Annotated in this window: 55 protein-coding genes and 1 tRNA gene (2 of these 56 cut by a window edge); 19 read left to right on the top strand and 37 right to left on the bottom strand. The window is 67.4% G+C overall.

Annotated elements, in window-relative coordinates; translation table 11 throughout:
* From plsY to ACFO5X_RS04585, 5 genes are all read right to left on the bottom strand, one after another.
* On the bottom strand, positions 1-313 hold the 5' portion of the coding sequence (plsY, locus tag ACFO5X_RS04605; protein ID WP_380716060.1) for a glycerol-3-phosphate 1-O-acyltransferase PlsY. The gene continues 293 nt to the left of window position 1, outside the view; 313 of the gene's 606 nt are visible here — the first part of the coding sequence; it begins with the start codon at positions 311-313; its stop codon lies off the left edge, out of view.
* Complete coding sequence (gene pyrC / locus ACFO5X_RS04600; RefSeq protein ID WP_380716059.1) at positions 313-1,623, bottom strand: dihydroorotase; 1,311 nt, start codon at positions 1,621-1,623, stop codon at positions 313-315. The genes plsY and pyrC overlap by 1 nt, the downstream gene beginning before the upstream one ends.
* Before the next feature lie 13 nt (positions 1,624-1,636).
* Complete coding sequence (locus ACFO5X_RS04595; protein ID WP_380716058.1) at positions 1,637-2,164, bottom strand: hypothetical protein; 528 nt, start codon at positions 2,162-2,164, stop codon at positions 1,637-1,639.
* Positions 2,161-3,102: an aspartate carbamoyltransferase catalytic subunit gene (locus ACFO5X_RS04590; protein WP_380716057.1), complete on the bottom strand. Its 942-nt coding sequence runs from the start codon at positions 3,100-3,102 to the stop codon at positions 2,161-2,163. The genes ACFO5X_RS04595 and ACFO5X_RS04590 overlap by 4 nt, the downstream gene beginning before the upstream one ends.
* Positions 3,103-3,165: 63 nt before the next feature.
* Positions 3,166-3,816, bottom strand: a complete 651-nt coding sequence (locus ACFO5X_RS04585) for a scavenger receptor class F, member 2 (protein ID WP_380716056.1) — start codon at positions 3,814-3,816, stop codon at positions 3,166-3,168.
* A 52-nt stretch (positions 3,817-3,868) separates the two neighbouring features.
* On the opposite strand from ACFO5X_RS04585, the gene ACFO5X_RS04580 reads away from it, so the two are divergent.
* From ACFO5X_RS04580 to ACFO5X_RS04555, 6 genes are all read left to right on the top strand, one after another.
* A complete protein-coding gene (locus tag ACFO5X_RS04580; RefSeq protein ID WP_380716055.1) occupies positions 3,869-4,645 on the top strand; it encodes a uracil-DNA glycosylase in 777 nt (258 codons plus the stop codon).
* Positions 4,642-5,241 (top strand): metallophosphoesterase family protein, encoded by a 600-nt coding sequence (locus ACFO5X_RS04575; RefSeq protein ID WP_380716054.1) that lies wholly within the window; start codon positions 4,642-4,644, stop codon positions 5,239-5,241. Before ACFO5X_RS04580 ends, ACFO5X_RS04575 begins: the two co-directional genes overlap by 4 nt.
* Positions 5,238-5,855, top strand: coding sequence for a LysE family translocator (locus tag ACFO5X_RS04570; RefSeq protein WP_380716053.1), 618 nt, complete (start codon positions 5,238-5,240; stop codon positions 5,853-5,855). Before ACFO5X_RS04575 ends, ACFO5X_RS04570 begins: the two co-directional genes overlap by 4 nt.
* Positions 5,855-6,385, top strand: a complete 531-nt coding sequence (gene moaB / locus ACFO5X_RS04565; RefSeq protein WP_380716052.1) for a molybdenum cofactor biosynthesis protein B — start codon at positions 5,855-5,857, stop codon at positions 6,383-6,385. Before ACFO5X_RS04570 ends, moaB begins: the two co-directional genes overlap by 1 nt.
* Before the next feature lie 104 nt (positions 6,386-6,489).
* Complete coding sequence (locus tag ACFO5X_RS04560; protein WP_380716051.1) at positions 6,490-7,953, top strand: efflux RND transporter periplasmic adaptor subunit; 1,464 nt, start codon at positions 6,490-6,492, stop codon at positions 7,951-7,953.
* A 4-nt stretch (positions 7,954-7,957) separates the two neighbouring features.
* Positions 7,958-11,344 (top strand): efflux RND transporter permease subunit, encoded by a 3,387-nt coding sequence (locus tag ACFO5X_RS04555; RefSeq protein WP_380716050.1) that lies wholly within the window; start codon positions 7,958-7,960, stop codon positions 11,342-11,344.
* Positions 11,345-11,348: 4 nt separating this feature from the next.
* On the opposite strand, the gene ACFO5X_RS04550 is transcribed toward ACFO5X_RS04555, so the two are convergent.
* Together ACFO5X_RS04550 and ACFO5X_RS04545 are read right to left on the bottom strand one after the other, a co-directional pair.
* Positions 11,349-11,765: an NUDIX hydrolase gene (locus ACFO5X_RS04550; RefSeq protein WP_380716049.1), complete on the bottom strand. Its 417-nt coding sequence runs from the start codon at positions 11,763-11,765 to the stop codon at positions 11,349-11,351.
* A 6-nt stretch (positions 11,766-11,771) separates the two neighbouring features.
* Entirely contained in the window at positions 11,772-12,581 is an 810-nt protein-coding gene (locus ACFO5X_RS04545) for a protein-disulfide reductase DsbD domain-containing protein (protein ID WP_380716048.1), read from the bottom strand.
* A gap of 155 nt (positions 12,582-12,736) precedes the next feature.
* Here ACFO5X_RS04545 and ACFO5X_RS04540 point away from each other — a divergent pair, with 155 nt between their 5' ends.
* Positions 12,737-13,291: a YqgE/AlgH family protein gene (locus tag ACFO5X_RS04540; protein ID WP_380716047.1), complete on the top strand. Its 555-nt coding sequence runs from the start codon at positions 12,737-12,739 to the stop codon at positions 13,289-13,291.
* A gap of 69 nt (positions 13,292-13,360) precedes the next feature.
* On the opposite strand, the gene ACFO5X_RS04535 is transcribed toward ACFO5X_RS04540, so the two are convergent.
* The 9 genes from ACFO5X_RS04535 to ACFO5X_RS04495 all read right to left on the bottom strand — a co-directional run bounded on the left by ACFO5X_RS04535 (position 13,361) and on the right by ACFO5X_RS04495 (position 23,718).
* Entirely contained in the window at positions 13,361-14,296 is a 936-nt protein-coding gene (locus ACFO5X_RS04535) for a LysR family transcriptional regulator (protein WP_380716045.1), read from the bottom strand.
* 13 nt (positions 14,297-14,309) lie between these two features.
* Entirely contained in the window at positions 14,310-15,629 is a 1,320-nt protein-coding gene (locus ACFO5X_RS04530; protein WP_380716044.1) for a TRAP transporter large permease, read from the bottom strand.
* Positions 15,626-16,156, bottom strand: coding sequence for a TRAP transporter small permease (locus ACFO5X_RS04525; protein ID WP_380716043.1), 531 nt, complete (start codon positions 16,154-16,156; stop codon positions 15,626-15,628). The genes ACFO5X_RS04530 and ACFO5X_RS04525 overlap by 4 nt, the downstream gene beginning before the upstream one ends.
* An 8-nt stretch (positions 16,157-16,164) precedes the next feature.
* Complete coding sequence (gene dctP / locus ACFO5X_RS04520) at positions 16,165-17,133, bottom strand: TRAP transporter substrate-binding protein DctP (RefSeq protein ID WP_380716042.1); 969 nt, start codon at positions 17,131-17,133, stop codon at positions 16,165-16,167.
* Positions 17,134-17,199: 66 nt separating this feature from the next.
* Positions 17,200-18,732, bottom strand: a complete 1,533-nt coding sequence (locus ACFO5X_RS04515) for an AMP-binding protein (RefSeq protein ID WP_380716041.1) — start codon at positions 18,730-18,732, stop codon at positions 17,200-17,202.
* Positions 18,729-19,937: a thiolase family protein gene (locus ACFO5X_RS04510; RefSeq protein ID WP_380716040.1), complete on the bottom strand. Its 1,209-nt coding sequence runs from the start codon at positions 19,935-19,937 to the stop codon at positions 18,729-18,731. The genes ACFO5X_RS04515 and ACFO5X_RS04510 overlap by 4 nt, the downstream gene beginning before the upstream one ends.
* Positions 19,938-20,387: 450 nt before the next feature.
* A complete protein-coding gene (locus ACFO5X_RS04505; protein ID WP_380716039.1) occupies positions 20,388-21,002 on the bottom strand; it encodes a pyridoxamine 5'-phosphate oxidase family protein in 615 nt (204 codons plus the stop codon).
* A gap of 48 nt (positions 21,003-21,050) precedes the next feature.
* Positions 21,051-22,439 (bottom strand): helix-turn-helix domain-containing protein, encoded by a 1,389-nt coding sequence (locus ACFO5X_RS04500; RefSeq protein ID WP_380716038.1) that lies wholly within the window; start codon positions 22,437-22,439, stop codon positions 21,051-21,053.
* A gap of 64 nt (positions 22,440-22,503) precedes the next feature.
* On the bottom strand, positions 22,504-23,718 hold the full coding sequence (locus ACFO5X_RS04495; RefSeq protein ID WP_380716037.1) for a multidrug effflux MFS transporter: 1,215 nt from the start codon (positions 23,716-23,718) through the stop codon (positions 22,504-22,506).
* A gap of 211 nt (positions 23,719-23,929) precedes the next feature.
* On the opposite strand from ACFO5X_RS04495, the gene ACFO5X_RS04490 reads away from it, so the two are divergent.
* The 7 genes from ACFO5X_RS04490 to ACFO5X_RS04460 all read left to right on the top strand — a co-directional run bounded on the left by ACFO5X_RS04490 (position 23,930) and on the right by ACFO5X_RS04460 (position 29,956).
* Positions 23,930-25,462 (top strand): acyl-CoA carboxylase subunit beta, encoded by a 1,533-nt coding sequence (locus ACFO5X_RS04490; RefSeq protein WP_380716036.1) that lies wholly within the window; start codon positions 23,930-23,932, stop codon positions 25,460-25,462.
* 330 nt (positions 25,463-25,792) lie between these two features.
* Positions 25,793-26,161 (top strand): DUF6497 family protein, encoded by a 369-nt coding sequence (locus tag ACFO5X_RS04485; RefSeq protein ID WP_380716035.1) that lies wholly within the window; start codon positions 25,793-25,795, stop codon positions 26,159-26,161.
* Between the two features lie 208 nt (positions 26,162-26,369).
* The gene (locus ACFO5X_RS04480; RefSeq protein ID WP_380716034.1) at positions 26,370-26,510 is read left to right on the top strand and encodes a hypothetical protein; all 141 of its coding nucleotides are present in this window, start codon (positions 26,370-26,372) and stop codon (positions 26,508-26,510) included.
* A gap of 63 nt (positions 26,511-26,573) precedes the next feature.
* Positions 26,574-26,921, top strand: coding sequence for a hypothetical protein (locus tag ACFO5X_RS04475; protein ID WP_380716033.1), 348 nt, complete (start codon positions 26,574-26,576; stop codon positions 26,919-26,921).
* Positions 26,922-27,273: 352 nt separating this feature from the next.
* On the top strand, positions 27,274-27,489 hold the full coding sequence (locus ACFO5X_RS04470; protein WP_380716032.1) for a hypothetical protein: 216 nt from the start codon (positions 27,274-27,276) through the stop codon (positions 27,487-27,489).
* 120 nt (positions 27,490-27,609) lie between these two features.
* A complete protein-coding gene (locus ACFO5X_RS04465) occupies positions 27,610-29,610 on the top strand; it encodes an acetyl-CoA carboxylase biotin carboxylase subunit (protein ID WP_380716031.1) in 2,001 nt (666 codons plus the stop codon).
* A 4-nt stretch (positions 29,611-29,614) separates the two neighbouring features.
* Complete coding sequence (locus tag ACFO5X_RS04460) at positions 29,615-29,956, top strand: hypothetical protein (protein WP_380716030.1); 342 nt, start codon at positions 29,615-29,617, stop codon at positions 29,954-29,956.
* A gap of 141 nt (positions 29,957-30,097) precedes the next feature.
* Here ACFO5X_RS04460 and ACFO5X_RS04455 read toward each other — a convergent pair whose 3' ends face one another.
* Entirely contained in the window at positions 30,098-30,538 is a 441-nt protein-coding gene (locus tag ACFO5X_RS04455; protein ID WP_380716029.1) for a DUF4174 domain-containing protein, read from the bottom strand.
* Positions 30,539-30,725: 187 nt separating this feature from the next.
* On the opposite strand from ACFO5X_RS04455, the gene scpA reads away from it, so the two are divergent.
* Positions 30,726-32,852 (top strand): methylmalonyl-CoA mutase, encoded by a 2,127-nt coding sequence (scpA, locus tag ACFO5X_RS04450; RefSeq protein WP_380716028.1) that lies wholly within the window; start codon positions 30,726-30,728, stop codon positions 32,850-32,852.
* Between the two features lie 11 nt (positions 32,853-32,863).
* Entirely contained in the window at positions 32,864-33,346 is a 483-nt protein-coding gene (locus tag ACFO5X_RS04445) for an MAPEG family protein (RefSeq protein ID WP_380716027.1), read from the top strand.
* Between the two features lie 136 nt (positions 33,347-33,482).
* Here the strand turns inward: ACFO5X_RS04445 and ACFO5X_RS04440 are convergent, their stop codons facing one another.
* The 5 genes from ACFO5X_RS04440 to ACFO5X_RS04420 all read right to left on the bottom strand — a co-directional run bounded on the left by ACFO5X_RS04440 (position 33,483) and on the right by ACFO5X_RS04420 (position 39,367).
* Positions 33,483-35,489 (bottom strand): hydantoinase/oxoprolinase N-terminal domain-containing protein, encoded by a 2,007-nt coding sequence (locus ACFO5X_RS04440; protein ID WP_380716026.1) that lies wholly within the window; start codon positions 35,487-35,489, stop codon positions 33,483-33,485.
* Entirely contained in the window at positions 35,490-36,566 is a 1,077-nt protein-coding gene (gene queG, locus ACFO5X_RS04435) for a tRNA epoxyqueuosine(34) reductase QueG (protein ID WP_380716025.1), read from the bottom strand.
* An 87-nt stretch (positions 36,567-36,653) separates the two neighbouring features.
* Complete coding sequence (gene fzlA / locus ACFO5X_RS04430) at positions 36,654-37,319, bottom strand: FtsZ-binding protein FzlA (protein ID WP_380716024.1); 666 nt, start codon at positions 37,317-37,319, stop codon at positions 36,654-36,656.
* A 57-nt stretch (positions 37,320-37,376) separates the two neighbouring features.
* Positions 37,377-38,111, bottom strand: a complete 735-nt coding sequence (mtgA, locus tag ACFO5X_RS04425; RefSeq protein WP_380716023.1) for a monofunctional biosynthetic peptidoglycan transglycosylase — start codon at positions 38,109-38,111, stop codon at positions 37,377-37,379.
* A gap of 59 nt (positions 38,112-38,170) precedes the next feature.
* Positions 38,171-39,367, bottom strand: coding sequence for an MFS transporter (locus ACFO5X_RS04420; protein ID WP_380716022.1), 1,197 nt, complete (start codon positions 39,365-39,367; stop codon positions 38,171-38,173).
* 96 nt (positions 39,368-39,463) lie between these two features.
* Between ACFO5X_RS04420 and ACFO5X_RS04415 the strand changes: the two genes are divergently transcribed.
* Entirely contained in the window at positions 39,464-40,240 is a 777-nt protein-coding gene (locus tag ACFO5X_RS04415; protein ID WP_380716021.1) for an AraC family transcriptional regulator, read from the top strand.
* 116 nt (positions 40,241-40,356) lie between these two features.
* Here the strand turns inward: ACFO5X_RS04415 and gltB are convergent, their stop codons facing one another.
* The 8 genes from gltB to ACFO5X_RS04375 form a co-directional block, all read right to left on the bottom strand.
* Complete coding sequence (gltB, locus tag ACFO5X_RS04410; protein ID WP_380716020.1) at positions 40,357-44,889, bottom strand: glutamate synthase large subunit; 4,533 nt, start codon at positions 44,887-44,889, stop codon at positions 40,357-40,359.
* Between the two features lie 13 nt (positions 44,890-44,902).
* The gene (locus ACFO5X_RS04405) at positions 44,903-45,601 is read right to left on the bottom strand and encodes a DUF4328 domain-containing protein (RefSeq protein WP_380716019.1); all 699 of its coding nucleotides are present in this window, start codon (positions 45,599-45,601) and stop codon (positions 44,903-44,905) included.
* Entirely contained in the window at positions 45,598-46,023 is a 426-nt protein-coding gene (locus ACFO5X_RS04400) for a GFA family protein (RefSeq protein ID WP_380716018.1), read from the bottom strand. The genes ACFO5X_RS04405 and ACFO5X_RS04400 overlap by 4 nt, the downstream gene beginning before the upstream one ends.
* A gap of 241 nt (positions 46,024-46,264) precedes the next feature.
* Entirely contained in the window at positions 46,265-46,705 is a 441-nt protein-coding gene (locus ACFO5X_RS04395; protein WP_380716017.1) for a GFA family protein, read from the bottom strand.
* The gene (locus ACFO5X_RS04390; RefSeq protein WP_380716016.1) at positions 46,702-47,106 is read right to left on the bottom strand and encodes a GFA family protein; all 405 of its coding nucleotides are present in this window, start codon (positions 47,104-47,106) and stop codon (positions 46,702-46,704) included. The genes ACFO5X_RS04395 and ACFO5X_RS04390 overlap by 4 nt, the downstream gene beginning before the upstream one ends.
* A gap of 105 nt (positions 47,107-47,211) precedes the next feature.
* Positions 47,212-48,651: an NAD(P)-dependent oxidoreductase gene (locus tag ACFO5X_RS04385; protein WP_380716015.1), complete on the bottom strand. Its 1,440-nt coding sequence runs from the start codon at positions 48,649-48,651 to the stop codon at positions 47,212-47,214.
* 164 nt (positions 48,652-48,815) lie between these two features.
* Complete coding sequence (locus tag ACFO5X_RS04380; RefSeq protein WP_380716014.1) at positions 48,816-49,619, bottom strand: undecaprenyl-diphosphate phosphatase; 804 nt, start codon at positions 49,617-49,619, stop codon at positions 48,816-48,818.
* Between the two features lie 3 nt (positions 49,620-49,622).
* A complete protein-coding gene (locus ACFO5X_RS04375; RefSeq protein WP_380716013.1) occupies positions 49,623-50,612 on the bottom strand; it encodes a complex I NDUFA9 subunit family protein in 990 nt (329 codons plus the stop codon).
* A gap of 195 nt (positions 50,613-50,807) precedes the next feature.
* On the opposite strand from ACFO5X_RS04375, the gene ACFO5X_RS04370 reads away from it, so the two are divergent.
* Positions 50,808-50,894: transfer RNA gene (locus ACFO5X_RS04370), tRNA-Leu, on the top strand.
* A gap of 116 nt (positions 50,895-51,010) precedes the next feature.
* Here the strand turns inward: ACFO5X_RS04370 and ACFO5X_RS04365 are convergent.
* The gene (locus ACFO5X_RS04365; RefSeq protein ID WP_380716012.1) at positions 51,011-51,613 is read right to left on the bottom strand and encodes a hypothetical protein; all 603 of its coding nucleotides are present in this window, start codon (positions 51,611-51,613) and stop codon (positions 51,011-51,013) included.
* Positions 51,614-52,025: 412 nt separating this feature from the next.
* On the opposite strand from ACFO5X_RS04365, the gene ACFO5X_RS04360 reads away from it, so the two are divergent.
* The gene (locus ACFO5X_RS04360; protein ID WP_380716011.1) at positions 52,026-52,448 is read left to right on the top strand and encodes a Rap1a/Tai family immunity protein; all 423 of its coding nucleotides are present in this window, start codon (positions 52,026-52,028) and stop codon (positions 52,446-52,448) included.
* A 678-nt stretch (positions 52,449-53,126) separates the two neighbouring features.
* On the opposite strand, the gene ACFO5X_RS04355 is transcribed toward ACFO5X_RS04360, so the two are convergent.
* The 6 genes from ACFO5X_RS04355 to ACFO5X_RS04330 form a co-directional block, all read right to left on the bottom strand.
* The gene (locus ACFO5X_RS04355; RefSeq protein ID WP_380716010.1) at positions 53,127-53,516 is read right to left on the bottom strand and encodes a hypothetical protein; all 390 of its coding nucleotides are present in this window, start codon (positions 53,514-53,516) and stop codon (positions 53,127-53,129) included.
* Positions 53,513-53,635 (bottom strand): hypothetical protein, encoded by a 123-nt coding sequence (locus ACFO5X_RS04350; protein ID WP_380716009.1) that lies wholly within the window; start codon positions 53,633-53,635, stop codon positions 53,513-53,515. The genes ACFO5X_RS04355 and ACFO5X_RS04350 overlap by 4 nt, the downstream gene beginning before the upstream one ends.
* Positions 53,635-53,943: a winged helix domain-containing protein gene (locus ACFO5X_RS04345; protein WP_380716008.1), complete on the bottom strand. Its 309-nt coding sequence runs from the start codon at positions 53,941-53,943 to the stop codon at positions 53,635-53,637. Before ACFO5X_RS04345 ends, ACFO5X_RS04350 begins: the two co-directional genes overlap by 1 nt.
* Before the next feature lie 109 nt (positions 53,944-54,052).
* Positions 54,053-54,223 (bottom strand): helix-turn-helix transcriptional regulator, encoded by a 171-nt coding sequence (locus tag ACFO5X_RS04340; RefSeq protein ID WP_380716007.1) that lies wholly within the window; start codon positions 54,221-54,223, stop codon positions 54,053-54,055.
* A 91-nt stretch (positions 54,224-54,314) separates the two neighbouring features.
* Positions 54,315-54,872 carry a hypothetical protein gene (locus ACFO5X_RS04335; RefSeq protein WP_380716006.1) on the bottom strand — a complete coding sequence of 186 codons (558 nt, stop codon included), beginning with the start codon at positions 54,870-54,872 and terminating at the stop codon, positions 54,315-54,317.
* A protein-coding gene (locus tag ACFO5X_RS04330; RefSeq protein ID WP_380716005.1) for a tyrosine-type recombinase/integrase crosses the window boundary here: on the bottom strand, positions 54,869-55,170 show its end. 901 nt of this gene lie beyond the right edge of the window; 302 of the gene's 1,203 nt are visible here — the last part of the coding sequence; its start codon lies beyond the right edge, outside the window; it ends in the stop codon at positions 54,869-54,871. Before ACFO5X_RS04330 ends, ACFO5X_RS04335 begins: the two co-directional genes overlap by 4 nt.

Raw genomic sequence — 55,170 nt, 5'->3', positions numbered from 1 at the left:
GCCAGACCGGCCAGCAATGCCCCAGCACGGCAAACAGCGCGCCAATCTGCGCCCCCGACTCGCCGGCCAGCATCCGCCCGACCAGCACCGCCACGACACCCTTCAAAGCGTCGAAGACCAGCGTCAGCGCTGCCGCGCCCTTGTTGCCGGTGCGCAGCACATTGGTCGCGCCGATGTTGCCCGACCCGATCTTGCGCAGGTCGCCCAGCCCCATCATCCGCGAGATCAGCAGCCCGGCAGCGATGGTGCCCAGCAGATAGCCGATGATGGCGACAAGGATCAGCATCAGGGCCGGGGCGTCGAATACGGGCATCAGGGTCTCCGGTAGACGGCCTTTCCGGCCACGAGGGTCGCGAGAACCCTACCCTGCATCCGCGCGCCGTCAAACGGGGTGTTGCGCGATTTCGACTGCAGCGTGGCGCGGTCGAGCACGAAGGGCACATCGGCGTCGAACAGCACCAGATCGGCGGGCGCACCCACCGCCAGTCGCCCCGAGGCCAGACCCAGCCGCCTTGCCGGGTTCAGCGCCATGGCCCGGAACAGCTGCGGCAGGGTCAGGTGCCCGGCGTGATACAGCCGCAGCGCGGCGGGCAGCAGCGTTTCCAGCCCCACCGCGCCGCTGGCCGCCTCCTCGAAGGGGCGGCGCTTGGATTCCTCGTCCTGCGGCGTGTGCATCGAACAGATCACGTCGATCAGCCCCTCGGCCACCGCCTCGATCATGCCCTGCCGGTCCTCTTCGGCACGCAGCGGCGGCTTGACCTTGAAGAAGGTGCGATAGTCGGCGACGTCGAATTCGTTCAGCGTCAGGTGATGGATCGAGATGCCCGCCGTGATGTCCAGCCCGTTGCGCTTGGCCCGCGCCAGCGCGGGCAGGGCGCGGCGCGTGGTGATCTGGTCGGCGTGGTACTTCGCCCCGGTCATCTCGATCAGGGCGATGTCACGGTCCAGCCCCATCCGCTCGGCCATGGGCGAGACGGCGGGAAGGCCGCGCAGGCTCGCGAACTTGCCCGAGGTCGCGGCCGCCCCGGCCGACAGGCCCGGATCTTGCGGATGGGCGATGACCAGCGCGCCCAGCGAGCGGGCATAGGTCAGCGCGCGCGACAGCACCTTTGTGTCGGTCACGACATGATCGCAATCGGTGAAGGCCACCGCGCCGGCGTCCATCAGGAAGCCGATCTCGGTCATCTCGCGCCCGGCGCGGCCCTTGGTCAGCGCGGCCATCACCAGCACGTTGACCGGCGCGGCCTCGTTGGCGCGGCGGCGCACGAATTCCAGCACCTCGGGCGTGTCGATGGCCGGCTCGGTGTCGGGCCGCGTGACCATCGTCGTGACGCCCCCCGCCGCCGCCGCCAGCCCGGCCGAGCGATAGCTCTCCTTGTGCCGCTCGCCCGGTTCGCAGACCTTCACGCCGATGTCGACGATGCCGGGGGCCAGGCATTTGCCCCGCGCATCGGTGATCTCGACCTGCTCCTCCGTCAGCCCCTGCGCGGCAAGAAACCCGGGAATATCGCCCCCACCGGCCCCCAGCGCGGCGATGGCCCCGTCGCGCACAAGCAGGTGGCCGATGCTGTCGGTTCCGGCCTCGGGGTCGATCAGCCGGGCATTGGTGAAGAGGGTGGTCATGCGTTGTCCTTGGTCATCGAAGCACCAGCCAGAGGATCAGCGCCACCAGCACCATCACCACGACAAAGATCCCGCCGCCGATGCGCCGCGCCCGCGCGCGCGCCGCGCGCGGCGGCACCCGGCCGGGCAGGGCGCTTTCGGTGGCGATGCGCTCGCCGGTCCAGTCGGTGGCGGGCTGGCCATAGACCGCAACCGGCACGATCCCCTTGCGCGGCGTCAGCGTCTCGGCCCGGCCCTGATGCGCGCGGCTCAGCAGGATCAGCACATAGCCCGTCAGGGCGTCCAGCCGGGCGCGGTCGGGGGCGACTTCGGCCTCCTCCACACCCGCACCCTCGGTCAGGTAGGTGGCCAGCCCCAGCTCGTCGAGATCGGCAATCTTCAGGATCTGCACATGCGCCGGGTCCAGATCCGGCACCCCCAGCGCATCGGCCAGCGCGCCGGGCTCGTCGCGCAGGAAACGGACATGTTCGGGCGCGAGGTCCAGGTGAAAGACCCTTACGGCGCGCATCTCGCCGGGGCGGACGGTCATCATATCGCTCATGCTGCGCGCGCCTGCCGCAGATTGCGGGCCAGCAGGTCCATCGCGGCCATGCGCACGGCGACGCCCATCTCGACCTGATCCTGAATGACGCTGCGGTTGATGTCGTCGGCCAGCGTGCCGTCGATCTCGACGCCCCGGTTCATCGGCCCCGGATGCATCACGATGGCGTCCGGCTTGGCCAGCGCCAGCTTCTCGGCGTCGAGGCCATAGCGGTGGTAATACTCGCGCTCCGACGGGATGAACCCGCCATCCATGCGCTCTTTCTGAAGCCGCAGCATCATCACCACGTCGACATCCTTCAACCCCTCGCTCATGTCGCCATAAACCTCGCAGCCCAGATCTTCGACGCCTGCGGGCATCAGCGTCGGCGGCCCGATAAGCCGGATCCGGCTTTCCATCCGGTTCAGCAGCAGGATGTTCGACCGCGCCACACGCGAATGGGCGATGTCGCCGCAGATCGCCACGTTCAGCCGGTGCAGCCGCCCCTTGGCCCGCCGGATCGTCAGCGCGTCCAGCAGCGCCTGCGTCGGATGTTCGTGCCGCCCGTCCCCGGCGTTCAGCACGGCGCAATTGACCTTCTGCGCCAGCAGATCGACCGCGCCGGACGATCCGTGCCGCACCACCAGCAGGTCGGGATGCATGGCGTTCAGCGTCATCGCCGTGTCGATCAGCGTCTCGCCCTTCTTCACCGACGAGGTCTGCATCGACATGTTCATCACATCCGCTCCCAGCCGCTTGCCCGCCAGTTCGAAGCTGGCCTGCGTCCGCGTCGAGTTCTCGAAGAACATGTTGATCTGGGTCAGGCCCTTCAACGCATCGCCATGCTTGTCGGCGGCGCGGTTCAGGGCGGCGTAGTCGTCGGCCAGATCCAGGATCGCGGTGATCTCGGCGGGCGCCAGGTGCTCGATCCCAAGAAGGTGTCGGTGCGAGAATGTCATCGGCGGCTCCGCTCGTCTGCGCGGCTTCTTATAGGTAGGGCGCGGCGGCCCTGCAACCGGGCGTCATTCGTCGGGCCGCGCCTTCGGGCGGATCGTCGGCGCACAGGTGCCCTCGGCGGTGCAGCGGCTGCCGGGCAGGCAGATCGTGCCGGTGGTGCAGCGGGTCGCGCCGGGTGCGGAACAGCGGCCATCGGCCAGGCACAGCGTCGCGGGCGGGCACCAGCGTCCGCTGCCGCAGTCGGTGGACGCACGCGGCACACAGCCCCCGCCCAGGCTGCACTTCTGCCCCGGCCCGCAGGTGCCGCCGCCGGTGCAGACCGCCGTCCCCGCCGGCGCGCAGCCGCCGCCCGGCATGCACTCGCTGCCCGGCGCGCAGGACCGGCCCAGCCCGCAATCCTTGTATCCCGTGCGCAGGCAGGTCCCGCCCGAGGCGCAATAGGTGCCCGGCTTGCAGATCACGCCATTGCCGCACCGCTGCGACCCGGCCGGCGCGCAGCTGCCATCGGGCATGCAGCTCTCGCCCATCCGGCAGAATCGCCCGCCCCCGCACGAGGTCGCACCGATGGGCAGGCAGGTCCCGTCCAGCGCGCATGTCGTGCCCATCGGGCAGCAGTTGCCGCTCAGGCAGGCCGTCTGCCCCGGCGCGCAGCTGCCAAGGGCGGCGGCGGCCTGGGCGATGACCGCGAAGACAAGCGCGAGGATAAGCCGGGACATGTTCCAAGACTTGGCGCTGGAACCCGGTCTGTCCAGCCCCTAGTTTGCACCCATGGAATCGGCACTGGACTTTCATACGGCACGGGCGCTGCTCGAGTGGCAGATCGAGCTTGGCGCGACCGAGGCGATCTGCGACGCCCCGGTCGACCGCTATGCGCTGACCGATGTCTCGCCGTCCAGGGCCCGCGCCGCCGCCGCTGCCGCCGCGCCGCCCACGCCTTTCATCGCGCCCGAGGCCGATCCGCTGGCCGAGGCGCGCGACATGGCCCGCGCCGCCGCAACGCTCGACGACCTGCGCGACGCGATGGGCGAATTCGACCACTGCGAGCTGAAGAAGGGCGCGCGCAACCTGGTGTTCTGCGACGGCAAGCCCGGCTCGCGCGTCATGCTGATCGGCGAGGCGCCGGGCCGCGACGAGGATCTGCAGGGCAAGCCCTTCGTCGGCCGCGCCGGCCAGCTGCTCGACCGGATGCTCGACGCCATCGGCCTGTCGCGCCGCGACTCGGTCTACATCACCAACGTTCTGCCCTGGCGCCCGCCGCAGAACCGCGACCCCCGCCCCGACGAAGTCGCCATGCTGCTGCCCTTCCTCGAACGCCACGTGCAGCTGGCCGCGCCCGACGTTCTGGTGCTGATGGGCAATATCAGCTGCGACGCGGTGCTGGGCCGGCGCGGCATCACCCGGCTGCGCGGGCAATGGACCGAGGCCTGGGGCAAGCCCGCGCTACCGATGTTCCACCCGGCCTACCTGCTGCGCCAGCCCGGCGAGAAGAAGAAAGCCTGGGCCGATCTGCTCGACCTCAATGCCTGGCTGGAGGACAACCGTTGAAGATACTCGCCTTTTCCGACCTGCATCTGGCCCGCGCCCGCGCCCGCGACATCGTGGCCGCCAGCGCCGAGGCCGACCTGGTCATCGGCGCCGGCGACTTCTGCACCATGCGCAAGGGACTGGCCGAGGCGATGGAGATGCTCGAGGGCATCGACAAGCCGCTGGTCCTGGTGCCCGGCAACGCCGAAAGTCTCGCAGAACTGACCGAGGCCGCGCCCGACCACGCCACCGTCCTGCACGGCAGCGGCGCCGAGGTCAGCGGGCTGCGCCTCTTCGGGCTGGGCTACGGTGTGCCCACCACGCCCTTTGGTCCACAGTCCTGCGACCTGACCGAGGCCGAGGCCGAAGACCTGCTCGCCCCCTGCGCGGTGGCCGATATCCTGATCCTGCACTCGCCGCCCAAGGGGCTGGCGGATGAAAACTCCGCCGGTCTCTCGCTCGGCTCCACCGCGATCCGCGAGGCCATCGTGCGCATCCAGCCGAAACTGGCCCTCTGCGGCCATATCCACGACAGCTGGGGCAAGCGCGGCACCATCGGGCGAACGGAGGTCGTGAACCTCGGGCCGACGGTGACCTGGTTCGAGGTCACGCCATGATCGACCCGCTGGTCCTGCTGGCCTTCCTGCCGGCGGCTCTGGCGCTGAACCTGACTCCCGGCGCGGACATGATGTTCTGCCTCGGGCAGGGCCTGCGCTCGGGCCCGCGCGCGGCGGTGGCGGCCAGCGCCGGCATCTCGGCCGGCTCGCTCGTGCATGTGACGCTGGCCGCGCTGGGCCTCGGCGCCGCCGTGGCCGCGCTGCCCTGGCTGTTCGACGCGATCCGCTGGATCGGGGTCGCCTACCTCCTCTGGCTCGCCCTGCTGTCCCTGCGCGCCCGCCCCGCCGTGGCCGGCGCCCCGCCGGTCCCGGCCCGCCGCGCCTTCCGGGCGGGGCTGGTGGTGAATCTCACCAATCCCAAGGTCATCCTCTTCGTGCTGGCCTTCATCCCGCAGTTCGTCGACCCCGCCCGCCCGGTGCTGCCCCAGTTCCTGATCTTCGGCGCGGTGCTGGCCGTCGGCGGCTTCATCATCAACGCGCTGGTCGGCATCTTCGCCGGCGGCCTCGGGCGCAGGCTGGCCACCGAGACCGCGCAAACCTGGCTCGGCCGGATCAGCGGCGCCATCTTCGCCCTGCTGGCCCTGCGCCTCGCCTTCCTGGAAAGGGTAACCTGATGGCCGACCGCGACTTCATCCCCGTCCGCATCGCCGTGCTCACCGTCTCCGACACCCGCGCGCTGGAAGACGACCGCTCGGGCCAGGTGCTGGTCGACCGCATCGCCGCCGCCGGCCACTTCCTCGCCGCCCGCACCATCCTGCGCGACGAGCGCGACCAGATCGCCGACCAGCTGCGCGCCTGGGTCGCCGACCCGGAAATCGACGTGGTCATCTCGACCGGCGGCACCGGCCTTACCGGGCGCGACGTGACGGTCGAGGCCCACCGCGACGTCTACGAGAAAGAGATCGACGCCTTCTCCACCGTCTTCACCATCGTCTCGATGAACAAGATCGGCACCAGCGCGGTGCAAAGCCGCGCCACGGCGGGCGTCGCCGGCGGCACCTACCTCTTCGCGCTGCCCGGCAGCCCCGGCGCCTGCAAGGACGCCTGGGACGAAATCCTGGTCAAACAGCTCGACTACCGGCACATGCCCTGCAACTTCGTCGAGATTTTTCCCCGCCTGGACGAACACAAGCGACGGAAATAGCGCCGCGCGGCGTATATACTCCTGATGAACGCCTGGCGGCCGGGCATCTGTGCCCTGCCGCTGGCTCTTTTGACGTCCGCAGGTTGCGGAGATTGGGCACGGGTATGCGGTTTCTGAGGCACAGTCTGACCGGGGTCTTTCTTGCGGCGCTGACGCTGGCGCTGCTGATCTGGTCCGGCGTCACCGTCGGCTCGGCAATCCAGACCCGCCTGAACGCGGAAAAGCGGGTGCCCCCCGCGCGCGAACGGGTTTTCGCCGTGAACGTCGCCACGGCACAGCTTCAAACCGTCGTCCCCGTACTCGAAGCCTTCGGCCAGGTGCAAAGCCGCCGCTCGCTGGAACTGCGCGCAGCGCTGGGCGGCCGGGTGATCTGGCTGGCCGACGCCTTCGAGGAAGGCGGCACCGTGCGCGCCGGCGAAGACCTCGTGCGGCTCGACCCGACCGACCCGCAGGCCGCGCTGGACCGCATGGAAAACGACCTGATGGATGCCGAGGCCGAATCGCGCGACGCCGCCCGCGCGCTCGAACTCGCGCGTGACGATCTCGCCGCCGCGCAGGAACAGGCCGACCTGCGCGACCGCGCGTGGAAGCGGCAGGAGGACCTGGAACAGCGCGGCGTCGCCACCGCGGCGGCAGTCGAAACCGCCGAACTCGCGGCGGCCGCCGCGCGTCAGGTGGTGGTGTCGCGGCGGCAGGCTGTGGCTCAGGCCGAAACCCGCATCGATTCCGCCGCCACCCAGATCGCCCGCGCCACGCTGGCCCGCGATCAGGCGCGCCGCGATCTGGCCGAAACCACGATCACCGCCGCCTTCGACGCCACCCTCAGCGGCGTCACGCTGGTCGAGGGGCGGCTGGTGCAGGCGAACGAAAAGCTGGCGATGCTGATAGACCCCAAGGCGCTGGAGGTGTCGTTCCAGGTCTCCACCGCCCAATACGCCCGCCTGCTCGACGATGCCGGCCAGCTGATCGCCGCGCCGGTGCGGGTGGCGCTGGAAATCTCCGGCACCGATCTCGTTGCGCAGGGCCGCATCAGCCGCGACAGTGCGGCGGTGGCCGAGGGACAGTCGGGCCGGGTGATCTATGCCCGTCTCGACACCGCCGCCGGCTTCAAGCCCGGCGATTTCGTCAGCGTCCATGTCGACGAACCGGCGCTCGACAACGTGGCCCGCCTGCCGTCCTCGGCACTCGACGCCGCCAATACCGTGCTGGTCGTCGGCCCCGAAGACCGGCTCGAGTCGCTTCCGGTCGACCTGCTCCGCCGGCAGGGCGACAACGTGCTGGTGCGCGGCGAGGGGCTCGACGGGCAGGAGGTGGTGGTCGACCGCACCCCGCTTCTGGGTCCGGGCATCAAGGTCTCGCCGCTGCGCCGCGAGACGGCGGCGGTCCTGGCCTCGGCCGAACCCGAGCTTCTCGAACTGACCAGCGAACGCCGCGCCCGCCTCGTCGCCTTCGTCGAACAGAGCGACCGGATGCCCGCCGAGGTCAAGGCGCGGGTGCTGGCGCAACTCGGCGAAGAAAAGGTCCCGGCCCGGCTGGTCGCCCGCATCGAATCCCGGATCGGAGGCTAGGACGGTGGCCCGCGAGATCCCGCGCGCCGCCGGCGGCATCCTCTCCTACTTCACCCGCCACCGTACGGCCGCGAACCTGCTGCTGGTCGTGCTGCTGGTGCTGGGCCTCGCCGCCGCGCCGAACATGCGCACGCAGTTCTTCCCCGACACGGTGGTCGATACCGTCACCGTCAGCGTCACCTGGGAAGGCGCCGGCCCCGAGGACGTGGACAACGCCATCGTCCAGCTGGTCGAACCGGCGCTGCTGGCCGTGGACGGAGTCGCCAGCAGCTCCAGCACCTCGCGCGAGGGGCGGGCGCAGATCACGCTGGAATTTGAACCCGGCTGGGACATGGCGCGCGGCGCCACCGACGTGCAGAACGCGCTCGACCTGATCACCAGCCTGCCCGAAGACGCGGACGAACCGGTGGTGCGCGCCGGCGTCTGGCGCGACCGGGTGACCGATGTGGTGATCTCGGGCCCGCTGGAACCGCGCCAGCTCGGCCTGCTGGCCGACGAACTGGTGACGCGCCTCTTTGCCGCCGGGGTCACGCGCACCGACATCCGCGGCGTCGCCGCACCGCAGACGGTGGTCGAGGTGCCCTCGGCCAACCTGATCGCCCATGACATCGCCATGACCGATATCGCCGGCGCCATCGCGGCCGGGGTCGACGGCAATCCGGCGGGCGATGTCACCGGCGCCAACGCGCGCGTGCGCACCGGCACCGAGAAGCGCAGCGCCGAGGATATCGCCGGGATCGCCCTGCGGCTGAACCCCGACGGCTCGCGCCTGACCGTGGGCGATGTGGCCACCATACGGGTCGAGGGCGCGGACCGCATCCGCAGCTATTACGTCGGCGACAATCCGGCGATGACGGTGCAGGTCAGCCGCTCGGCCAAGGGCGACGCCATCGGCATCCAGCACACGGTCGAGGATGTGGCCGCGGCGATGCAGGCCAGCCTGCCGCAGGGCGTGACGATCGAGCTGACCCGCACCCGCGCCGAGGCGATCACCGCGCGGCTGGATCTGCTGATCGATAACGGCCTGACCGGGCTGCTGCTGGTCGTGGTGCTGCTGTTCCTCTTCCTCAACGCGCGCATCGCGCTCTGGGTGGCGGCGGGGATCCCGGCCTCCATGCTCTGCGCGCTGGCGGTGATGTATGCCGCCGGGATCACGATCAACATGATCAGCCTCTTCGGCCTGATCCTGACGCTGGGCATCGTGGTGGACGACGCCATCGTCGTCGGCGAACACGCCGATTACCGCGCCCGGCGCCTGCGCGAACACCCGGTGGTCGCGGCCGAAACCGCCGCGCGCCGCATGGCGGTGCCGGTCTTCGCCTCGACCCTGACCACCGTGATCGCCTTCTTCGGGCTGACGGTGATCAGCGGCCGCTTCGGCGACATGATCCAGGACATCCCCTTTACCGTGATCGCGGTGCTGACCGCCTCGCTGGTCGAATGCTTCCTGATCCTGCCGAACCACCTGGGCCATGCGCTGACCCACGCGGACAAGCGGCACTGGTACGACTGGCCCAACCGCACCGTCAATGCCGGCTTCCGCTGGGTGCGCGATACGCTCTTCGCGCCGCTGATCGGGCTGGTGGTCAAGGCGCGCTATGTTGTGCTGGCGGGCGCCATCGCCCTGCTGGCCGCGCAGATTGCCCTGTTCATCCGGGGCGACGTGCAGTGGCGCTTCTTCAACTCGCCCGAACAGGGCTCGGTCACCGGCAACTTCGCCATGGTCGAGGGTGCCACGCGCACCGACACGCTGGCGATGATGCACGAGCTTCAGCGCGCCACCGACGAGGTGGCCGGCGCCTACGAGGCCCGCACCGGCGTCAACCCGCTGAAATACGTGATCGCCGAGATCGGCGGCAATGCCGGGGGCGGGCTCGCCGGCGCCGATACCAAGGACGCCGACCTGCTGGGGGGCATCTCGATCGAGCTGATCGAGGCCGACCTGCGCCCCGAATATTCGAGCTTCGATTTCGTCGCCGAGCTTCAGGAAAAGGTGCGCCAGCACCCGCTGACCGAGGTGCTGTCGTTCCGCAGCTGGCGCTCGGGTCCGGGGGGCGACGCGCTCGATGTCGAGTTCTACGGCGCCGATGCCGAGGTGCTGAAGGCCGCCAGCGAGGATCTGCAGGCGGCGCTGCTGCGCTATCCCGAGGTCTCGGCGGTCGAGGACACCCTGGCCTACGACAAGGAAGAACTGGTGCTCGACCTCACCCCGCAGGGGCAGGCGGCGGGCTTCACCATCGACACGCTCGGCCGCGCCCTGCGCGCCCGGCTGAACGGGATCGAGGCGGCAACCTATCCCGACGGCCCGCGCAGCGCGACGATCCGGGTGGAACTGCCCGAGGGCGAGCTGACCGCCGATTTCCTCGAACGCACGCTGATGCGCACCCCCGCCGGGGCCTATATCCCGCTGGCCGATATCGTCAGCGTCGAACAGCGCACCGGCTTCTCGACCGTCCGGCGCGAGAACGGCGTGCGGCTGATCAAGGTGACGGGCGACATCTCCGAAGACGACCCGGCCCGCGCCGAGGAGATCTCCCGCGCGCTGGAAACCGAGATCCTGCCGAACATCGCCAGCATCCGGCAGGTCGACTGGCAGATGGCCGGCCTGTCCGAGCAGGAATCCGAATTCCTCAGCGACGCCACCGCCGGCCTCGCGCTCTGCCTGACCGGCATCTATCTGGTTCTGGCCTGGGTCTTCGCCAGCTGGACCCGGCCGCTGGTGGTGATGGCGGTCATCCCCTTCGGCCTCGTCGGCGCGATCTGGGGGCACTGGCACTGGGAGGTGCCGCTCTCGATGTTCACGGTCGTCGGCCTGCTCGGCATGACCGGGATCATCATCAACGACTCCATCGTGCTGGTCTCCACCATCGACGAATACGCCCGCGACCGCGGCCTAGTGCCGTCGATCATCGACGGCACCGTCGACCGCCTGCGCCCGGTCATGCTGACCACCGCGACGACGGTGCTGGGCCTGATGCCGCTGATCTATGAAGGCTCGCAAGAGGCGCAGTTCCTCAAGCCCACGGTGATCACCCTGGTCTATGGCCTCGCCTTCGGGATGGTCATTGTGCTGCTGGTGGTGCCGGCGGTGCTGGCGATCCAGCAGGATCTGACGCGCCCGCTGGCGGCGCTGCGCCGCGCCCTGCGCGCGCCCTCGCGGCTGCAGGCGGTGACGGTGGCGGCGCTGGCGGCGGTACTCGCCTGGCTCGCGCTGACGCTGGGCTGGGCGGCGGTGACCGGCGCGCTGATGCCGGCGATCGCCGCGCTGCTGCCGGGCCTTGCCGCCATGGCGCCGATGCCCGCCGCCTTCGCGCTCTTCGTGCCCGGCGCGTTGCTGCTGGTGCTGGCGGCCTATGCCGCCACCGCCCTCACGCTGACGCTGCGGCGCTAGGGCCTCAGCCCGCCGCGCGGGCCAGCGCCAGCACCTCGGCCACCTGATCGTGCAGCGTCAGCCGCCCGGCCTCGACATCCGCGAAGGGCACCCAGCGCGCCTCGGCGATGTCATCGGCCGCCTCCGCCTCGCCCTCCAGATAGCGGCACAACACGACGGCGAGCAGATAATGCACCTCGGTCGCGCCTCCGGCCGCGCGGATCAGCACATCGACATTGGTCAGATACCGCTCGGCCCGCGCGCGCACCCCGGTCTCTTCCGCCAGCTCGCGCACCGCCGCCTCCAGCGCCGATTCGCCCCATTCCACATGGCCGCCGGGAAACCCCCAGAGCATCACGCCCCCGCGCTCGCGGCGGGCGAGGAGAACGTGGTCGTCCCTCAGGACAACGGCGATGGCGCCAAGCAGGGGTCGTCGGGTCATGCCCGATCAGTCGGCGGCGCAGCCCCGGATGTCAACCGCATGGCGCGACCCCAGCACCGTGATCCGCACCGCCGACCGGTCGAGCGCGAAGGGCTTGCCATCCGCCTGCACCAGATCCGCCTCGGCCACCAGCGCGCCACCCTCGCGCCGCGCTTCGGTTTCCGAGGCCCAGACCGCCGGCGCGCCGGGTTCGATCACCACCGTCTCGGGCGCACCGGCCGAGGGCATGTCCAGCGTCGCGGTCAGATGCAGCCCGTCCGCCGAGGGCCGCAGGCGGCAGCGCGCGGCCTTCACCTTCGCCTCCGCGGCGGTGTAGGGCTGGTTCGCCAGCGCCGCCGCGATGGCCGGATTGGGCCGCGCGTCGAGGTCGGCGACATGGTCGAAATGCAGGCTCGCCGGCACGCAGACATCCGAACAGACACCCAGCTCCAGCGTGCCGCGCAGGCGCAGCGGCCCGCCGTCCCGGCGCGGCGTGATCTCGACCGGCAGCACCACCTGACGGGTATAGCCGATGCTGCGATACCCGGCCTGCTCGAAGACATGCGGGGTGGGCCAGGCCATCGCCACGCTGCCGATGTTCTCGGCGCCCGACCAGACCACCTCGGGCGGGATCCCGGCATCGCCCGGCGCGCGCCAGTAGGTCTTCCAGCCGTCGGCCAGCGTCAGGCGAAAGGCGGCCAGATAGGTGCCGCGCGGCGTCATCCCGCCATCCAGCATGTCAAGTTGCACCACCTCGCGCTGGATCGACTGCGCGGCCAGCGGGCCGCCTCCGATCAGGGCGGCAAGGAACATCACAAGGGCGGCGGGCGTTTTCATGCCGTTCTAGATGCGCGCCCGCGCGCCAAAAGCCAAGTCACGTTGCGGTCAGCTTCGTTTCAACCCGGGGGGCGCGCCCATCTGTCGCTTGCGACCGCGCGGCGGGAAGGCCATGCTGGGGAATGACGCACACCGCCCGAACGGAGCCGACCCTCATGGATCTGACCGGAAAACTGCTGATCGCGATGCCGGGCATGGGCGACATGCGGTTCGAGCATTCGGTGATCTACATGTGCAGCCACAACGAAAGCGGCGCGCTCGGCCTGATCGTCAACAAGCCGGCCGCCGACGTGCGCCTGTCCGACCTGCTGCAACAGCTCTCCATCGGCCCCGAAGGCGCGGGCCGCGACACCCCGGTGCATTTCGGCGGCCCGGTCGAGGGCGCGCGCGGCTTCGTGCTGCACACCCCGGGAGAGCCGCCGCGCGAACATTCCATGGTGGTGGGCGATGAATTCGCCATGACCGCCACCCTTGACGTGCTCGAAGACATCGCCGCCGGCCGCGGCCCGGGCAGGGCGCTGATGATGCTCGGCTATGCCGGCTGGGGCCCGGGACAGCTCGAATCCGAAATCGCGATGAACGGCTGGCTCACCGCCGAGGCCGATCCCGCCCTGGTCTACGACACCCCCGACGCCGGCAAATGGAGCGCCGCGCTCAAATCCATCGGCGTCGACCCGCTGACGCTCTCCGCCAGCGCCGGCCACGCCTGATCGGGAAGGAGAGGCCGCAGGGGCCTCTGCCTTACCGGTATTTGGTCGTCGACAGGGTCCGGGATCCCGTCAGGACAGATGGCGCGTCGCCGTGATGCAATGATCGATCAGTGTGCGGATGATCGAGGAATCCTCCTGCGCGCGACGGTAGATCACGCCGACTGGAAACTCCGTCTTCGGCAGGGAGACCGGGAGCTGGCGCAGCAGGCCGAGTTCCGTGAAGGACCGCCCGACGCTCAGGGGAAAGATGCCCAGCAGTTCGGTCTTGGACAGAAGCCCCGCGGTCGTGAGGGCCGAGATGCTTTCGACACCGATGCGCGGCGGGCTGTAGCCCGCATTCACGATCCACGTGCTGACCATGCGGCTGGCGCCGGTGGTGGTCGTGGGCAGGATCCATTCCGCCTCCGACATGAGTCGCGGCAGATCTTCGGGTGCGGCATCCGCGATCGGGTTCTGGGCGCCGCAGACGACGACCGTCTCCTCGTGGTAAAGCACCCGGTGGCGCAGATCGGGAGTGATCCGCCCGGCGTCGATCCGGCCCAGGATCAGGTCGATGTCGCCTCCCGACAGCCGCTCTGTCAGGCGCAGCTCATCGCCGTCCTCGATGGCGATGTCGAGCCGCGGCGCACTCTGCCGCAGCTGGCGATAGAGCGCCGGCAACAGCTCCGCGGTCACCACGGGAAAGACCCCGATCCGGATCAGCCCCACGCCGCCCTTCTCGACGATCGACAGCTCTGCGTGGCCCGCGCGCAGATCGGACAGGATCAGCCGGGCCAGCTTGATCATCGTCTCGCCCCCCGGCGTGGCGCGGATGCCGCGACGGTTGCGGGTGAACAGAACGAGCCCCAGCGTGTCCTCGATGTCCTGCAGCATCTTGGTCGCGGTGGAATGGACCATGTTCATCTCGGTCGCGACCCGGCCAAGGTTCGCGTCGGTCCCCAGCCTGTCCAGAAAGTCGAAATGGCGCAGGCGGAGGCGGCCGAGCAGGCTGTTGAAATCCTTCATCCCGCCGGCTCCGTCACAGGAAGCCCGGCAGCCAGAGCGCGATCACCGGGAAGGCGAAGATCAGCCCGAGGCCGACCAGCTCCAGCAGGATGAAGGGCACGATCGCGACCATGATCTCGCGCATCGACACGCCGGCCGGTGCCACCGACTGCATGATGAACAGCAGCAGGCCGAAGGGCGGCGTGATCAGCCCCACCTCCAGCGCCACCAGCATCATGACGCCGAACCAGATCTGGTCGACATCGGCGGCGTGGATCAGGGGCATGAAGATCGGCAGGGTGATCATCATGATGCTGACCTGGTCCATCAGCGTGCCCAGCAAAAGCGCGATGAGCAGCATCAGGGCCACAAGCACCAGCGGGTCGAGCCCCACGCCCAGGATCGCCTCCACGAACTCCCGGCTCGCCCCTGAGAACGACAGGATCTGCGAGAAGGTGATGGAGCCCGAGATGATGATCAGGATCATCGCGCTGGTGCGGACCGTGCCCATAAGCGCATCGACCAGCGCGCGCAGGGTCAGCGAGCGATAGCAGGCCGCGGCGATAAGGGTGGCGAGACAGCCCAGCGCGGCGGATTCCGACGGGGTCGCATAGCCCCCGAGAATCGAGCCGACAACGACGATCACGATTCCCATCAGCGGCAGCACGTCCCGCACGAAGGGGGCGAGCCGCGCGCCCAGGCTCATGCGCTCCACCGGCGCGGGCGGGGCCAGGCCGGGCCGCATCCGGACGGCGATGACGATGTAGGCGACGTAGAGCGTCGCCAGCAGCAGCCCGGGCAGGATACCCGCCAGCAGCAGGTTGCTGATCGGCATCCCCGCGAGCGAGCCGAGCAGCACGGCCAGCGCGGAGGGCGGGATCAGCATTGCCACCCCGCCGATGCCGAGGATCGGCCCGATGCTGACCGTGGGGTGATAGCCCAGCCGCAGCATGTCGGGCAGCAGCACGCGCCCCAGCACGGCGGTATTGGCGATGCTCGACCCCGACAGCGAGGCGAAGACGGTGCCCGAGGCGATGGCGACCAGCGACAGCCGCCCGGGCACGCCGGCGATGGCCCGTTCGATGGCATGGATGGCCCGCGTGGCAAGGCCCGTGGTCAGCAGGATCTCTCCCATCAGCACGAAAAGCGGAATGGGGACCAGCACGAAGGTCCCGATCGACTCCGTGGCGTTAAGCACCAGCAGGCTGATCCCGGCGACACCGCCGAAGATGAAATAGGCGCCCACCAGGTTCAGCGCGAGAAACGCGAAGGCCACCGGAACGCCGAGGGCCATGAGCAGCACCAGGAAGCCGCCCATCAGCCCCAGAAGCAGCTCCCAGCCGACCGGGCTCACAGCGCGACCCCTTCGGTGCCTTCTCCGGCGACCGGCGTGCCGTTCAGGCGCAGCAGGATCCGCCGCGCGAATTCCCAGGCCAGCAGAAGCATCCCGATCGGCATGACCGACAGGACGATCCATTGCGGCATCACGATGTCCTTGAACAGCATCGCGCCGCGCCGGAACGCCACCAGCGCCTCCTGCGCGCCCAGCCAGGCCAGCACGAGGCAGGTCGCGAAGGCGATGAGGTTGGCGAGGAACAGCAGGGCGCCACGCCGACGCGGCCCCGCCTTGCGCAGCAGCACGTCCACGCGGATGTGGTCGCCGTGGCGCAGCACGTAGGGCGCACCGAGGAAGCAGACGATCAGCAGGCCGTATTCCGAGGTCTCCAGCGTCCAGCCCAGTGTCGACAGGCCCAGGGCCCGCAGGGCGACGTCGGTGCTGATCGCCAGTGTGATGAAGGCGACGACAGCCCCGGAAACCGCTCCGAGGCCGTCGATCGCCAGGCCGACCAACCGGTCGAGTTCGCGCGGAAGGCCTGACATCTCCGGGCCTATTCCGCCTTGTAGGTCAGGGACTTCAACTCTTCGCCATACTGGGGCGACTTGGCGATGATCTCTTTCCAGGCGGCCTCGTCGGCCTTGCGGATCAGTTCGGCACTCTCCGCGTCGCCAAAGCGGACGGCCTCGATCCCGGCGGCGTCCTGCTTGGCGATCTCCTCGGCATTGACCTGCGTCAGGAAGGTGGCAAACCAGTTCTCCGCCGCGATGCTTTCCTCCCTGAGGACCTCGCGCTGGGCGTCGTTCAGGCTGTCGAACCGGCGCGCGTTCATCAGCAGCGCGATCTCGGAGCGGAAGAACCCGGGCTCGAGCCGGTATTTCGTGACCTCCAGCAGCCCCAGGTCACCGATCCCCCACAGCGGCCAGCCATAGCCGTCGATCACGCCGCTCTGCAGCGCGCCGTAGATCTCGCCGCCGGGCATCTGGGCCACGTCGGCGCCCAGCGTCTCCATCATCGGGCGATAGAGCGGGGTGCCGCGCAGGGTAAAGCCGGTCAGGTCGAGGCTCTCGGGTTTGCGCGCGGTGTAGATCTGCAGCGGAATGCCATCGACGATCTTGCCCAGGAACACGACGCCCATCTTCTCGCGGTGGATCTTGTCCATCAGGTCCAGGGCGCCATTCGCCCGGACCTCCTGGACGCTGAGGTTGAAGTTCTTCAGCGCGTCGGCCTCGGGGACGAGGTTGGTGTAGAACGACCCCGAGACATAGGCGATATCGATGACGCCGCTTTGGACCGCCGCGCCGAGTTGGAACGGGTTGATGGAGGACGGGTCCGCCACCAGCTCCAGCTTGAGGTCCGCGCCGCGGGCGTTGACCTGATCGATGAAGCGCTGGATCGGCTGATGCCAGACGCCTGTTGGCTGAAGGAAGGTGCCGACCCGCAGCACGGTTTCGGCCGCCGCCGCTCCCGCGCTCAGCAGCGTGGCAGAGAGGATGGCGGTAAGAAGTGATCTCCTGATCATGGGTTTCCCTGTCTTTTGTTTGGGGTCCGAACCTTCGGCCCGGCCCCGGTTGAGCCTGACGTGCCGTCAGGCCGGTTCTGAGGGCGGCACGGATGCCACCTGTCGCAATTCCTTCTTGTCCGTCTTGCCCACGGCAGTCTTGGGCAGGGCGGCGAGACACCGGATGTCACGGGGCCACTTGTACTTGGCCAGCCGCTCCGCAAGATGGGCCCGGATCCGCTCTTCGGGCAGGTCGCCCTCGGCCCCCACGACGAAGGCGCAGAGCATCTCGCCGCGGTAGTCGTCGGCCACGCCCACCACGGCGGCATCGGCGACGCCCGGCATGGCAAAGAGCACCTCCTCGATCTCGCGCGGGAAGACGTTGTAGCCTGCGGTTACCACCATGTCCTTCTTGCGGTCGCAGATCACCAGATGCCCCGCGTCGTCCATCCTGCCGATGTCGCCGGTATAGAGCCAGCCGTCGCGCAGCGTCGCGGCAGTTTCCTCGGGGCGGTTGCGATAGCCCGCCATCAGCTGCGGGCCGCGCGCGCGGATCTCGCCCGCAGCGCCGGGCGCCAGCGGGACGAGCCCGGTGTCGGTGTCCACGATCTCGATCTCGGTGGCCGGCACGGGCACGCCGACGGTGCCCGCCCGGCGGGGGCCGTGCAGCGCGTTGTAGGTCAGCACCGGCCCCGCCTCCGTCTGGCCGTAGCCTTCGCAGATCGCGCAGCCCGTCGCCTCTTCCCAGCGGTGCAGGACCTCTGCCGACAACGCGGAGGAGCCGGAGGAACAGACCCGCAGCGAGGACAGGTCCGTTTCGGCAAAGGCCGGATCGCGCAGCAGCGCCTGGAAGATCGTCGGGCTGGCGGAAAGGAAGGTGATGCGGTGGCGCTCGATGTCGCGCAGCACGGCCGCCGCGGTGAACTTGGGCACGATATGCAGCGTGCCGCCGCAATTCGCGGCCAGGTAGAGCCCCATGGCCACCGCGTAGACATGGAACAGCGGCGTGATCGCGAGGACGCGCTCGTCCGGGCCGGTCGGCAGCAGCGCCTCGCGCTGGGCGACGTTGACCGCGACGGCGGCATGGCGCAGGTCCACCCCCTTGGCCGCCCCCGTCGTGCCACCGGTGTACTGCAGCGTCGAAAGAGTCTGCGGATCGGGCAGGGAGAGCGGTGCAGGCGGCGCGCCCGTCGGCTGCGTGAGATCCCGCGCGCCCGGCCCCACGATCAGGCACCGCGTCCCCTTTGGCGCCGCGGCCCCGGCCAGCTCCTCCAGCCCCGCGTCGTGAATCAGCAGGGCCAGGTCGGCATCCTTCAGGACCGGGCCAAGCTCCGACTCCGTATAGGCGGGATTGAGCGGCACGACCTGCGCCCCCGCCGCCTGCACGCCGAAGGTGGCGACGGCGATCTGCGCGGAATTGCCCATCAGCAGGCCGACCCTGTCGCCGGCCCCGATCCCGTCCCGCGCCAGATCCGCCGCAAGCGCCGCCACGCAGTCGCGATAGCGCGCATAGGTCAGTTCGACCTGCTCGCAGACAAGCGCGGGGTGGTCGGGCGCCCGCGTCGCGGCCGCCTCCAGCATCTCGACCACGCTGCCGTAGGCCCCCAGAGGCTCGGTCATGCCGGATCTCCCACATGCAGCACCACCGCCATGGCGCTGTCGCCCGCCGCGCAGCCGACGAAGAGACCCGTGCCCCCTCCGCGCAGCGCGAGCTCCTCGATCAGCTCGATGACAGAGCGCAGGCCGGTCGGTCCCTGCGGGTGGCCCCAGACCAGCGAACAGCCATAGTTGTTCATCCGTCCGGTATCGATCCCGAAGGCGCGGGCGAAGGCGATGTCGTTGACCGCAAAGGGATTGTGCGTCTTGATCGCGTCGATATCCGCGATCTCCAGGCCCGCGGCAGCAAGCGCCCGCCGCGCCGCAGGGATCGGTGCGGCGGGCATGAAGGCGACGCGTTCGCGCGCCTGTCCGAAAGACAGGATGCGCACCGATATGCCCTTGTCCCGGGTCAGATCGCCCACCCGCTCCGCGCTGGTCACGACCATCCCGGCATTGCCATCGGCGGGATGGGTCTGCGCCCCGTAGGTGACCGTGCCACCGTCGAGCACCGGACGCAGCCGCGCCAGCCCCTCTGCCGTGGTCGGGTGGATCCCCTCGTCCCCGGTCATCCGGTGCACCACCTTGCGGAACCGCGGGTCCGGCACGTCGAAGGGCAGGATCATGAAGCGGCGCTGGAAGGCGTGGTCGTCGGCCAGGGCGGCCTGGTATTGCTCGTAGCGGCACAGGGCCACCTCATGCTGTTCCTCCAGCGAGATGCCGACCTCTGCCGCGACATTCTCGGCTGTGCGCACCATGGGAACGCCCGCATGGGGGTCCTTGCCGAAGTTGTCGAGCACCCAGTTCTCCGGCTCGCCCGCCCCTCCGGGACCCGAGGGCGCCGGATAATAGAGCTGCGGCCCGTTGGACACCCGATCCGCGGCGATGGCGAGCGCGACCGAGGCGTCGCCGCGGCCGATCTCGTCGCAGCTGCTGGCGAGGATGCGCGCCCCGGTCGCGCAGGCCTGCGCGATCGTGGGCCCCGCGACCCCTTCCGCCCCGAGCATGGCCATGACCCAGGGCAGGCCGTAGAACGACCCCTTCTGCGGCACCGTGGTGCCCAGCACGGCGTAGTCGACCAGACCGGCATCGATCCCGCGCGCCGCCAGCGCGTCCCGGGCCACATGCGCCGCGAGTTTCAGACTATGCAGGTCGGACAGGCTGCCCTGCCAGCGGGCGAAGGGAGTGGACCACCAGCAACCGTAGGGAATATGTGCGAGCGCGTTCATGGCAGTTCCGTTCCCGGGTTGAAGCCTCTTCCCTGCGGAACAACGGCTCCTCATGGTCACGCTACGACAGGATGAGTATTCCTAAAACTGAAATAAACCGTCTCTGTATTCGAAGGAAGGAAAGTCTGATCGCCGGACCGGCGCTTTGGTGTCTCGACGCAGCCGGAAACGGTCTTCGCGGCGCTCTGCCGGTGTCGGGCCGGATAACGCACTCCGCGACGCCCCCGACGACCCGATGCGCCAATGCATCCTGTTCCGGCACCTCTCTGGAACCGGACTGCCAAATACCGGTTGAGCAGGGGGCTCTGCCCCCGCCGCCCTGCGGGCGGCCCCCCGAGGTATTTGGAAACCAGAGAAGGGGAAGGCGCGGCGCCGCTGCCTTCTCTGGTTCAAAAATACCTGCGCCGCAGGCAGCCGCCGCAAGGCGGCTTCGCGCCCGGTACGGGCGCGCTACCACAGGGTGCGGGCATAGCCCTCGGCCAGGCGGGTGTCGAGCGCCTCGGGCGTCTCGGCCATGGCCAGCTGGTCGCGCAGGATTTCGCCCAGCGTCGGCAGGTCGGCGCGGTCGGGCCAGGTCTCGGGCTTCCACAGCTCCGAGCGGATATAGGCCTTGGCGCAATGCATGTAGACCTCGGCCACCGCCACCACCAGCACCGCCCTCGCCGGCCGCCCGTTCATCCCCAGCCGCGCGCAGAGATCCGCATCGGCGGTCAGCCGGCCGGTGCCGTTGATCCGCAGCGTCTCGTTCATGCCGGGGATCATGAACAGCAGCCCCACCGCCGGGTTGTCGACAACGTTCTTCCAGGTGTCGAGCCGGTTGTTGCCGGGGCGGTCGGGAATGGCGAGGGTGGTGTCGTCCAGCACCTGCACGAACCCCGGCCGGTCGCCCTTGGGCGTCACGTCGGCATGGCCCTCCCGGTCCTGCGAGCCGATCATCACGAAGGGCGAGCGGGCCAGAAACCCCTTCGCATGGGGGTCGAGCCGCGCCATCTGCTTGCGGATCGCGACGTCATGCGGCGTGCCGTAAAGCGCGCGCAGCTGCTCCTGGGTTTCGATGAAGTCCATGTGCGTCTCCTTCTTACGGCGCACTATGGCCAAAGCCATCCCCCTTGGCTAGCTCACCTCATAGGGCAGCACGCCGCGGGCATCGGGGTCGATGGTCAGCCGCCGTTCCAGCGGCGGGACCGAGCGCTGGTGGCACGTCTTGCGCTCGCAGATGCGGCACGAGATGCCGATGGGTTCAAAGGCGCTGGCGGTCTCCAGATCCAGCCCGTCGGCATAGACCAGCGAGGGCGCGTGGCGCACCTCGCAGCCCAGCGCGATGGCATAGCGGCGCACTGGCGCGCCGAACCGGCCGCCCGATTTCGAGATGTCGCAGGCGATGTTGATGTATCGCGCGCCATCCGGCGTCTCGGCCAGCTGGCGCAGGAAGCGGCCCGGCGTCTCGAAGGCGCGGTGCACGTTCCACAGCGGGCAGGCCCCGCCGAAACGCGCGAACTGCAACCGCGTGGCCGAGTGCCGCTTGGTGATCGTCCCGGCCTGATCGACCCGGACAAAGAAGAACGGCAGCCCCTTGGCGCCGGGGCGCTGCAGCGTCGACAGCCGGTGCGCCACCTGCTCGATCGAGGCGCCGAAGCGGGCGGCCAGCCGCTCCAGGTCGTGGCGGTAATCCTGCGCCGCCGCCAGGAAGGCGCGATAGGGCATCAGCGCCGCCCCGGCATAGTAATTCGCCAGCCCGATCTTGGCGATGGCCCGCGCCTCGTCGGAATGGAACCGGGCCAGATCCAGCGTCGCCTCGATCAGCTTGTCCTGTTCCAGCAGCGCCAGCTGCAGCAGCATCTGAAACGCCTGCGTCTGCGGCGCGGCACGGGCCGACAGATGCAGCACCCGCGCGCCCGGATCGTAGCGCCGAAGCGTCCCGGTATCGGCCGGCTCGATCCGCACCCCCAGACCACTCAGCCGGGCGCGCGCGGCCTCGGCCACATTGCCCTTTGGCGCCAGGCTCTCGGCGGCGCGGTCCACCGCGTCGATGTAATTGTCGCAATAGTGGAAGAAGTCGCGCACCTCGTCCCAGGGGCTGGCGATCAGCCGCGCATCCTCGCGCCCCAGCGCCTCGTCCAGCGAGGCCAGCCGCTCGTGCGTCTGGCGATAGGCGCGGTGCAGCTCCAGAAACGCCCGCGCAAAGGCCGGCGCGTTCGAGGCGGTCAGCCGCAGGTCGGCCAGCGGCGGCATGGTATCGGCAAAGATCGCATCCGCCAGCGCCTCGCGCATGTCGCTGACCAGCCGCTCGCTGTCGCCGGTGGTCAGCTCGGTCACATCCAGCCCGAACTCCTGCGCCAGCGCCAGCACCACGGTGGTGCTGACCGGGCGGTTGTTGTTCTCCATCTGGTTCAGATAGGGCAGGGACACGCCCAGCTTGGCGGCAAAGTCCTTCTGGGTCAGCCCGATGCGCCCGCGAATCTCGCGCAGCTTGGCCCCGGCATAGAGTTTCTGGACGGGCATGGCGCGCCTTTGCAAGTTTGCTCAGGCGCCAGGATAGATTTGCAAACCGCAGGCGGCAAGAGGATCAGAGCCGCAGCCGCTTTTCCCGGCGCATCACCAGCACGATCGACACGACGCTCGCCGCGGCGGTGATGATCATGATCCACAGCAGCGGCATCGCCCCGCTGCCCGGGGTCAGCAGCAGCCCGGCCAGCGCGCTCAGACCCGCGCCGCCGCCCAGCATGATCGCGCCCGACAGGCCCGAGGCGGTGCCGGCCAGATGCGGCCGCACCGACAGCGCCCCGGCGGTCCCGTTGGCGATGGTCAGCCCGTTGCCGACCCCGATGAAGACCATGAAGCCGAAGAAGGTCTCGGCCGACCCATAGCCCAGCGTCATCACGATCATCGACAGCCCGACGCCGAAGAAGATCAGCAGCCCGCCCGCCAGCACCATGCGGTTGACCCCGACGCGTGCGGCCAGCCGGGCAGTGATGAAGTTGCCAGTGAAATAGCCGATGGCCGGAGCGCCGAAGTACACGCCCAACTCGGTGGGGTTCATGCCATAGACCACGGTGCCGACATAGGGCGCGCCGCCGAGATAGGCATAGAACGACCCCGACGAGAAGGCCGCCGCCAGCGTATAGCCCCAGAACCGGGGCGAGCGCAGCAGTTCCGGATAGTCGCGGACCTGCGCGCCCAGACTCTTGCCGCTGCGCACCGCCGTCTCGCCAAAGTCGAAATAGGCCAGCGCCAGCGACATCGCGCCAAAGATGAACAGCAGCCAGAAATTCGCCTGCCAGCCGAAGATCCCGTCCAGCAGCCCGCCCACCGCCGGGCTGGCCATCGGCACCACCGCCATGCCCATCGTGACATAGCCGATCATGCTCGCGGCCTTGTCCTGGGTGTAAAGGTCGCGCACCGCGGCCCGCGTCAGCACCATCGCCACCGCGATCACCGCCTGACACATGCGCGCCACCAGGAACAGCTCGGCCGTGGGCGCATAGATGCAGCCCAGCGTCGCCAGCAGGAACAGGGCGATGCCCCACAGGATCACCGGCCGCCGCCCCCGGCTGTCGGAAATCGGGCCGATGCCGATCTGCAGGATCGCGTTGAACAGCAGGAACAGCGCCACCGACAGCTGCATCACGCTGTATTCGGTGTGGAAATAGGCCGTCATCCCCGGCAGGCTGGGCAGGAAGATGTTCATCGACAGGGCCGACATACCCGTCAGCAATACCAGCGTGGCGACATGCGGAGGCGTGCGGCGGTCAAGGAAACGGACAGGGCGCGGAACGGTCATGCAACCGAGCTATTCCTTGTCATGTGAATTGTCCATTCCCCTCGCCCCATCCGGTTGACGGGCAGGGCGCTCCCTCCGCTCCCGTCGGCGGGTTTCGCAAGTTTGCAGAAATTGATGTTAGCAAACTGCTTTAGTTGCAAATTTGCCAAATTCCCCTTTGGCCCGCCCCCGTACCCGTTTATGGTCGCGCAAACTGATTGGGAGCCGCGAGATGAAAGACATCCTGACCGAGCTGGAGAACCGCCGCGCCGATGCCCGTCTGGGCGGGGGCCAGGCGCGGATCGACGCGCAGCACAAGCGCGGCAAGCTGACCGCGCGCGAACGGATCGACCTCCTGCTCGACGAAGGCAGCTTCGAGGAATTCGACATGTTCGTCGCCCATCGCTGCACCGACTTCGGGATGGAAAAACAGCGCCCCGCCGGCGATGGCGTGGTGACCGGCTGGGGCACCGTCAACGGCCGCATGGTCTATGTCTTCTCCCAGGATTTCACCGTCTTCGGCGGCTCGCTCTCGGAAACCCACGCCCAGAAGATCTGCAAGATCATGGATATGGCGGTGCAGAACGGCGCGCCTGTCATCGGCATCAACGACTCGGGCGGCGCACGCATCCAGGAAGGCGTCGCCTCGCTCGCCGGTTACGCCGATGTGTTCCAGCGCAACATCATGGCCTCGGGCGTGGTGCCCCAGATCTCCGTCATCATGGGCCCCTGCGCCGGCGGCGCGGTCTATTCTCCGGCGATGACCGACTTCATCTTCATGGTGAAGGACACCTCCTACATGTTCGTGACCGGCCCCGACGTGGTGAAGACGGTGACGAACGAGGTGGTGACGGCCGAGGAACTCGGCGGCGCCTCCACCCACACCAAGAAATCCTCCGTCGCCGACGGCGCCTTCGAGAACGATGTCGAGGCGATGGCCGAGGTCCGCCGCCTGGTCGACTTCCTGCCGCTGAACAACCGCGAAAAGCCGCCCGTGCGTCCCTTCTTCGACCAGCCGGGCCGCGTCGAACCCAGCCTCGACACGCTGATCCCCGACAACCCGAACATGCCCTACGACATGAAGGAACTGATCCTGAAGGTCGCGGACGAGGCCGATTTCTACGAAATCCAGGAAGATTTCGCCAAGAACATCATCACCGGCTTCATCCGTCTCGAAGGCCAGACCGTCGGCGTCGTCGCGAACCAGCCGATGGTGCTCGCCGGGTGCCTCGACATCGACAGCTCGCGCAAGGCCGCCCGCTTCGTGCGCTTCTGCGACTGCTTCGAAATCCCGATCCTCACCTTCGTCGACGTCCCGGGCTTCTTGCCGGGCACCGGCCAGGAATACGGCGGCGTCATCAAGCACGGAGCGAAGCTGCTCTTCGCCTATGGCGAGGCGACGGTGCCGAAAGTCACCGTCATCACCCGCAAGGCCTATGGCGGCGCCTATGACGTGATGGCCTCCAAGCACCTGCGCGGCGACTTCAACTATGCCTGGCCCACCGCCGAGATCGCGGTCATGGGCGCCAAGGGCGCGACCGAGATCATCTACCGCGCCGACCTCGGCGACCCCGAAAAGATCGCGGCGCATACCAAGACCTACGAAGACCGCTTCGCCAACCCCTTCGTCGCGGCCGAAAAGGGCTTCATCGACGAGGTGATCATGCCCCATTCCACCCGCCGCCGCGTCAGCCGCGCCTTCGCCTCGCTGCGCAACAAGCAGCTCAGCAACCCGTGGAAGAAGCACGACAACATTCCGCTGTAGGGCGGGGCTTGCCCGCCGCCCCAAGACCGGCCGCCCTACGGAGACTCCGATGACCTCGCCCAGGACCAGCCCGCCCTTCTACGGCCACCCCGCACCTGCGGGGCAGGGCGGTCCTGCCCTGCGCGCAAACTGCCCCCGGGTGCGACATTCTGTCGTTTTTTTGTTGCCTAAAAAGGCATCAACCGACACTCTCCTGCTATTGAACGAATCAGCGTCATGACGTTACGTGACGTTAACCGGTTTGCGCGACGCCTTGGCGCTGCGCCTGCGGCCCCGGCAGGAGGAGCTCACCCGCGAGGGAGGGGCCGGGGCTGCGGCATAATCATCGGATTGGCCCTGCTGGCCGCCCCCCTGAACGCGCAAACCCTGACCGCGGTGCCCTCGCAGCAGCCGCTGACGCTGTCCGAAGTGCTGATCGACGATGCCCCCGGCGAAATCTGGCTGCGTTTCCGCTTCCTCGCGCCCCAGATCGCCCGCGACGGCGGCAGCGTCGATTCGGCCGCCGCCTCGGCCGACATGGAATACATCTGCAACAGCTTCGCGCTGCCCTACATGTCCTCGCAGAACCTCGCCGCCGCGCGGATCGTGATCTCGATGATGGACCGCGAGGTCCCCTTCGGCGAAACAGACCCCGACGCGACCCAGTTCTTCGAGGTCTACCGCCCCGAAGAGGGCCGCTGCATCTGGGAGGCTTTCTGATGTATCCACAACATCTTGCGCGCCTCGGCGGGCTTTCGCCGGCCGCTGCGGCTTTGGAGTCACAGCGCCCCCAAGCCTTTGGCAGATCATTCGCTTCCGCCCCGCGATGGGCTATTCTCCTGACGGGATCCGCCCCTGCGGCGGACCCCGCAAAATTGAGGCAGTCGGGGCCAGAAGGCTCCGAAGAAAAAACAAGCAGGAGAACTGAATGTCGAAAGCGATCCTTTTCGCGGCCCTCGTCGGCTTTGCCGGCCTGGTATCCGCCTGTGGCAACACCCGTGACGACTATGTCGTGGTCCAGCCCGAGCCGATCTCGACCGAACCGGTGTTCACCGGCAAGCTCAAGTAAGACAGGCGCAGGACCGGCACAGGCGCCGGTCCTGCCCCTCGCCGCGCATGGGGAGACGACCCCATGCTGAAACACCGCGGCTTCCCCGGTCGCCTGACCGGCACCGACTATCAATTCGTGATCCGGCGCGCCAATCCGCGCGGCGTCACCCCGCTAGTCGCGCGCGAACGCTACGCCGACCGCCGCCACGCCGACCGCTTCGCCGACCTCAACTTCATGGCCTCGCTCTGGGCCTATTTCGGCGCCGAACCCTTCGAGCGCGGCAATCTCGATGCCGGCCGTCTCAGCTGGCTGTTCGGCCGCGAGGTGGTGCCGGCCGAAGACCCCTTCGACCCCGCCAGCTACGAGGCGCTGCTGCGCATCGACGAGGAGGTCGCGCGCCTCTCCTTCCCCGAGGCCTTCGAAGAATGAGCGTCGCCTTCGGCAAATCCTTGCCCGCCGCACGGGCCCTTGGGCGCTTTCCGGCCCATTCCGCGCGCGCTTCGGCTGCGGGCTTGGCGCAGGCCCGGCCCCTGTGCAGGATGAACCGAAGGGCAGACCCGGGCACAGCCGGGGCGGTCCTGCAAACAACTATCCGTACCCCTTCCTTTGCCGGGCAGGCTGACCGAGCCATGGCCTCGCCCGGCAATTTTCTCACCGCAGGGCGTGCGGCTGGGCGCAATTCTGCTCATCCGCCTCGTAATCATGCATCCCTCTTGCGGAACCGCGCGTTCGCGTCATGGGTTGTTCCATCGAGCCAATCAATAATCGAAGGAAAACCCTCATGTTCCGTAATGCATCTCTTGTCCGCGCAGCCTGTGCTCTCGCTCTCGTCGGCGGTCTTGCCGCCTGTGGCGACGACCCGCTCGAGCAGGGCCTCTACGGCGGCGCCGTCGGTCTCGGCACCGCGGCCGTTCTCGACACCAACGTTGTCGCCGGCGCAGCCGTCGGCGCTGGTGCCAACATCCTCTACTGCCGCCAGAATCCGGGCCGCTGCTGACGCCCGTCCCGGCGGCGCACTAGCCGCCAAAAAAGACCCACCACTCACGCACGCCGCTTCCGGGACGCATCCCGGGGGCGGCGTTTTGTTTTTCCGCCTGTTCCAGACGAAGGACGATCCATGTTCAAGAAAATCCTGATCGCCAACCGGGGCGAGATCGCCTGCCGGGTCATCAAGACCGCCCGCAAGATGGGGATCCAGACGGTGGCGATCTATTCCGACGCCGACCGCAACGCCCTGCACGTCCAGATGGCGGACGAGGCGGTGCACATCGGCCCGCCCCCGGCGAACCAGTCCTATATCGTCATCGACAAGGTGATGGCGGCGATCAGGGAAACCGGGGCCGAGGCCGTCCACCCGGGCTATGGCTTCCTTTCGGAGAACCCGAAATTCGCCGAGGCGCTGGAAAAGGCCGGCGTCGCCTTCATCGGTCCGCCGGTCAAGGCGATCGAGGCGATGGGCGACAAGATCACCTCCAAGAAGATCGCGCAGGAGGCCGGAGTCTCCACAGTGCCGGGCTACATGGGCCTGATCGCCGACGCCGACGAGGCGGTGAAGATCTCGGGCGAAATCGGCTACCCGGTGATGATCAAGGCCTCTGCCGGCGGCGGCGGCAAGGGGATGCGCATCGCCTGGAACGATGAAGAGGCGCGCGAGGGCTTCCAGTCCTCCAAGAACGAGGCCGCGTCCTCCTTCGGCGACGACCGCATTTTCATCGAGAAATTCGTGACCCAGCCGCGCCACATCGAAATCCAGGTGCTCTGCGACACCCACGGCAACGGCGTCTACCTGCACGAACGCGAATGCTCGATCCAGCGCCGCAACCAGAAGGTGGTGGAAGAGGCCCCGTCGCCCTTCCTCGACGAGGCGACCCGCAAGGCGATGGGCGAACAGGCCGTCGCGCTGGCCAAGGCGGTCGGTTACGCCAGCGCCGGCACGGTCGAATTCATCGTCGACGGCAACCGCAACTTCTACTTCCTCGAAATGAACACCCGCCTGCAGGTTGAACACCCGGTCACCGAGCTGATCACCGGCATCGACCTGGTCGAACAGATGATCCGCGTGGCCAACGGCGAAAAACTGCCCTTCGCGCAGGACGACCTCAAGATCAACGGCTGGGCCATCGAGAACCGACTTTATGCCGAAGACCCCTATCGCGGTTTCCTGCCCTCCATCGGGCGGCTCACGAAATACAACCCGCCCGCCGAGGTCGCCGAGACCTCGCACGTCGTGCGCAACGATACCGGCGTCTACGAAGGCGGCGAGATCAGCATGTATTACGACCCGATGATCGCCAAGCTCTGCACCTGGGCGCCCACCCGCGCCGAGGCCATCGAGCGGATGCGCGTGGCGCTCGACAGCTTCGAGGTCGAAGGCATCGGCCACAACCTCCCGTTCCTCTCGGCCGTGATGGACCACCCCAAATTCGTCAGCGGCGACATGACCACCGCCTTCATCGCCGAGGAATACCCCGAAGGCTTCGACGGCGTGACCCTCGCCCAGGACGACCTGCGCCGCGTCGCCGCCGCCTGCGCCGCGATGAACCGGATCAGCGAAATCCGCCGCACCCGCATCTCGGGCCGGATGGACAACCACGAACGCACCGTCGGCAACGACTGGGCGGTGTCGCTGCAGGGCGAACGCTTCGACCTGACGGTCGAGGCCGACCCCAAGGGCGCCACCGTCCGCTTCGCCGACGACACCACCCTGCGCGTCGAAGGCGCCTGGACCCCGGGCAACAGCCTCGCCCAGATGATGGTCGACGGCACCCCGCTGGTGCTCAAGGTCGGCAAGATCTCTGGCGGCTTCCGCATCCGCACCCGCGGCGCCGACCTCAAGGTCCACGTCCGCACCCCGCGCCAGGCCGAACTGGCCGAGCTGATGCCCGAAAAGGTCGCGCCCGATACGTCGAAACTGCTGCTCTGCCCGATGCCCGGCCTGATCGTGAAGGTCAACGTGGCCGAGGGCGACGAGGTGCAGGAAGGCCAGGCGCTCTGCACCGTCGAGGCGATGAAGATGGAGAACATCCTGCGCGCCGAACGCAAGGGCCGCGTCGCCAAGGTCAACGCCGCCCCGGGCGACAGCCTCAAGGTCGACGACGTGATCATGGAGTTCGAATAGGGCAATGGGCCGTGACGGCTATATCAGCATAGCGATCCTGACATCGCTTGTCGGTCTGATGGTGGCCGTCGACTCCAGCGCCGCTGCAGCGACCCGCTGGATCGGCGGGTCGGTCTGTGTCGCGACCATCCTCGTCACGGCCTACCTTCTCGCCATCCCCGAGGCGCTGCGCACCGTGTTCCGGCGCGGGGCTCTGCTTCTGGGCTCGAAGGATATCGCCGGTCTGACGGCCGAACGACGCGAAGACAGTTTGGTCCGCTTTCTCCGCCTGCACGGCCATGTGGCCAGGCAGACGGACAGGGCCATCTCACTGTCTCGGAAACGAAAGGTGCCCGATGCAGGGTGACATATCACGGGCCGCGCTGTGGCACGATGACGTCACAGCAGAATGGGCAGCTCTTCGTCCTGTGCTGGGCGGCGGGGTTCGAGGTTCATTCTGCCGTGGTTCATTGCGCGGCCTCCTGTCTGGTCTGCAGGGCACCGGCCGTCACCCCGCCTTCTCCCGCCGCTCCTCCACCTCGCGGATTCGGTTGGGCATCTTGTCGATGCTCCGGGTGATCTCGCGCACCGTCCAGGGGCGCGGCTTCCTCAGCTCCACCTCGCCGTCCTTGCCGATCAGCACCATCATGAACCCGCGCGGGCGCAGCCGCTGGCGCAGCGGCGCCTTGGCCGCCGGATCGGTGTCGAACAGCACCACCACGTCGCGGTCCGCCAGCCGGTCCTCGCCCTCGGCCAGCAGCTCCATCTGCTGCAGGAACAGCGGATCCTCCGGGCTGTCGGCGAACACCACCACCGGCCGCGCCAGCCACAGGAACTCGGGCAGATCCGTGTCCCCCGCCGGCCGGATCAGCGGCGCCGGCGCGGGGCTCTCGGCATGGGCCGCCACGGCAAGCGCGGCAGCCAGAACAAAACATGCGATGCGGAACATTGGCTCTCCTGTCGCTGGGAATATAATCACCCCGTCGCCATGTGCGACCTCTCATTTGACCCCGCGCCCCGAAACAGTGTCGCAGGCGGCCCGCCCCGCCCGCGCGATGCGGCGCGCCCCTCCCACACCCCCGGCTCCGATGCGGCACGATCCGCGCCCCGGCCGGCCAGACGAAAGGACCCCCCCGATGAGCAAGAAAGACACCTGGCGCAAGGCCGCCGAGGCCGAGATGCGCGGCCGTTCGGCCGATACCCTCACCTGGCACACGCTGGAAGGCATCCCCGTCGCGCCGCTCTATACCGAGGAAGATACAGCCGGCCTGCCGCATCTCGGCAGCCTCCCGGGCGAAGCGCCCTTCACCCGCGGCGTCAAGGCGACCATGTATGCCGGCCGCCCCTGGACCATCCGGCAGTATGCCGGCTTCTCGACCGCCGAGGAAAGCAACGCCTTCTACCGCCGCAACCTCGCCGCCGGCCAGCAGGGCGTCTCGGTCGCCTTCGACCTCGCCACCCACCGCGGCTATGACAGCGATCACCCCCGCGTCACCGGCGACGTGGGCAAGGCGGGCGTCGCCATCGACTCGGTCGAGGACATGAAGATCCTGTTCGACGGCATCCCGCTCGACAAGGTCTCGGTCTCGATGACGATGAACGGCGCGGTGATCCCGATCCTGGCGAATTTTATCGTCACCGGCGAGGAACAGGGCCATTCCCGCAAGGTGCTCTCGGGCACCATCCAGAACGACATCCTCAAGGAGTTCATGGTCCGCAACACCTATGTCTATCCGCCCGAACCCTCGATGCGGATCGTCGCGGACATCATCGAATACACCGCCAACGAGATGCCGAAGTTCAACTCGATCTCGATCTCGGGCTATCACATGCAGGAAGCCGGGGCGAACCTGGTGCAGGAACTCGCCTATACCCTCGCCGACGGCCGCGAATATGTCCGCACCGCCATCGCGCGCGGCATGGACGTGGACGCCTTCGCCGGGCGGCTGTCGTTCTTCTTCGCCATCGGCATGAACTTCTTCATGGAGGCCGCCAAGCTGCGCGCCGCCCGTCTGCTCTGGCACCGCATCATGTCGGAATTCAATCCGAAGGATCCGAAGTCGGCCATGCTGCGCACCCACTGCCAGACCTCGGGCGTCAGCCTCCAGGAACAGGACCCCTACAACAACGTCATCCGCACCGCCTACGAGGCGATGAGCGCGGTTCTGGGCGGCACCCAGTCGCTGCACACCAACGCGCTCGACGAGGCCATCGCACTGCCCACCGACTTCAGTGCCCGGATCGCCCGCAACACCCAGCTGATCCTGCAGGAAGAAACCGGCGTCACCCATGTGGTCGACCCGCTCGCCGGCTCCTACTACGTCGAAAAGCTGACCCACGATCTGGCCGAGGCCGCGTGGAAGCTGATCGAAGAGGTCGAGGAAATGGGCGGCATGACCAAGGCCGTTGCCTCGGGGATGCCCAAGCTGCGCATCGAGGAAACCGCCGCCACCCGGCAGGCGCTGATCGACCGGGGCGAGGAAGTGGTCGTCGGCGTCAACAAATACCGCAAGGACAAGGAAGACCCGATCGACATCCTGTCCATCGACAACGATGCCGTGCGCGCCTCGCAGATCGCCCGGCTGGAACGCGTGCGCGCCAGCCGCGACGCCGCCGCCTGCCAGGCGGCGCTGGACGAGGTCAGCCGGGTCGCCGCCGAGGGCGGCAACCTGCTCGCCGCGGCGGTCGAGGCCGCCCGCGCGCGGGCTACAGTGGGAGAGATCAGCATGGCGATGGAAAAGGTATTCGGACGGCACCGCGCCGAGGTGAAGACCCTCGCCGGCGTCTATGGCGCCGCCTACGAGGGCGACGAGGGCTTTGCCGCGATCCAGAAATCGGTCGAGCAATTCGCCGAGGACGAAGGCCGCCGCCCGCGGATGCTGGTGGTCAAGATGGGCCAGGACGGCCACGACCGCGGCGCCAAGGTGATCGCCACCGCCTTCGCCGACATCGGCTTCGATGTCGACGTCGGCCCGCTGTTCCAGACCCCGGAAGAGGCCGCGCAGGACGCCATCGACAACGACGTGCACGTCGTCGGCATTTCCTCGCAGGCCGCCGGCCACAAGACGCTTGCCCCCCAGCTGGTGCAGGCGTTGAAGGATCAGGGCGCGGGCGATATCATCGTGATCTGCGGCGGGGTTATCCCGCAGCAGGATTACGACTATCTCTACGAGCGCGGCGTGAAGGCGATTTTCGGGCCGGGGACCAATATCCCCAAGGCGGCCGAAGACATCCTGGGCCTGATCCGCGCCGCCCGGGGGTAAGGCGGGGCTGAATGGACAAACGCGGCACGATCCTGATCGGCATGGCAGCCGGCGCCCTCTGGGCGCTGGCCGTGGTCTGGGGCGCCCAGCGCGCCGGGCTCGCTTTCATGACGCCGCTGGTCGGCGTGCCGCTGGCCATGGCGCCCGTCGGTCTGGTCATGACGCTGATGATCGGCCGTCTGGCCCAGCGCCGCTTCTTCGACGACAGGGTGATCGACGGCGACGCCTTCCCCCCCGGCTCCCCAGGCTGGGTCGACCAGCGGGTGCTCTCCAACACCGCCGAACAGGCGCTGTTGGCGCTGCTGATCTGGCCCTTCGTCGCGCTCACCATGGGCGGGCAGGTGGCCGTGGTGCTCGGCCTCGCCTTCGCGCTGGCCCGGCTGCTGTTCTGGATCGGCTACCACCTCTCGCCCCCCCTCCGCGCCCTCGGCTTCGCCGCGACCTTCTACACCACGGTGCTCGCCGGCCTCTGGTCGCTCGCCGTCTGGCTCTAGCCCTAATCCCGAGGCGGCCCCTGCGGGGCCATTCCCCCTGTCTCGTCTCCGGCCTTCGGCCTCCGCCTCGGGCGCCGGGCCTGCGGCCCGTCGCAATGCCTCCGGCGGAGGTATTTGGAAACCAGAGAAGGCCCCCCTATCCCACCGCCACCCTTGGCCGGCCGCTCGCCTCCACCGTCACCGTCGCCTCGATGAAGACCTCGCGCGCCTCGGTCCGCGCGGTCTTCACATCGCGGCTGACGGCGATCTGGATGCCCTCGGCCCCCGCCGCCGTGGCCTCGGCCATGGCCTCGGCGCTCAGCTCCGCCTCGAGCAGCGCCAGCGCCGCCTCGGCGCTGTTCAGATCCTGCGGCCCCGCCGCCAGGTAGACGCGGAACCGCCCCTCGGTGGGCGAGGTCACGGTGCCGCTGCGCCGCATCGTTACCCGCCCGACCACCGCGCCGATGGCATTGGCCACCCCGGCATGTTCGGGCAGCACCATCGGACAGCGCAGCCGCGCCCCCACCGCCGGATAATAGCTCGCTGCCGAGGCGCCGAGGCCAATCACCTGCACGTTCAGCCCCGCATCCAGCGCCAGAATCCCGCGGTGTCCGGCCAGCCCCTGCCGGATCAGCTCGTGCCGGGCCAGCTGGTCGGGCGCGGTCTCGAAGGCCGGGGTTTCCTCGGCGAAGGCGGTTTCAAGCAGCGTCTCCACCGTCTGTTCGGTCAGCCGGTCGATCACCATCCGCGCCATCGTCGCCGCATCCGGGGCCAGCCGGTCACCCGACCCGGTGCGCCGCCGCGCCAGCTGGGCCATCGCCTTCCCCGCCGCATCCGCATCCCAGTCGGCCAGGCCGCCCAGTACATGGCTCGCGTCCGAGGGCGTCGGCCCGGCCAGCTGCACGATCCCCCGGTCGACCAGCCGCCCCAGCGCGCCCATGTCCATCCGGTTCTTCAGCACCGCCGCCACCGGATGCACCCCGGTCCCGATCCGCTCCAGCAGGGCCAGTTCGCGCGGGCCCAGCCCGTCCATCGCCACACCGGGGACGGCGCGCACGAACCGCGTGTCATGCTCGCCCACTGTTGCCGCGCGCAGCTGGTCGTCCAGCGCGCGATGCACCACCTCCGGCGCCTCCAGCGCGATCAGCGAGACCGGCACCATCCGGCGCGGGCCCAGGCGGATGCCGCCGGTCAGCCCCTCGGCATTGACATGGATCTGGCTGTCGCCGCCCAGCCCGGTGGTGCGCATCGCCACCGCCTCGACCATGGTGCGCAGGCCCCCGACCTGCGCACCGGCCGGGTCGATCGCCGGCCGCCCGTCCTTCAGCATCGCCACATCGGTGGTGGTGCCGCCGATGTCGCTGACCATCGCAGTCTCGGCCCCGGTCAGCCAGCGCGCGCCGACAAGGCTCGCCGCAGGTCCGCTCAGGATCGTTTCGATCGGCCGCAGCCGCGCCTGCTCGGTCGACATCATCGCGCCGTCGCCGCGCACCACCATCATCGGGGCGGTGATACCGATCTCGACCAGCACATCCTGCGCCCGCCCGATCAGCCGGTCGATCATCCCCACCAGCCGCGCGTTCAGCACCGCCGTCAGCGCCCGCTTGGGCCCGTTCAGACGCGCCGACAGCTGGTGCGAGCAGGTCACCGGCACCGAAACCCGCTCCCGGATCCGCTCTGCCACCGCCAGCTCATGCGCGGGGTTGCGTGTCGCGAAAAGCGCGGCGACCGCAAAGGCCGAGACCTTGCCCGCCTGAGCGTCGAGAAAGGCGTCGAGTCCCGCCAGATCCAGCGGTGCCGCCTCGCCGCCGGCATGGGTATGCCCGCCCGCCAGCACCACGCTCGGGTCGCCGCGCAGCACCTCAGCCAGGCCATGAGTCTCCAGATCCGCCGCCGAGAAGCCGACATAGACCAGCGCCACGCGCCCGCCCTGACCCTCGACCAGCGCATTGGTGGCCAGCGTGGTAGACAGCGAGGCCAGGGCGATCTCGCCCGGCGCGATCCCCGACTGCGCCAGCACCGCGCGCACCGCGCCGCCCACGCCGATGGCCAGGTCGTGCCGCGTGGTCAGCGCCTTGGCCGAGGCGATCACCTCCGCCTCGTCGCGCAACAGCACGGCATCCGTATAGGTGCCGCCGGTATCCACGCCCAACAGGATCGCCATTCAGACCTCCGCCAACCGCCCCGCCGCCCAGCGCGCCGCCTCCGCGACCGTGGGGTCGGCGTCCCCGGCCAACCCCTGCGCCACCGCGCGCAGCGCGGCATCGCCCGAATTGCCGATGGCGTAAAGCACATTCCGCACGAAGCGGTCGCGCCCGATCCGCTTGATCGGCGAGCCCGAGAACTGCGCGCGAAAGGCGGCATCGTCCAGCGCCGCCAGCGCGGCCAGCTCCGGCGCCACCAGCCCGGGCCGCGCGGCATAGCCGATCTCGCGTGCGGCCACGGCAAACTTGTTCCAGGGACAGACGGCCAGGCAATCGTCGCAGCCGTAGATGCGGTTGCCCATCCCTTCGCGCAGGTCCATGTCCACCGGACCTTTATGCTCGATCGTCAGGTAGGAAATGCAGCGCCGCGCATCCAGCCGGTAGGGCGCGGGAAAGGCCCCGGTCGGACAGACATCCAGACAGGCCCGGCAGGATCCGCAGTGATCCACCTCCGCCGCATCCGCCGGCAGCTCCAGCGTGGTGAAGATGGACCCCAGAAAGGCCCAGCTGCCCCAGTCGCGGCTGACCAGATTGGTATGCTTGCCCTGCCAGCCCAGCCCCGCCGCCTGTCCCAGCGCCTTTTCCGGCACCGGAGCCGTGTCGACGAAGACCTTGACCTCCGGCGCAGCCAGGGACGCCGAAAGCGTCCCCCGCCCGCGGCCCCCCTCCGCCTCCGCGATCAGCCAACGGGCCAGCCGCTTCAGCCGCTTCTTCACCAGATCGTGGTAATCCCGGTTCTGCGCATAGACCGAGATCGCGCCCCGGTCGCGCCGCTCCAGCACCGCCAGCGGATCGTGCTCCGGCGCATAGCTCTCGGCCAGCATGATGACCGATTGCGCCTCCGGCCACAGCGCCGCCGGATCGCCGCGCCAGTGGCTGCGCTCGGCCAGCCAGCCCATCTGCCCGTGATAGCCCGCCTCCAGAAAGGTCGCCAGCCGCCCGGCCACCTCGGGTACATCCCAGGGCCGACAGATCCGGCAGGCGACAAAGCCTTCCTCGAAGGCCCGCGCGACAAGCCTGTCCTTCAGGGCCTGCACGTCTGGCTTCTCTGGTTTTCAAATACCCTTCGGGGGGACTCGCCGCAGGCGAGGGGGGGCAGACAGCCCCCCTGCACCGGCGGGGTTTCAGAAATCGAGGTCGGCATAATGCGGCGGCGGCCGGAACCCCGGGATCTGATCCGCCAGGATCGAACGGAAGGCGGGCCGCGACTTGATCTTGGCGTACCAGTCCTTGACCACCTGGGACCTGTTCCAGTCCACGTCCGAGATATAGTCGAGCGAGCTCAGATGCGCCGCCGCGGCGAAATCGGCGAGCGTCATGTTGTCCCCGGCCAGCCAGCGGCGGTGATCCAGCAGCCAGGTCATGTAATCGAGGTGATACTTGATCGCCTTGGCGCCGTCCTTGACGTTGCGGCTGTCGGGATAGCCCGCCTTCATCACCTTCTTGTTGACCCGCTCGTACAGCAGCTTGGCCGTCACCTCATGGTGAAACTTGTCGTCGAACCAGCCGATCAGCCGGCGCACCTCATAGCGGCCCTCGGGGTCGCGCGGCATCAGCGGCGGCTCGGGGCGCGTCTCCTCCAGGTATTCGCAGATCGCCGCGCTCTCGGCCATCAGCTTGCCGTCCAGCTTGATCACCGGCACCTTGGCCGCCGGATTGCGCCGCAGGAAATCGGGGTCGGCCTCCCAATAGCGCTCTTCCACCAGTTCCACCTCGATCTTCTTCTCGGCCAGGCTCAGGCGAACCTTGCGGCAGAACGGAGAGAGGGGAACGTGAAACAGGCGGGCCATAGGTCTCATCATGTCAGGGCAGGGGTCTACCACCAATGCCAAGCGCGGGCGCAATTATCAATCCTCGAAACACGCCGCCCGCCCGTCTGCGCGGATGGTGGCCGCGCCGTCGCGGATCGCCGCGGCCCGTTTGCGCACGGCAGCCGAGGGTTTCGCCGCCGACCGGGTGCGGGGCGAGGGCAGCACGGCGGCGATCAGCGCCGCCTCCTGATCGCTCAGCTTGTCGGCCGTCTTGCCAAAGAAGGTCTCCGCCGCCGCGCCGACGCCAAAGACGCCTTCGCCCATCTCGGCGACGTTGAGATAGACCTCGATGATCCGCCGCTTGCTCCAGATCGTCTCGACCATCGGCGTCATGACGGTTTCCAGCGCCTTGCGGATCCAGCTGCGGTCCTGCCACAGATAGACGTTCTTCACCACCTGCTGGCTCAGGGTCGAGGCGCCGCGCGTGCCGCCGTCCTCGATGGCGGCGCGGATCGCGTCCACGTCGAACCCCCAGTGGTTGCAGAAATTCGCATCCTCCGCCGCCACGACCGATCGCGCCACCGCAGGCGCGATCTTCTCAAGCGGCACCCACTGGCGGTCGATCCCGCCCAGCCGGCGGCCCTCGGACCAGATCGTATGCGTGGTCGGCGGGTTGACCAGGCTGAACAGCACCACCAGCAGCAGCAACAGCGCCACCCCCGCCAGCCCGGCGCGGATGAACAGCCGCACCAGCCGCCGCCCCGGCGACAGTTCCCTTGCCCTCACGGTCTTGGCCGACCGCTTGCCCGTGGTTTTCGTGCTCTTCGCCATGCGCGCATCCTACCGCCGCCGCCCGCGGGCGACAGCGGAAAAATGCGGCGCCGCCCGGCTTATCCCGCCATGTCGCGGCGGCTCGGCAACAGCACGGTCAGGATCCCCAGCGCCGGCAGGAAGGCGCACAGCCCGAAGACAAAGGCGATCCCCGTCACGTCGGCCACCGCGCCCAGCACCGCCGCGCCGATCCCGGCGATCCCGAAGGCCAGGCCGAAGAACAGCCCCGCCACCATCCCGACCCGGCCCGGCAGCAGCTCCTGCCCGAACACCACGATGGCCGGAAAGGCCGAGGCCAGCACGACGCCGATGATCACGCTCAGCACACCCGACCAGAACAGGTTGGCATAGGGCAGCATCAGCGTGAAGGGCAGCACCCCCAGGATCGACACCCAGATCACCGTGCGCCGCCCGATCCGGTCGCCCACCGGCCCGCCGATCACCGTGCCAAAGGCGACGGCGGCCAGGAACAGGAACAGCATCTGCTGCGACTCATCGGTGCTCAGGCCGAAGCGGTCGATCAGGAAGAAGGTGTAATAGCTGCTCATCGAGGCCATGTAGATGTTCTTCGAGAAGATCAGCACCACCAGCACCGCCAGCGCGATGGTCAGCTTGCGGCGGGGCAGGGCGGGGCCGGGCTTGACCGGGCGGCGTTTCGCGGCGGCCTGCGCCTGGGTGTGCCAGCGGCTCACCGCCGTCAAAATCAGGATCCCCGCCAGCGCCACCAGCGCGAACCAGGCCACGCTGCCCCGCCCGTAGGGCACCACGATGAAGGCCGCCAGCAGCGGTCCCGCGGCCGATCCGAAGTTGCCGCCGACCTGAAACACCGACTGCGCCAGCCCGAACTTGCCGCCCGAGGCGGCGCGCGCCACCCGGCTGGCCTCGGGGTGGAAGATCGACGAGCCGATCCCGATCATCGCCGCCCCCAGGATCAGCACCGGATAGCTCGGCGCCCAGGCCAGCAGCACCAGCCCGGCCATGGTCGAGGTCATGCCGACCGGCAGTGAATAAGGCATCGGCCGCTTGTCTGTGACGATCCCGACCAGCGGCTGCAACAGCGAGGCGGTGACCTGAAAGCAGAAGGTCAGCATCCCGATCTGCCAGAAATCCAGCGTGAACTCGGTCTTCAGCATCGGATAGATCGCCGCCAGCAGCGACTGCATCACATCGTTCAGCAGGTGGCACAGGCTGATGGACAGCAGGATGGCATAGGTGGTGGTATCCGCCCGGTGAGAGGGCAGCGTCGCGTCGGTCATTGCAGTCTCCTTCGGCCCTCAGATAGCCGGGTTGCGACGCGCGATCTTTCGTGGTTTGGTCAATTATCTTCGCGATCGGGCCAAAACATGCGCGGCATGGTTCAGACCACCATCTCCGACAACATGCGCGCCATCGCGGCGGCGCAGGGGCCGGTCTTTGCCGCCGGTACCGACTATCCCGCCGGCGTCGCGATCCCGGCGCACCGCCACGACCGCCACCAGCTGCTGCATGCGCTTTCGGGCGTGCTGACGGTCGCGACCGAGGCGGGCCGCTGGATCGTGCCGCCCGAACACGCGCTCTGGCTGCCCGCCGGCTGCGTGCATTCGGTCGACATGCTCAGCGCGGTGCGGATGCGCTCCGTCTATGTCCGCCCGGACGAGGCCGCCACCTGGGACACGCCCCGCGTGCTGGGCATGACCCCGCTGGTGCGCGCGCTGGTGGTCGAGGCGGTGGCGATGATGGGCCACCCCTCCGAAGGCCCGCGCGACCATCTGATCGCCGAGCTGCTGCTGGCCGAAATCCCGCGCCTGCCCGAACAGCCGCTGGCCCTGCCGCTGCCCGCCGACCCGCGCCTGCTGCGGCTTTGCCGCGCCTTCATCGCCGCGCCCGACGCCCGCGCCAACCTCGATGACTGGGCCGACCGCGCCGGGATGAGCCGGCGCAGCCTCACCCGCCACTTCCGCCAGGATACGGGGCTCACCCTGGAACAATGGCGCCAGCAGGCGTGCGTCTTCGCCGCGCTGCCCCGCCTGATCGACGGCGACCGTGTGACCAGCGTGGCGCTCGACCTCGGCTACGACAGCCCCGCCGCGTTCACCACCATGTTCCGCCGCATGCTGGGCCAGACCCCGCGCGCCTACGCCCGGCGGTGAGGGGGGCAGGGGCGCTGCCCCCTCATGGCCTCCCGGCCAATTCACCGGTGTTTTTGCGAAGAGAAGAAGCAGCCCCCGCGCCGCCGATGACAGCGGCGCGGGGGCGTCCCGTAATCCTACTCCGCCTGGATCGCCGTGCCCTCGACGCTCAGCGGGACGGGCAGGTGGATCAGCATCTCCTTCGGGCACACCTGCAGGAAGTTCTGCCGCTCGATCTCCCAGTGCTGCAGGATGTCGGCCGCGCGGCGGCTGCCGGTCTCCTTCAGATGCCGCTCGACCAGATCCTTCAGCTGGTTCTCCCAATGCTCGACCGTCACCGGGCCGACCACCAGCGTCTCCATGTTCATCAGCGTCTGCGCCACGCCGTCGGGATCGTAGAGATAGGCCATGCCCCCGGTCATCCCGGCGCCGAAGTTGGCGCCGATCTCGCCCAGGATCACCGCAACCCCGCCGGTCATGTATTCACACCCGTTCGAGCCACAGCCCTCGATCACCACCTTCGCGCCCGAGTTCCGGACCGCGAACCGCTCCCCGGCACGGCCGGCGGCGAAGAGGTAACCGTCGGTCGCCCCATAAAGCACGGTGTTCCCGATGATCGTGTTCTCGGCCGCCTCCAGCGGGCTCGACATCGGCGGGCGCACCACGATGATGCCCCCCGACAGCCCCTTGCCGACATAGTCGTTGGCGTCGCCGCTGACCTCCAGTTTCAACCCCGGCGCCGCGAAGGCCCCCAGCGACTGCCCGGCCGAGCCCTGCAGCTTCACCGTCAGGTGATCCGACTGGAAGGCGTTCCTCATCCCGAAGTTCTGCACGATCAGGCTTGAGGTCCGCGTGCCCACGGTCCGGTGCGTGTTCTGCACCGCGTAGGACAGCTGCATCTTCTCGCCGTCCTTCAGGAACCGCGCCGCGTCGCGCACGATCTCGGCGTCCAGCGTGTCGGGCACCGGGTTGCGCGGCTTGTCGCGGTCATAGACGATTTCAGACGCGCCGCTGACCGTGATCAGCAGCGGGTTGAGGTCGAGATCGTCCAGATGCGCCGACCCGCGGCTGACCTGTGCCAGCAGATCCGCCCGCCCGATGATGTCGTCGATCGACCGCGCGCCGATGGCCGCCAGCAGCTCGCGCACCTCCTGCGCGTAGAAGGTGATCAGGTTCACCACCTTGTCCGCGTTGCCGGTGAACTTCTGCCGCAGGGCAGGGTCCTGCGTGCAGACGCCCACGGGGCAGGTGTTGCTCTGGCACTGGCGCACCATGATGCATCCCATGGCGATCAGCGCGGCGGTGCCGATGCCGAACTCTTCCGCGCCCATCATCGCCGCCATGACGATGTCGCGCCCGGTGCGCAGCCCGCCATCGGTGCGCAGCGTCACCCGCTCGCGCAGCTTGTTCATCGCCAGCACCTGATGCGCCTCGGTCAGGCCCATCTCCCAGGGCAGGCCGGCGTATTTGATCGACGTGGCCGGGGATGCCCCGGTGCCGCCATTGTGGCCCGAGATCAGGATGATGTCCGCCTTGGCCTTGGCCACGCCCGCGGCAATCGTGCCGACGCCCGAAGACGCCACCAGCTTCACCGTCACCTTGGCGCGCGGGTTGATCTGCTTGAGGTCATAGATCAGCTGCGCGAGGTCCTCGATGGAATAGATGTCATGGTGCGGCGGGGGCGAGATCAGCGTCACCCCCTTGGTCGAATGCCTTAAGCGAGCGATCAGGTCGGTGACCTTCATCCCCGGCAGCTGACCGCCCTCGCCGGGCTTGGCGCCCTGGGCCACCTTGATTTCCAGTTCCTCGCACTGGTTCAGATACTCCGCCGTGACGCCAAAGCGCCCCGAGGCCACCTGCTTGATCTTGGCCGACGGGTTGTCGCCATTCGGCTCCGGCGTGAAATGCGCCGGATCCTCGCCACCCTCGCCACTGTCGGACTTCGCCCCGATCCGGTTCATCGCCACGTTCAGCGTCTTGTGCGCCTCGGGGCTCAGCGCCCCCAGCGACATGCCCGGCGTCACGAACCGCTTGCGGATCGAGGTGATGCTTTCCACCTCTTCGATCGGCACGGCCGGCCCCAGCGGCTTGATGTCCAGCAGGTCGCGCAGGTGGATCGGCGGGTTGCTCTGCATCTTGGCCGAATACTGCTTCCACATCTGGAAGCTGCCCTTGTTGCAGGCCATCTGCAGCATGTGCATCGAGGTCGCTTCCCAGGCGTGCGACTCCCCGGTCGCCCGCGCCTTGTAGAAGCCGCCGATGGGCAGCACGTCCAGCCCCGAGGTCCAGCCGCGCGCGTGCACCTGCTCGGCCTTGTGCTGGATACCGCTCACGCCGATGCCCGAGATCCGGCTGGTCATGCCGGGGAAATACTCGGCGCACATGGCGCGGCTCAGCCCCACCGCCTCGAAGTTCAGCCCGCCGCGATAGGAGGACACCACCGAGATGCCCATCTTCGCCATGATCTTCAGCAGACCCTGGTCGATGGCGTTGCGATAGCGCGCCATCGCCTCGGTCAGCGAACCGTCCAGCAGCCCGCGCTCGATCCGGTCGGCGATGGAATCCTCGGCCAGATAGGGGTTCACCACCGTCGCGCCGCAGGCGATCAGCACCGCGAAGTAATGCGCGTCGATGCATTCCGCCGTCCGCACCGAGAGCGAGCAGAACGTGCGCAGCCCGTTGCGCGTCAGATGGCTGTGCACCGCACTTGTCGCCAGGATCATCGGCATCGACACCTTGCCCGGCCCCGAATGCTGGTCGGTCAGCACGATGTGCCCCGCGCCCGAGCGCACCGCATCCTCGGCCTCGGACCGGATCCGCGCCAGCCCCTTCTGCAACGACCGTTCGCCCGGCGCGAAGGTGCAGTCGATCTCGGTGAACGGCGCGTTGAACTGCCCGATCAGCGCCTCGAACTGCGCGTTGCCGACAAAGGGGCTTTCCAGCACGACGATTTCGGTCTGCGAGGAATCCTCGTCCAGCACGTTCTTCAGGTTTCCGAACCGCGTCTTCAGGCTCATCACCCGGTATTCCCGCAAGCTGTCGATCGGCGGGTTCGTCACCTGGCTGAAGTTCTGGCGGAAGAAATGCGACAACGGGCGATACTGCTTGGACAGCACCGCGGAAGGCGTGTCATCGCCCATCGAGGCGAGCGCCTCCTTGCCGTCCTCGGCCATCGGCGCCAGGATCTGCTCCAGCTCCTCCACCGAATAACCCGCCGCGATCTGCCGCTGCCGCAGCTCCTTGCCCGAGAAGATCGGCTTTTCGGTCACCCCGGCCAGAACCTCGTCGGCATCGTTGATCTTGCCGACCCATTCGCCAAAAGGCTGGTTCGCCGCCAGCCGGTCCTTGATCGCGGTGTCGTGGAACAGCCGGCCCTTCTTCATGTCCACGGCAATCATCTGCCCCGGACCCAGCGCGCCCTTCTCGACCACATTGGTCTCGTTCACCGGCACCATGCCGGCCTCGCTGCCCGCAATCAGCAGCCCATCGCCGGTGACGACATAGCGCATCGGGCGCAGCCCGTTACGGTCCAGCCCCGCGCAGACCCAGCGCCCGTCTGTCATCGCCAAGGCGGCAGGCCCGTCCCAGGGCTCCATCACCGAGTTGCAGTAGGAATACATGTCGCGCCAGGCCTGCGGCAGCTCCACCGCCTGCTTGGACCAGCTCTCCGGCACCAGCATCGTCTTCGCCATCGGCGCGGACCGCCCCGCCCGCACCAGCACCTCGAACACCGCGTCCAGCGCCGCCGAATCCGACGACCCGCCCGGAATGATCGGCTTGATGTCCTCGGCCATGTCCCCGAACGTGCCCGAGGCCATGCGGATCTCGTGCGACTTCATCCAGTTGATGTTGCCCTTCAGCGTGTTGATCTCGCCGTTATGCGCCAGCATCCGGAACGGCTGCGCCAGCCACCACTGCGGGAAGGTGTTCGTGGAATAGCGCTGGTGATAGATCGCAAAGGCGCTCTCGAACCGCTCATCCATCAGGTCCGGGTAGAACACCGCCACCTGCTCGGCCAGCATCATCCCCTTGTAGATGATCGACCGGCAGGACAGCGAGGCGAGATAGAGCCCTGCGATGCCCTCGGCAATCGCCGCCTTCTCGATCCGGCGGCGGATCACATAAAGCTCGCGCTCGAAGGTCTCCTCGTCCACGCCCTTGGAGTTCGAGATCAGGATCTGCTCGATCTCGGGACGCGTCGCATTGGCCTTCTCGCCGAGGCAGGTCACATCCACCGGCACATGGCGCCAGCCATAGATGTAATAGCCCATCCGCAGGACTTCCGTCTCCACGATGGTCCGGCACATCTCCTGCGCGGCAAAGTTCGTCCGCGGCAGGAACACCTGACCGACCGCGATCAGCTGGTCCATCTTCGGCTCGTGGCCGGTGCGCCGGATCTGGTCATAGAAGAACGGCACCGGGATCTGCACGTGGATGCCCGCCCCGTCGCCCGTCTTGCCGTCCGCATCCACCGCGCCCCGGTGCCAGACCGCCCGCAGCGCCTTGATGCCGGCCACCACCACGTCCCGGCTCGCCTTGCCGTCGACCGAGACCACCAGCCCCACGCCGCAGGACGAATGCTCGTCCTCCTCGCGATACAGCCCGTTCTCGGCCATCCACTTGCGCTTGGCTTCTTCCTCACGCACCCAGGCTTCATCGTATTTGGTCATCTTGAGATCCTCTCTATGCGCTAGGTGTCGGAACGGGCGCGGTTGCGCCAAAGGTCGGGGTGTTCAGGACCGCGACCTGACCTGAGGTGATCGCTCTGACGATCCGCAGGAAAAGCAGAGTCGATATGATAGTGATGGGAAAAAATGCCATGTCGATGAACGTCAAAATCTTGAAGTCCACCAGAGTTTCGGCAAGCCTTTCCTGACGTATGGAAACATTCGACAGAATGTTCGACACGATCCAGGTGACCCACCACCACGCCAGAACGGAAGGACCGGGGCGGTTCATGTCCCCCGAGGGATCGAACGTGGTGTTCCAGGTCTGGCGTATGGACTGGTAGGGCTTCCACAGGTTGGCAACCGGTATGAAAAACCAACCCACGGCCCAGCCGGGCTTGATCCGCTTTTCGGTCGGCGCGATCCCGCCCGCGTTGTGCGCTGCACGATAGATCCACATGCAAGAAACGACGATGCAGATCACCGAAATCGCAACAGCGATGAGATAGGCCAGTTTCTGGATGTTACCGATTGCCACGAACGCAGCCTCGGCTTCCGATTGGTCCAGCCGCCCATTCTCGAACCCGTTGAGACTGGAATACAGCCAGACGGTAACAAGCAGCAGCGCCACGTCGAGCAGGATCGACGCCCACAGCAAGCCCACCACCCAGCGCCCGGTGATGCGCAGGTCGTAGGTTTTCCGCGGAGCGCTCATGGCGTCTCTCCCTCGGGAACGAATGGGTTGCTTGTCTCATAGTCCTGCGCGCTGACCCGTTTCAGGTCGCCCGCGTAATTCCAGCCATCCGGCGCGCGGTCGGCATAGACCACATGGGTCAGCCGCGCCCCGCCGGCATTGGGGAACAGCCCCGGCATCAGTTCGTACTGCTTGCCGTCGTCGCGGATCCACAGGTTTGACCCGCAGGTATCGCACCAGGCCCGTTCGGCGAAAGAGGACGACCGGTAGGTCTTCACCGGCCCAGTCACCACAACCGAGCCGACCTCGGCATCCACCCCGATCATCGCCGACCCGCTCCAGCGCACGCATTTGTCGCAGAAACACGCGCCCATCTCGTCCGACAGCACCGCCTCGACTGTGACAGCCCCGCAGAGACAGCGGCCATGCTGAACCTTGCTCATGCCAACGCCTCACCGACCAGGCCGAAATGACCCAGAGCGTCACACCAGCCGCGCGGCGCCCGACCGCGGGTGGGCGCGCCACCGGCTGAGGTCAGCACTTTTATGGCGCCAACGACCTCTGACGCCCGTACGCGCGGCAACCTCGCAAAAGCGCCCGCCCGGGGGGCGGTCGGGCGCCGCGCGGCGGCGGCTTCGCCGCCTCGTTCCGCGCGAAGGGCGCGCCGTGCTGCCTGCACCCACCTCACAACCCGTCCTCCGGTATCCCGAACTCGGCCAGGATCTCGCTCCGGCTCAGCCGCTTGTGATCGCCACCAATCTCCCAGCCGGGCATCTTGTGGTCGATGTAGATCTCGCTCACCAGCGTCATGCCGCTGGCATCGTCGAACAGCCCCACCGGGATCTCGTAGTTGTCCGACATCGGCCCCTCGGCGGTGACGTGGTAATACAGCCCCGATCCGCAGCGCTGGCACCAGGCGCGTTCCGCCCAGTCCGAGGAATGCAGCACCTTGATATGCGCCTCGCCGGTCCAGCGGATCCCCGCCGCCGGCACCGTGACCGCCACCAGCGCCGAACCGGTCCAGCGCCGGCACATCTCGCAATGGCATGCGCCATAGGTGTCGGGCACGTCCTCGGCGGTGAAGCTCACCGCGCCGCACATGCATTGCCCGGTCCGCGTGGTCATGCAAAGGCCTCCCCGCTCGTCAGCCGGGGATGATCCCCCGCCAGCGCATAGGTGTCGGGCTTGCTCTCGATGCAGATCTCGCGCTCCAGCACCATGCCGCTCTTGTCGTCCAGCGTGCCCAGGCCCAGCGAATAGCCCGCGCCCTCGCCCAGCCCGCGATACCACAGGTTCGCCCCGCAGGTGCCGCAGAACGACCGCTCCGCCCAGTCGGACGAGCGATAGGTCCGCACCGCCTCCAGGCCGGTGACGTCGATATCTTCCGCAGCGACATTGAACGACAGGTTAACGCCGCCGCTGATCCGCTGGCAGATGGTGCAGTGGCAGGCGCCGAACTGTTCGGGCGCCGCGCGCAGCCTATAGCGCACGGCCCCGCACAGGCAGCCGCCCGCGCGCCCGCTCACGCCGTCACCCAAAGGTCAGCACCGCTGACCTGCCCTCGACACCCCCGGACCGGCGCTGCACTGCGGCGGTGCACAGGCGCTGCACGGGTTGTGCACGGGATGTGCCTACTCCGCAGCAAGAACCGCATCGCCCGCCATCTCCCGCAGGATCGCCGCCGCGCAATCGCGGCCGTCCCGGATCGCCCAGACCACCAGAGAGGCCCCGCGCACGATATCGCCCACCGCATAGACGCCCGGCAGGTCGGTCTTGCCGCTGGTGAATTCGGCCCGCACGGTGCCCCAGCGCGTGACCGTCAGCGCGGGTTCGTCCCACAGCGCCGGCAGATCCTCGGGCTCGAACCCCAGCGCCTTGATCACCAGATCGGCTTCCTCGACATAGTCGGCCCCCTCGATCACCTCGGGCGCCTGCCGGCCGGTCGCGTCGGGCTTGCCCAGCCGCATCTTCTGCACCATCACGCCGCTGACCTTGCCGCCCTTGTCGGTAAAGCCCTTCGGCGCGCTCAGCCATTCAAAGACCACGCCCTCTTCCTCGGCGTTCTGCACCTCGCGCTGGCTGCCCGGCATGTTCGCCCGGTCGCGCCGATACAGGCACTTGACGCTGGTCGCACCCTGCCGGATCGCCGTGCGCACGCAGTCCATCGCCGTGTCGCCGCCGCCGATCACCACCACGCGCTTGCCCTCGGCATTCAGCCGGCCCGAATCGAAGTCCTCCACCGCGTCGCCAAAGCTCTTGCGGTTCGACGCGGTCAGATAGTCGATCGCCCGCTCGATCCCCTGCGCCCCGCTGCCAGGCCCGCCCAGATCGCGTGACTTGTAGACTCCGGTGGCGATGATCACCGCATCATGGGCTGCCCGGATCTCGGCAAACGAGATGTTCACGCCCACATCGCAATTGGTCCGGAAGGTCACGCCGCCCGCTTCCAGCTGCTGGTTGCGGCGCATCACGATGTCCTTCTCCAGCTTGAAGCCCGGAATGCCATAGGTCATCAGCCCGCCCGCGCGGTCATAGCGGTCATAGACCGTGACCTGCACGCCCGCCCGCCGCAGCATGTCCGCCGCGGCCAGGCCGCCCGGCCCGGCGCCGATGATGCCGACGCTCTCGCTCCGCTCGACCGCGGGCGCGGCGGGCTTGACCCAGCCTTTCTCCCAGGCGGTATCGGTGATGTATTTCTCGACCGAGCCGATGGTCACGGTGCCATGCCCCGACTGCTCGATTACGCAGTTGCCTTCGCACAGCCGGTCCTGCGGGCAGATGCGGCCGCAGATCTCGGGGAAGGTATTGGTCGCCTGGCTGACCTCATAGGCCTCCTGCAGCCGGCCCTGCGCGGTCAGCCGCAACCAGTCGGGAATGTTGTTCTGCAACGGGCAATGGCTCTGGCAATAGGGCACGCCGCACTGGCTGCACCGGCTGGCCTGCTCCTCCGCCTTCGCGGCGGCATATTCGGCATAGATCTCGTGGAAGTCGTGGGCGCGGTCCTCGGCCGGACGCTTAACCGGCATTTCACGACCCAATGCCACAAACTTCAGCATCCGTTCCTTTGCCATCTGGCCATCCCTTTCCCGGTACCGCACGGTGCGCCTTGATAAAATGCTGCGCGAGAGATTAAAAGTCAGCAATACTGACCTAAATACGGAAATATCTCTCCGTCGGGCGGAGAAAAGCTCCTCCGCGACTGAAATTATGTCAGCTTAGTTTACCTAACCGTGCGTCAGGCGACCGAAAGCGCGACCAGTGCGACGCTTCCGACGATGATTCGCCACCATCCGAAGACCGCAAACCCGTTGCGGCTAACATAGCCCAACAGCCAGCGTACGACGAGAACCGCTGCCACGAAGGCCGCAATGAATCCGACAATGATCTCGTTTACGGCACCCGCATCCAGCATGTGCCGCGATTTGTACAGGTCATAGGCAAAGGCGCCCGCCATGGTCGGCATCGACAGGAAGAACGAAAACTCCGCCGCCGCCCGCCGGCTCGCCCCCAGCGACAGGGCACCCACGATGGTCGCCCCGCTGCGCGACACGCCCGGGATCATCGCCAGGCACTGGATCACCCCGATGGCAAAGGCTATGCCCAGCGGCAGGCGCATCGCGTCGTCATGGCGCGGGGCAGGGGCGATGCGGTCGATCACCAGCAGCACCAGCCCGCCCAGGATCAGCATCACCGCGATCAGCTTTGGCGTCTCGAAGAGCACCGTCTTGATGAAGTCATGCGCCAGCACCCCGACCACCACCGCCGGCAGGAAGGCTACCAGCACCGACAGGATGAACCGCCGCGCCGCCGGATCGTGCGGCGCCGCGGTGAAGACCCCGACCAGCTTGGCGGAATAGACCGTCAGGATCGCCAGCACGGCCCCCAGCTGGATCACCACCTCGAATGTCTTCCCCGCGCTCTCGAAGCCCAGGAAATGCCCGGCCAGCAACAGGTGCCCGGTCGACGACACGGGAATGAACTCGGTCAGGCCCTCGATCAGGCCAAGGACCAGCGACACAAGCAGGGTATGTTCGGTCACGCTTCAGTCGGCCTTGCGCAGGTTGCGGGCCGAATCCTTGATCGCGTCGTATTGCCCCGAGGGCCGGAACCGCCACAGGTAATCCGGCAGCACCGACTCCAGCGACGTGGGCTGGATACCCAGCGCTTCAAGCCCCGGCGCCTGACCGGTCGCGACATTGTCGCGCCCCAGCGATTTCAGCTGATCCCGCGTCACCACCGGATTGGACACCAGGCCCAGAGTCACCGCCTGCAGCATGTCGAAACAGAAGGCGAGGATCGACGCGACGAACCCCGGCACCGGCACCAGCACCCGGCGGCGGTGAATCACCTGCAGCATCCGCTCCATCATCTGCCGGAAGGTCAGAACCTCCGGCCCGCCCAGTTCATAGATGCCCGGCGCCGCCGCGCCCTCGGCGCCCATGACGGCGGCCTGGGCCACGTCATCGACATAGACCGGCTGGAATTTCGTCTGGCTCGCCACCACCGGCAGGAACGGTCCCATCCGGGTCATGCCCGCGAAGCGGTTGAAGAATTCGTCCTCCGGCCCGAAGATGATCGACGGGCGCAGGATCACCGCACCCGGGAAATGGGCCAGCACCGCAGCTTCGCCCGCGGCCTTGGTGCGTCCGTATTCGCTCTCGGCCTCCGGGTCGGCGCCGATGGCCGACAGATGCACCAGATGCGCCACACCGGCCGCCCGGGCCAGCCGCGCGACCCGGCCCGCGCCCTCGTCCTGCACGGCGTCGAATGTATTGGCCCCGGATTCGCTCAGGATGCCGACGCAGTTCACCACCGCATCCGCGCCGGCCATCGCGGCGGCCACCGAGGCATCGTCCCGGATGTTGCACAGCACCGGCTCCACCTGCCCGACAACGCCATAGGGGCGCACGAACATCGCCTCGTTCGGACGGCGCACCGCGACGCGCACGCGCCAGCCCGCCTTGGCCATGCGGCGCGCCACATAGCGCCCGACAAAGCCTGAGCCGCCGTAAATGGTGACAAGTTTCGACATCTTAAGCCTCCGGACCGGTCCCAGACCCTCATTAGCCCCGCCCGCGCGCGACGACAAGGCGGCAGAGCGCCGCTGCGCCCCGCGGGGCCGAAACACCGCCCCGATGCCGCCCGGCGAAGCAATTGAAATCTTTCTTCACTCCCCCCGTTGACAGCCCCGCGCACCGGCGATACATGCCCCTCCACGCAAGCCTGTGCCCAGGTGGCGGAATTGGTAGACGCGCTGGTTTCAGGTACCAGTGGCCGAAAGGTCGTGGAGGTTCGAGTCCTCTCCTGGGCACCAAATAATAGCAGTTTGGCTATATTTATCAAGCGGTTGACGGAAAAGCTCGGCGGCTTATCCACCCTTATATCCCCCTAAGTTTCCCTGCTGGCCGTTTCTGAAAGCAGGAATAGCGATTAGAGATACTCGCCAAATTTGAACAGGAATGCCGCCCAAGAGGCTTGGTCTAATGCGTCGTGCTTTCGGACCAGCCGGTCGAATGTCCGCCAGTGCATGCCTTTGGGCTTTAGGCCATGGCCGTTCGCTGTTCCCGGTGTCCAGTCCAGTTTAGCACGTATCCTCTCAGCCATACGCCCAGCGCGGTCGTGATAGCCTTCGCGTTGTGATGGATAGGCCAGCCGGTGACACTGGCGACAGGCAAAGATGGTGCCGCCGTATAGTTTTGCCACCCGACGCCCGCAGCCGTGCGCTGGGCAAAGGAACCATTGGCGCACTCCGCCGATGTGGCAGTCCGTTATTGTCAGTGCGATGGGGTAATCCTCATGCACCCATTCCTCGCCGTAGCTTCGATGGCGATAATTCAACACTACGCGCCCGCTCTCTGCTCTAGCGTTGATCGTGGCGACCGTCTCGCCGTCGATCTGCCAGCTCCAACGGAATGCCGAACCCGGCTTCAATAGCCCCTCCCGCGACCAGCGCCGCACGTCGAGCGCTCTGAAATCATCCGTAGTACTCTTGGCCCCAACATGCCAGCGCCGCCCGCTACCCAAACCGCCCATCACCGCCTCCGATTTTGCCGAAATCATTTGGAAGGTTTACGCCTTTATCGTTGGATGCGGGGAATCCATCTAGATTTTTGTTCTCTTTTTGTTCAAACATGCGAGTCATGCCCTGGCCCTCTACCATCCCTCATGACCTGGCCCTTGCTCTAGCTGAGCTTGATAAGTGGCGCGCAACCGCGACAGATTCAGACCGTTGGACGGTGTTTAAGGAATGGCTGGAGCGGCACGGTGTGGAGGCACCTGATGCCTTGCCGGTCAGGCCGGAGGCGCGGCATCCGGGCTGGTAGGTTTCGCCAACAGGCCGTGGATAGAAATGCGTTGCGGTAGACAACGGCGGCCGCGTAACCTTCTACATTGATTGGCACCTAGCTACCATCGTTTGGAAGCGGGCAAGTCACGGGGGGCATCCATGGCGGTACGAGGTATTCATCCCAGCTTAATACGGGCAGCTATTGCCACGATTATGCAGGTCGCGCTGGTCAGTCATGTGTTTGCGGAACCCATCACGGGAAACGACGTGCATGGAGCTTGCAACAACCAAGAGGCCAGCGTGGCGCAAGGGTTTTGCATCGGGTATGTTCTGGGCGCGGTTGAGGGAATGAAATGGGGCGCTCTGATTTCCATTGCCTCCATGAGCAGGAAGGAGCGGGCTTTGGATGAAATGGACCTCATGTCCAGCGCCGCCTTGGGATTTTGCATCCCTCAAGAGGTGCAAAACGGGCAAATCTTGGACGTAGTCAAATTACACTTGGACGCCGTTCCTGCGCAAAGGCATGAGTCGGCGCGCACTCTGATAATGGAGGCGCTTTCGGAAGCGTTCCCTTGTCCCTGATCGATCAGTATTCTGTCACCAAACTCCTGCGACTTGATGTTGGCTCATTGTTGCAACCCCATGGTAGGTCATCATCCTCTGGCAGAATGTATATGTGTCCTGTTCATTGTGCCGGGGTAGGGCCGAAAACAGCCCTTCACGTCACAATTTTCAGGACGGCTTTGCCGCCCGACGTCCTGCTTCCTTCGGCTCCGTCCTGTTTTCTGTGACGGCCATGCACTGAATTTGTGCGGGGGTTCTGCGCTGCGCTGTTGGCTTAAATGCTTCCGAAACGTTCGGCGAGGTGCTATTCCTTTGTCATGGGCAATCGACGTGATTGGGCGAAGACTCAGCGTGAAGCGCGGCTTCAAAGATGGGGCGGCGAAGCATGGGATGGTCGGCCCATTGGCTATTCGGACGCACCCAAAGGTGTTGGGCAGGCGGCGGTAAATGGCCCCAGTAAAGTTATGCGTCGAAATAATCGTTCCAGATCTGCATTCCTCGGAAAAGTTCGGATGGCCTTGGCAGGTGCAAGGGAAATGCCGCTCACTACTGCGCTTTCTGCCAGTCTGGTGAGAGAAATTGAGCTGGCCGGGGGCATATCAGCATGGGCGCTCTCCCAGCCTCGAACTAAAGAGATAGTGAACAGAATCCGAAAGCGCATGAACAGACAAAAATCAAAATGAGCCATCGCCACAGCTACGTCCCGGTCCAGCGCATAAAGTCTCTCCGCGCCGATCTGCCGTCCTGTGTCGCTTCCTCGCCCAGCGCCCAGACGGACGCCTGCCCGATACCGCTGGGACCAAGGTGCGGCCCCCGTGTCATGTAGATGAACCCGCGCCGTTCCAATTCCCTGAACCACGGTCCGACCGTATTGCGGTGGACGTTCAACGCGGCGGCGGCGTCGCGGTGGCTCAAAAATATGTCGCCGTTGTTGCGCCCGTTGAAGCGCCGTTTCAGTTCGATGTAGAGCGCCCTGGGGCCGGGGGGCAGGGTTGCCCATGCTTGCGAGGCTTGCAGCCATTCGGGAAGCTGGACGTGACGCCCAGCCCCCTTCTTGGCGCGCTTGTATGGCTTGCCACGGCTCATTCAAATACCTCTAGCTTGCGCAAATCGGCAACCGAGCGGGCAAGGTGCCGGGAAAGCCCGTAGCGGTGCCGCAGGCGACGCTCCAGACGCTCTCTGGGCGTGGGGGTGTGCTTTTCCATCAGGCCACCTCCTTCCCGCTCGCGCGCGTCACATGACTGCGCAGCACGTAACGCGCATGCGTGCCGGGGAAAGGGCCGCCGTGCTTTTCGTGGATGGTCTCGATTGCGATACCCATCTCGCGCAGCTTATGGATGTATCCGCTCCAGCGGGGGCCGGGGCTTTCGATGGGAGTGCATCCCTTGATGCCCATCGCAATGAGGCATTCAAGTGCCCATCGGTCGCGACCTTTGACCGTAACAAGTTGCGCGGGTCCGTTCGCATTGTGGATATGAAAGGGGGCAGCGCCCCAATTATTCGAACGCGTCATGCGTCACTCCTGTGTTGAGTTCAGGGGGCGCTGGGCGTAGGGTGCGAAAGTTCCCGCCAGAGAACATTCCTGCCCGCCGCCCAAGCGCATTGCTTGGCGGGGGCGGGTCTTATTCCGCCAATGCTTCGAGCGTTGCGTCGATATCGGCCTCTTTCCAATAGAGGCGCGCCCCGATTTTCACGGGTTTGGGCAAGCGCCCGAGTTCGATATCACGGTAAATGGTCGTGCGTCCCCGACAGCCGAGTTTGGCTTGCAGGTCGCGGAAAGTCAGATAGCGCATGTCGTTGCTCCGTGGTGTTTCACGGTGACGACATATCTGCACTCATCGAAAAGAGCGAAAGACAAGCGCTTCGAGCGAATTTCATATCTGGCTAGATGGAATTCTCGGCGCGCTTGGACCAATGCTTGGCAACAGCATCATAGGTCACGTGATGCCCGAAATCGGCCAAGGCAATCACTACCGCGTCACAAGCGCTGCTGGGTCGTGTCGCGCTGCTCCGCGTCGCTTTGAGGCCAAATTTCATGGCCATAGAGACAAGCTGGACAAAACTGTAATTATGCATCTCGCTCAGTCTTTTGTATCTGCCACCTTTCGATTTTGGCCTGATTTCTTCCCTCATCAGAACGTCGGAAATCCAACTACGCATCAAAGCTGTCATCGGCATGTCCGCGCAAGAGAACCGCACTGCGAGGGTGAAATTCAGGCCGTCAAACATGCGAGCATCGGCCCTTGCCATTGCGGTGAATTTGTTAAATTCAGCATTGCTGATTCTCTTCTTGCGTATTAACGCGCCGAAATCCTGGGTTGCCAGCGCTACAGATGGCATCTCCCCATTCATGCAGATGACCCTCGCAAGAATCTCGAAGTCTTTTGATCTTCTGAGCTTGATTGCTACGTCGGCAACCGGAGGTGGTGTCACATCTGTCATTGCTCAGCCGCGATGGAGATTGCAACAACTTTGCGATTGTCGGCTTTCAACGTGGCGCTCCACCGCTCCATCAGTGCGTGCCGTTGCTCAATAAAATCCGTCCGGCGGTAAGCCCTTTCAACCGCTCCCCCCGCCGTATGTCCGAGGCACGTTTCGGCCACCTCGCGCGGCGTATTCGTCGCCTCGGCCGTCCAGTCGCGGAAGGATGACCGGAACCCATGCGGTCGCGCTTCCAGCCCGCGCCGGTCCATGAATTTGCCCATAGTCATGTCGGAAATCACGCCCTTGCGGATACCGG

Source organism: Seohaeicola nanhaiensis, from assembly GCF_042654245.1.
Lineage (GTDB): Bacteria > Pseudomonadota > Alphaproteobacteria > Rhodobacterales > Rhodobacteraceae > Seohaeicola_A > Seohaeicola_A nanhaiensis.
This window is presented reverse-complemented; position numbering and strand designations above follow the sequence as displayed.

Excerpts from the sequence above, each read along its gene's own strand:
- pyrC (WP_380716059.1), bottom strand. The coding sequence starts at position 1,623 with ATGACCACCCTCTTCACCAATGCCCGGCTGATCGACCCCGAGGCCGGA.
- ACFO5X_RS04595 (WP_380716058.1), bottom strand. The coding sequence starts at position 2,164 with ATGAGCGATATGATGACCGTCCGCCCCGGCGAGATGCGCGCCGTAAGG.
- ACFO5X_RS04590 (WP_380716057.1), bottom strand. The coding sequence starts at position 3,102 with ATGACATTCTCGCACCGACACCTTCTTGGGATCGAGCACCTGGCGCCC.
- ACFO5X_RS04585 (WP_380716056.1), bottom strand. The coding sequence starts at position 3,816 with ATGTCCCGGCTTATCCTCGCGCTTGTCTTCGCGGTCATCGCCCAGGCC.
- ACFO5X_RS04580 (WP_380716055.1), top strand. The coding sequence starts at position 3,869 with ATGGAATCGGCACTGGACTTTCATACGGCACGGGCGCTGCTCGAGTGG.
- ACFO5X_RS04570 (WP_380716053.1), top strand. The coding sequence starts at position 5,238 with ATGATCGACCCGCTGGTCCTGCTGGCCTTCCTGCCGGCGGCTCTGGCG.
- moaB (WP_380716052.1), top strand. The coding sequence starts at position 5,855 with ATGGCCGACCGCGACTTCATCCCCGTCCGCATCGCCGTGCTCACCGTC.
- ACFO5X_RS04560 (WP_380716051.1), top strand. The coding sequence starts at position 6,490 with ATGCGGTTTCTGAGGCACAGTCTGACCGGGGTCTTTCTTGCGGCGCTG.
- ACFO5X_RS04550 (WP_380716049.1), bottom strand. The coding sequence starts at position 11,765 with ATGACCCGACGACCCCTGCTTGGCGCCATCGCCGTTGTCCTGAGGGAC.
- ACFO5X_RS04545 (WP_380716048.1), bottom strand. The coding sequence starts at position 12,581 with ATGAAAACGCCCGCCGCCCTTGTGATGTTCCTTGCCGCCCTGATCGGA.
- ACFO5X_RS04540 (WP_380716047.1), top strand. The coding sequence starts at position 12,737 with ATGGATCTGACCGGAAAACTGCTGATCGCGATGCCGGGCATGGGCGAC.
- ACFO5X_RS04535 (WP_380716045.1), bottom strand. The coding sequence starts at position 14,296 with ATGAAGGATTTCAACAGCCTGCTCGGCCGCCTCCGCCTGCGCCATTTC.
- ACFO5X_RS04525 (WP_380716043.1), bottom strand. The coding sequence starts at position 16,156 with ATGTCAGGCCTTCCGCGCGAACTCGACCGGTTGGTCGGCCTGGCGATC.
- dctP (WP_380716042.1), bottom strand. The coding sequence starts at position 17,133 with ATGATCAGGAGATCACTTCTTACCGCCATCCTCTCTGCCACGCTGCTG.
- ACFO5X_RS04515 (WP_380716041.1), bottom strand. The coding sequence starts at position 18,732 with ATGACCGAGCCTCTGGGGGCCTACGGCAGCGTGGTCGAGATGCTGGAG.
- ACFO5X_RS04510 (WP_380716040.1), bottom strand. The coding sequence starts at position 19,937 with ATGAACGCGCTCGCACATATTCCCTACGGTTGCTGGTGGTCCACTCCC.
- ACFO5X_RS04505 (WP_380716039.1), bottom strand. The coding sequence starts at position 21,002 with ATGGACTTCATCGAAACCCAGGAGCAGCTGCGCGCGCTTTACGGCACG.
- ACFO5X_RS04500 (WP_380716038.1), bottom strand. The coding sequence starts at position 22,439 with ATGCCCGTCCAGAAACTCTATGCCGGGGCCAAGCTGCGCGAGATTCGC.
- ACFO5X_RS04495 (WP_380716037.1), bottom strand. The coding sequence starts at position 23,718 with ATGACCGTTCCGCGCCCTGTCCGTTTCCTTGACCGCCGCACGCCTCCG.
- ACFO5X_RS04490 (WP_380716036.1), top strand. The coding sequence starts at position 23,930 with ATGAAAGACATCCTGACCGAGCTGGAGAACCGCCGCGCCGATGCCCGT.
- ACFO5X_RS04480 (WP_380716034.1), top strand. The coding sequence starts at position 26,370 with ATGTCGAAAGCGATCCTTTTCGCGGCCCTCGTCGGCTTTGCCGGCCTG.
- ACFO5X_RS04475 (WP_380716033.1), top strand. The coding sequence starts at position 26,574 with ATGCTGAAACACCGCGGCTTCCCCGGTCGCCTGACCGGCACCGACTAT.
- ACFO5X_RS04470 (WP_380716032.1), top strand. The coding sequence starts at position 27,274 with ATGTTCCGTAATGCATCTCTTGTCCGCGCAGCCTGTGCTCTCGCTCTC.
- ACFO5X_RS04465 (WP_380716031.1), top strand. The coding sequence starts at position 27,610 with ATGTTCAAGAAAATCCTGATCGCCAACCGGGGCGAGATCGCCTGCCGG.
- ACFO5X_RS04460 (WP_380716030.1), top strand. The coding sequence starts at position 29,615 with ATGGGCCGTGACGGCTATATCAGCATAGCGATCCTGACATCGCTTGTC.
- ACFO5X_RS04455 (WP_380716029.1), bottom strand. The coding sequence starts at position 30,538 with ATGTTCCGCATCGCATGTTTTGTTCTGGCTGCCGCGCTTGCCGTGGCG.
- scpA (WP_380716028.1), top strand. The coding sequence starts at position 30,726 with ATGAGCAAGAAAGACACCTGGCGCAAGGCCGCCGAGGCCGAGATGCGC.
- ACFO5X_RS04445 (WP_380716027.1), top strand. The coding sequence starts at position 32,864 with ATGGACAAACGCGGCACGATCCTGATCGGCATGGCAGCCGGCGCCCTC.
- ACFO5X_RS04440 (WP_380716026.1), bottom strand. The coding sequence starts at position 35,489 with ATGGCGATCCTGTTGGGCGTGGATACCGGCGGCACCTATACGGATGCC.
- fzlA (WP_380716024.1), bottom strand. The coding sequence starts at position 37,319 with ATGGCCCGCCTGTTTCACGTTCCCCTCTCTCCGTTCTGCCGCAAGGTT.
- mtgA (WP_380716023.1), bottom strand. The coding sequence starts at position 38,111 with ATGGCGAAGAGCACGAAAACCACGGGCAAGCGGTCGGCCAAGACCGTG.
- ACFO5X_RS04420 (WP_380716022.1), bottom strand. The coding sequence starts at position 39,367 with ATGACCGACGCGACGCTGCCCTCTCACCGGGCGGATACCACCACCTAT.
- ACFO5X_RS04415 (WP_380716021.1), top strand. The coding sequence starts at position 39,464 with ATGGTTCAGACCACCATCTCCGACAACATGCGCGCCATCGCGGCGGCG.
- gltB (WP_380716020.1), bottom strand. The coding sequence starts at position 44,889 with ATGACCAAATACGATGAAGCCTGGGTGCGTGAGGAAGAAGCCAAGCGC.
- ACFO5X_RS04405 (WP_380716019.1), bottom strand. The coding sequence starts at position 45,601 with ATGAGCGCTCCGCGGAAAACCTACGACCTGCGCATCACCGGGCGCTGG.
- ACFO5X_RS04400 (WP_380716018.1), bottom strand. The coding sequence starts at position 46,023 with ATGAGCAAGGTTCAGCATGGCCGCTGTCTCTGCGGGGCTGTCACAGTC.
- ACFO5X_RS04395 (WP_380716017.1), bottom strand. The coding sequence starts at position 46,705 with ATGACCACGCGGACCGGGCAATGCATGTGCGGCGCGGTGAGCTTCACC.
- ACFO5X_RS04385 (WP_380716015.1), bottom strand. The coding sequence starts at position 48,651 with ATGGCAAAGGAACGGATGCTGAAGTTTGTGGCATTGGGTCGTGAAATG.
- ACFO5X_RS04375 (WP_380716013.1), bottom strand. The coding sequence starts at position 50,612 with ATGTCGAAACTTGTCACCATTTACGGCGGCTCAGGCTTTGTCGGGCGC.
- ACFO5X_RS04365 (WP_380716012.1), bottom strand. The coding sequence starts at position 51,613 with ATGGGCGGTTTGGGTAGCGGGCGGCGCTGGCATGTTGGGGCCAAGAGT.
- ACFO5X_RS04360 (WP_380716011.1), top strand. The coding sequence starts at position 52,026 with ATGGCGGTACGAGGTATTCATCCCAGCTTAATACGGGCAGCTATTGCC.
- ACFO5X_RS04355 (WP_380716010.1), bottom strand. The coding sequence starts at position 53,516 with ATGAGCCGTGGCAAGCCATACAAGCGCGCCAAGAAGGGGGCTGGGCGT.
- ACFO5X_RS04350 (WP_380716009.1), bottom strand. The coding sequence starts at position 53,635 with ATGGAAAAGCACACCCCCACGCCCAGAGAGCGTCTGGAGCGTCGCCTG.
- ACFO5X_RS04345 (WP_380716008.1), bottom strand. The coding sequence starts at position 53,943 with ATGACGCGTTCGAATAATTGGGGCGCTGCCCCCTTTCATATCCACAAT.
- ACFO5X_RS04340 (WP_380716007.1), bottom strand. The coding sequence starts at position 54,223 with ATGCGCTATCTGACTTTCCGCGACCTGCAAGCCAAACTCGGCTGTCGG.
- ACFO5X_RS04335 (WP_380716006.1), bottom strand. The coding sequence starts at position 54,872 with ATGACAGATGTGACACCACCTCCGGTTGCCGACGTAGCAATCAAGCTC.